At 49.9% G+C, this 57,671-nt stretch carries 37 protein-coding genes and 1 rRNA gene (1 of these 38 running past the window's edge); 8 read left to right on the top strand and 30 right to left on the bottom strand.

Annotation, left to right across the window (positions count from 1 at the left end):
* On the bottom strand, nt 1-257 hold the 5' end (the start) of the coding sequence (locus ACTJKB_RS23105) for an amino acid permease (protein WP_440836708.1). The gene continues 1,189 nt to the left of window position 1, outside the view; only the first 257 of its 1,446 coding nucleotides appear in the window; its start codon is at nt 255-257; its stop codon lies beyond the left edge, outside the window.
* A 141-nt stretch (nt 258-398) separates the two neighbouring features.
* Here ACTJKB_RS23105 and ACTJKB_RS23100 point away from each other — a divergent pair, with 141 nt between their 5' ends.
* Nucleotides 399-1,178, top strand: coding sequence for an AraC family transcriptional regulator (locus ACTJKB_RS23100; RefSeq protein WP_440836707.1), 780 nt, complete (start codon nt 399-401; stop codon nt 1,176-1,178).
* Between the two features lie 56 nt (nt 1,179-1,234).
* Here the strand turns inward: ACTJKB_RS23100 and ACTJKB_RS23095 are convergent, their stop codons facing one another.
* From ACTJKB_RS23095 to ACTJKB_RS23070, 6 genes are all read right to left on the bottom strand, one after another.
* Entirely contained in the window at nt 1,235-4,096 is a 2,862-nt protein-coding gene (locus ACTJKB_RS23095) for a glycosyl hydrolase 115 family protein (RefSeq protein WP_440836706.1), read from the bottom strand.
* A 197-nt stretch (nt 4,097-4,293) separates the two neighbouring features.
* Nucleotides 4,294-4,992, bottom strand: coding sequence for an SDR family oxidoreductase (locus tag ACTJKB_RS23090; protein ID WP_440836705.1), 699 nt, complete (start codon nt 4,990-4,992; stop codon nt 4,294-4,296).
* A gap of 45 nt (nt 4,993-5,037) precedes the next feature.
* Nucleotides 5,038-5,493: a VOC family protein gene (locus ACTJKB_RS23085; protein WP_440836704.1), complete on the bottom strand. Its 456-nt coding sequence runs from the start codon at nt 5,491-5,493 to the stop codon at nt 5,038-5,040.
* A gap of 293 nt (nt 5,494-5,786) precedes the next feature.
* On the bottom strand, nt 5,787-6,467 hold the full coding sequence (locus tag ACTJKB_RS23080; RefSeq protein WP_440836703.1) for a hypothetical protein: 681 nt from the start codon (nt 6,465-6,467) through the stop codon (nt 5,787-5,789).
* A 145-nt stretch (nt 6,468-6,612) separates the two neighbouring features.
* Complete coding sequence (locus ACTJKB_RS23075) at nt 6,613-7,428, bottom strand: DegV family protein (RefSeq protein WP_440836702.1); 816 nt, start codon at nt 7,426-7,428, stop codon at nt 6,613-6,615.
* Between the two features lie 42 nt (nt 7,429-7,470).
* On the bottom strand, nt 7,471-8,055 hold the full coding sequence (locus ACTJKB_RS23070; protein ID WP_440836701.1) for a TetR/AcrR family transcriptional regulator: 585 nt from the start codon (nt 8,053-8,055) through the stop codon (nt 7,471-7,473).
* Nucleotides 8,056-8,288: 233 nt separating this feature from the next.
* Between ACTJKB_RS23070 and ACTJKB_RS23065 the strand changes: the two genes are divergently transcribed.
* Nucleotides 8,289-9,782, top strand: coding sequence for a DHA2 family efflux MFS transporter permease subunit (locus ACTJKB_RS23065; protein ID WP_440836700.1), 1,494 nt, complete (start codon nt 8,289-8,291; stop codon nt 9,780-9,782).
* Nucleotides 9,783-9,901: 119 nt separating this feature from the next.
* On the opposite strand, the gene ACTJKB_RS23060 is transcribed toward ACTJKB_RS23065, so the two are convergent.
* From ACTJKB_RS23060 to ACTJKB_RS23035, 6 genes are all read right to left on the bottom strand, one after another.
* Nucleotides 9,902-13,711, bottom strand: a complete 3,810-nt coding sequence (locus ACTJKB_RS23060; protein ID WP_440836699.1) for a GH32 C-terminal domain-containing protein — start codon at nt 13,709-13,711, stop codon at nt 9,902-9,904.
* Nucleotides 13,712-13,814: 103 nt separating this feature from the next.
* On the bottom strand, nt 13,815-14,705 hold the full coding sequence (locus ACTJKB_RS23055) for an ROK family protein (protein WP_440836698.1): 891 nt from the start codon (nt 14,703-14,705) through the stop codon (nt 13,815-13,817).
* A 4-nt stretch (nt 14,706-14,709) separates the two neighbouring features.
* Nucleotides 14,710-16,206: a glycoside hydrolase family 32 protein gene (locus ACTJKB_RS23050; RefSeq protein ID WP_440836697.1), complete on the bottom strand. Its 1,497-nt coding sequence runs from the start codon at nt 16,204-16,206 to the stop codon at nt 14,710-14,712.
* 33 nt (nt 16,207-16,239) lie between these two features.
* The gene (locus ACTJKB_RS23045) at nt 16,240-17,859 is read right to left on the bottom strand and encodes an ABC transporter substrate-binding protein (protein WP_440836696.1); all 1,620 of its coding nucleotides are present in this window, start codon (nt 17,857-17,859) and stop codon (nt 16,240-16,242) included.
* Between the two features lie 60 nt (nt 17,860-17,919).
* Nucleotides 17,920-18,801 (bottom strand): carbohydrate ABC transporter permease, encoded by an 882-nt coding sequence (locus ACTJKB_RS23040; protein WP_074086415.1) that lies wholly within the window; start codon nt 18,799-18,801, stop codon nt 17,920-17,922.
* A gap of 17 nt (nt 18,802-18,818) precedes the next feature.
* The gene (locus tag ACTJKB_RS23035) at nt 18,819-19,760 is read right to left on the bottom strand and encodes an ABC transporter permease (RefSeq protein WP_440836882.1); all 942 of its coding nucleotides are present in this window, start codon (nt 19,758-19,760) and stop codon (nt 18,819-18,821) included.
* 424 nt (nt 19,761-20,184) lie between these two features.
* On the opposite strand from ACTJKB_RS23035, the gene ACTJKB_RS23030 reads away from it, so the two are divergent.
* Nucleotides 20,185-21,225 carry a LacI family DNA-binding transcriptional regulator gene (locus ACTJKB_RS23030; RefSeq protein ID WP_440836695.1) on the top strand — a complete coding sequence of 347 codons (1,041 nt, stop codon included), beginning with the start codon at nt 20,185-20,187 and terminating at the stop codon, nt 21,223-21,225.
* Between the two features lie 147 nt (nt 21,226-21,372).
* Here the strand turns inward: ACTJKB_RS23030 and ACTJKB_RS23025 are convergent, their stop codons facing one another.
* Together ACTJKB_RS23025 and ACTJKB_RS23020 are read right to left on the bottom strand one after the other, a co-directional pair.
* Complete coding sequence (locus ACTJKB_RS23025) at nt 21,373-22,506, bottom strand: serine hydrolase domain-containing protein (protein WP_440836694.1); 1,134 nt, start codon at nt 22,504-22,506, stop codon at nt 21,373-21,375.
* 19 nt (nt 22,507-22,525) lie between these two features.
* The gene (locus ACTJKB_RS23020) at nt 22,526-24,505 is read right to left on the bottom strand and encodes an alpha-amylase family protein (RefSeq protein WP_440836693.1); all 1,980 of its coding nucleotides are present in this window, start codon (nt 24,503-24,505) and stop codon (nt 22,526-22,528) included.
* Between the two features lie 113 nt (nt 24,506-24,618).
* Here ACTJKB_RS23020 and ACTJKB_RS23015 point away from each other — a divergent pair, with 113 nt between their 5' ends.
* On the top strand, nt 24,619-25,533 hold the full coding sequence (locus tag ACTJKB_RS23015; RefSeq protein ID WP_440836692.1) for a helix-turn-helix domain-containing protein: 915 nt from the start codon (nt 24,619-24,621) through the stop codon (nt 25,531-25,533).
* 74 nt (nt 25,534-25,607) lie between these two features.
* Here the strand turns inward: ACTJKB_RS23015 and ACTJKB_RS23010 are convergent, their stop codons facing one another.
* Nucleotides 25,608-26,492, bottom strand: a complete 885-nt coding sequence (locus tag ACTJKB_RS23010; protein WP_440836691.1) for an AraC family transcriptional regulator — start codon at nt 26,490-26,492, stop codon at nt 25,608-25,610.
* Nucleotides 26,493-26,601: 109 nt separating this feature from the next.
* On the opposite strand from ACTJKB_RS23010, the gene ACTJKB_RS23005 reads away from it, so the two are divergent.
* Together ACTJKB_RS23005 and ACTJKB_RS23000 are read left to right on the top strand one after the other, a co-directional pair.
* A complete protein-coding gene (locus tag ACTJKB_RS23005) occupies nt 26,602-27,735 on the top strand; it encodes a glycoside hydrolase family 88 protein (protein ID WP_440836690.1) in 1,134 nt (377 codons plus the stop codon).
* 34 nt (nt 27,736-27,769) lie between these two features.
* Nucleotides 27,770-28,738, top strand: a complete 969-nt coding sequence (locus tag ACTJKB_RS23000) for an alginate lyase family protein (protein ID WP_440836689.1) — start codon at nt 27,770-27,772, stop codon at nt 28,736-28,738.
* A 378-nt stretch (nt 28,739-29,116) separates the two neighbouring features.
* Here ACTJKB_RS23000 and ACTJKB_RS22995 read toward each other — a convergent pair whose 3' ends face one another.
* The 4 genes from ACTJKB_RS22995 to ACTJKB_RS22980 form a co-directional block, all read right to left on the bottom strand.
* Nucleotides 29,117-33,640, bottom strand: a complete 4,524-nt coding sequence (locus ACTJKB_RS22995; RefSeq protein WP_440836688.1) for an OmpL47-type beta-barrel domain-containing protein — start codon at nt 33,638-33,640, stop codon at nt 29,117-29,119.
* Between the two features lie 68 nt (nt 33,641-33,708).
* Nucleotides 33,709-34,578: a carbohydrate ABC transporter permease gene (locus tag ACTJKB_RS22990; RefSeq protein WP_074107942.1), complete on the bottom strand. Its 870-nt coding sequence runs from the start codon at nt 34,576-34,578 to the stop codon at nt 33,709-33,711.
* A 19-nt stretch (nt 34,579-34,597) separates the two neighbouring features.
* On the bottom strand, nt 34,598-35,497 hold the full coding sequence (locus ACTJKB_RS22985; protein ID WP_440836687.1) for an ABC transporter permease: 900 nt from the start codon (nt 35,495-35,497) through the stop codon (nt 34,598-34,600).
* A 23-nt stretch (nt 35,498-35,520) separates the two neighbouring features.
* On the bottom strand, nt 35,521-37,101 hold the full coding sequence (locus ACTJKB_RS22980; RefSeq protein WP_440836686.1) for an extracellular solute-binding protein: 1,581 nt from the start codon (nt 37,099-37,101) through the stop codon (nt 35,521-35,523).
* 315 nt (nt 37,102-37,416) lie between these two features.
* On the opposite strand from ACTJKB_RS22980, the gene ACTJKB_RS22975 reads away from it, so the two are divergent.
* Nucleotides 37,417-39,738 carry a helix-turn-helix domain-containing protein gene (locus ACTJKB_RS22975; protein ID WP_440836685.1) on the top strand — a complete coding sequence of 774 codons (2,322 nt, stop codon included), beginning with the start codon at nt 37,417-37,419 and terminating at the stop codon, nt 39,736-39,738.
* A 64-nt stretch (nt 39,739-39,802) separates the two neighbouring features.
* On the opposite strand, the gene ACTJKB_RS22970 is transcribed toward ACTJKB_RS22975, so the two are convergent.
* The 7 genes from ACTJKB_RS22970 to ACTJKB_RS22940 form a co-directional block, all read right to left on the bottom strand.
* Nucleotides 39,803-41,470 (bottom strand): response regulator transcription factor, encoded by a 1,668-nt coding sequence (locus ACTJKB_RS22970; protein WP_440836684.1) that lies wholly within the window; start codon nt 41,468-41,470, stop codon nt 39,803-39,805.
* A complete protein-coding gene (locus ACTJKB_RS22965) occupies nt 41,448-43,214 on the bottom strand; it encodes a sensor histidine kinase (RefSeq protein WP_440836683.1) in 1,767 nt (588 codons plus the stop codon). The genes ACTJKB_RS22970 and ACTJKB_RS22965 overlap by 23 nt, the downstream gene beginning before the upstream one ends.
* 96 nt (nt 43,215-43,310) lie before the next feature.
* A complete protein-coding gene (locus ACTJKB_RS22960; RefSeq protein ID WP_440836682.1) occupies nt 43,311-44,198 on the bottom strand; it encodes a carbohydrate ABC transporter permease in 888 nt (295 codons plus the stop codon).
* A 17-nt stretch (nt 44,199-44,215) separates the two neighbouring features.
* The gene (locus ACTJKB_RS22955) at nt 44,216-45,121 is read right to left on the bottom strand and encodes an ABC transporter permease (RefSeq protein ID WP_440836681.1); all 906 of its coding nucleotides are present in this window, start codon (nt 45,119-45,121) and stop codon (nt 44,216-44,218) included.
* 202 nt (nt 45,122-45,323) lie between these two features.
* Entirely contained in the window at nt 45,324-46,994 is a 1,671-nt protein-coding gene (locus ACTJKB_RS22950) for an extracellular solute-binding protein (RefSeq protein WP_440836680.1), read from the bottom strand.
* Nucleotides 46,995-47,191: 197 nt separating this feature from the next.
* The gene (locus tag ACTJKB_RS22945; protein ID WP_440836679.1) at nt 47,192-50,932 is read right to left on the bottom strand and encodes an alpha-L-arabinofuranosidase C-terminal domain-containing protein; all 3,741 of its coding nucleotides are present in this window, start codon (nt 50,930-50,932) and stop codon (nt 47,192-47,194) included.
* Between the two features lie 233 nt (nt 50,933-51,165).
* On the bottom strand, nt 51,166-52,128 hold the full coding sequence (locus ACTJKB_RS22940; RefSeq protein ID WP_440836678.1) for a glycoside hydrolase family 43 protein: 963 nt from the start codon (nt 52,126-52,128) through the stop codon (nt 51,166-51,168).
* 425 nt (nt 52,129-52,553) lie between these two features.
* Between ACTJKB_RS22940 and ACTJKB_RS22935 the strand changes: the two genes are divergently transcribed.
* Nucleotides 52,554-55,142, top strand: coding sequence for a beta-L-arabinofuranosidase domain-containing protein (locus tag ACTJKB_RS22935; protein WP_440836677.1), 2,589 nt, complete (start codon nt 52,554-52,556; stop codon nt 55,140-55,142).
* A 96-nt stretch (nt 55,143-55,238) separates the two neighbouring features.
* On the opposite strand, the gene ACTJKB_RS22930 is transcribed toward ACTJKB_RS22935, so the two are convergent.
* The 3 genes from ACTJKB_RS22930 to rrf all read right to left on the bottom strand — a co-directional run bounded on the left by ACTJKB_RS22930 (nt 55,239) and on the right by rrf (nt 57,520).
* Nucleotides 55,239-55,730, bottom strand: a complete 492-nt coding sequence (locus ACTJKB_RS22930; protein WP_440836676.1) for a pyridoxamine 5'-phosphate oxidase family protein — start codon at nt 55,728-55,730, stop codon at nt 55,239-55,241.
* 134 nt (nt 55,731-55,864) lie between these two features.
* Nucleotides 55,865-57,217 carry a sodium-dependent transporter gene (locus tag ACTJKB_RS22925; RefSeq protein ID WP_440836675.1) on the bottom strand — a complete coding sequence of 451 codons (1,353 nt, stop codon included), beginning with the start codon at nt 57,215-57,217 and terminating at the stop codon, nt 55,865-55,867.
* A 186-nt stretch (nt 57,218-57,403) separates the two neighbouring features.
* Nucleotides 57,404-57,520: ribosomal RNA gene (gene rrf / locus ACTJKB_RS22920) — 5S ribosomal RNA — on the bottom strand.
* Between the last annotated feature and the right edge of the window lie 151 nt (nt 57,521-57,671).

Below are 57,671 nucleotides of genomic sequence, written 5' to 3'. Positions count from 1 at the left end.
AAGGCTTTTTTGGCATAGGAACGGAATGATCCTTGCTCCGGATGATCTGCCGTCATGCGTGATAACGCATCAAAGACTACATAAGTTCCGGCAGCAGCAAGAATGTAAGCCAGTAAAACCGCGGGCCCTCCTATGGAGATTGCCAGACCGGAACCCAGGAAGTAACCGGTACCAATGGTACCCGCAACGCCGAGCAGGCTCAGCTGCCACCATTTCAGTTTTTTGTCGTCTTTTGCATTGCCGGAAGCTTTGTCCAAATGAATTCAGTCCTCACCTGTTTGGAATTTTGAGACGCATACCGTCTTTAGGCTACCCACACCTTTTCAATTTCATTAGGCGGACAGGCATTTATCATTCCAAACCATGATGCTATGATGTACGGAGGAGGAATAGCACTAATGGACATTAGCAAATATGAGAACCTTGTTCCGAAGGTCTTTCTGTTCGTTGACCGCAAATGCTTCCCGGACTGGGAGATTGGCCGCAGCCTAATTGATTTTCATGATCTTACATTCATTCTGGAAGGCCAGGCAGATTATTATATCAACGGAGAGAAATTCACTGTAAAAGCGGGCGACATGCTCTATGCACCTCCCGGCAGCATCCGGGAAGCCCGAACCTGTAAGGAATATCCGATGCATTCCTATGCCTTTAATTTTTTCTGGGAAGGCCCGGATAATCAAATCCAGCTTCCTTTTGAGACAGTAACCAGGAACTGGAGGACCAAAGAGATCCTGGAGGATATCAGAGAATTCTCGCATGTGTGGATGGGCAAGCAGCCTTTGTACCGGATGAAAAGCCGGGCCATCTTCCAGCTGATCATATACCGGCTGCTCAGCATAGCCCACCATCATCAGACGCCAATTCTTGATCCGAGAGTACATAAAATAATGGCCTATATCATGGATCACTATGCCGAGGATGTGACGATTGCAGATTTGGCCCAGGGGGTCGGCCTGAATCCTGTCTACCTGGGCAAGCTGTTCAAGCAGAACACGGGCTTAACCTGCAAAGAATTTATGAACAAGGTGCGGGTGAATAACGCGGAGATGATTTTGTCGGCAGGCGGTTTTAATGTGTCGGAAGTCGCGGAGCATTGCGGGTATCATGATGTCGCTTATTTCAGCAATGTATTCAAGAACATCAAGGGCTATCCTCCGTCATCCGCCTTGAAATAACGGAGGACCCCGGGCGGGCAGGGTATCCTCCCATGGCCCCGGTCAGCCCTGCAAGACTAATGCCTGCGCTGTCCTGTATAAAAGCTCTCTTCTGGCCCAAGGTACGAATAGGGCAGCTGGGAAGCGGACAACACCAGCTTTTGTAGCACCAGACCGGCATCCAGTCCGTAGAAACGGAGGGTATGCATACCTTTTGACAAGGTATGACGGGTGGCTGTGGTATGAATGTTATCCATCACGGTGCGGCACCACGGCTCATTGTCATGATTGCCGCCCTCATAGCCCACCGGCAGGGTATCTGCAATCACCGGCTTTTCCCCATCAAAGCCTGCCGCATATCTCAGTCCGCTGGTCATGGACAGGTTATTCGTCGGCGCGGTATAGGCGGTCAGAGTGTACTCCCCGTCCTGACAGAGCAGAATCCGGTACTCCAGATAAGGTGCCTGCTCCGGCTGGGCAAAAGATATACCGTCCGGATACATTTTTAGCGAAGATAAAGTGCGTCCGTAGTTCCCTATAATCTTCCACTCGGCCCCGGACTTCGACACGCGGCTTATCGCATGCTCCGCTTCTATCGACACGACATGATGGGCTTCAATAAAAGTCATTGGCGGCACATCCTGAATGTCGGTCCACTCTGTGGATGCCTTCACCTTCACGGTTTCTCCGGCACCTGAAAGGGTAATTTCACCGGAGGCTACCCCGTTTACCCTGTCCCAGTCCACAGAAATTCTAAGTGTCTCCCCGGTAACAATCCATCCTTCGGTCTTCTCCAGCCTGATCCAGTCCGCGCTGCTCTTTGCTTCAAAGGCAAAGCCTTCTGCTCCGCCATTACTGATAGTAATGTCATAGCTCTCTTGCAGCAGATTTGTAAATACCGGAAGACTGGCCATCCCCGATACATAGGCCCGCTCTGTACCCTCCACATCAACGATCATCTTAGGTCCGGCAGCAGGAACGATGGTGCTCACATCCGGGTACTTCCACCCTTCCGCATCCCAGTTGACATAACCCACATGAGCCGAGCTCATCATCCCTAACCATTTTCCGCTTGCAATACGGCTGTTATAGGCCCGTTCCAGCTCCTTATCGCGCTCAATCGCTTCATGAACCAGCTTCGCATAGGTGCCTGAAAGTACACTGCCCCGCTCCAGGTAAAGACTGTTCAGTCCCGCATAAATGTTCATCTTCACCACGTTAGCCGATGCTGCAGCAGGATAATAGACAAGCTGATAGTACGCATCCTTATGCGGTTCCGGGATCCGTTCATTAATGGCATCTGCAGCCTGCTCAAGCTCTATGGCCTGTTTCAGGACCCGCCCGGCCTCATGGTAATGGTGCAGACTAAAGGTTGTAGGGGTTATGATTTCCGGTTTGCGCCGGCCGTTCATCCGGGTGTAATCCGATAATATCTGCGCAATTCCTTCCAACGTTTCTGCTTCCAGGGCATGGCCGAACTGCTGCTCCACCCACCGACCGGTATATTCCGACGTCCGGTTGATTGCCCCGGTTCCCCAAGTGTCGAAGTCATACGCCAAATCCAGAAAGTAGGATATCGGCAACTCCATAGGCTTCAAATCCCCAACATTGACGATCCATACCTCACGGATACCGTAATCGAATGCCATGGACATTTGCTCCCACACTTTTTCCAGCGGAGTCGTATTCACCCACTCATAGGAATGGGGACCTCCGTGATAGTCGAAATGGTAGTACATGCCCCAGCCTGCACTACGGTGATGCTCGTGTCCCGCAGGGATTTTACGGAGATTGCCGAAGTTATCGTCAGCCAGCAGAATCGTAACATCCTTCAGGACATCCCAGTCCTTCAGGCCCTCCACATCGGCTGTACCGTACCAATATTTTTCTACTTCTTTGTAGACCGCCAGAATTTGCGGGGCATGCTCCAGATGATATTTCTTCAATAACCCTTTCTGCGTACGGATAATATCCTTAAGCAACTCGATATTCTCCGCATCGGAGCCCTCCAGCGCAGAATCGCTCTCCCCCCGCATGCCTAGTGTGATCAGGTTATGAAAGTTTTGGTTGCGCTTGATTCCATCTTCCCAGAAATCTGTGATGGCCTGTCTATTCCGGGCAAAATCCCACAGGTTGCTTGTTCCGTACTCCTTGTATACCTTCTGCCATTCACTGCCTGCCCGGAACAGCGGTTCATGATGGGAGGTTCCCATGATAATGCCGTATTCTTCGGCATGCAGGGCACTCGCGATTGGGCTGCTTTTACCGTTCAGGCTGAATTCAGCGCTCCACATGGCCGGCCATAGATAATTCCCCTTCAGCCGGAGGATCAGCTCAAATACCTTGTCGTAGAACTCTTCATTAAAGTCGCCAAAAGCCTGAGTCACCCAGGAACCCAGAGACGGCCAGTCGTCATTCAGAAAGATGCCTCTGTATTTTACAGAGGGTTCCTTGGAGGTTGCATGGAGCAGACGGGTTGAAAGCGCCAGCAGCGGCTTCTTCTCCGGGACCACATCTGCCCAGTATACCCAAGGGCTGACACCTATCTTTTCAGAAATCGAGTAGATGCCATAGATCGTCCCCCGCTTATCGCTGCCCGCAATAACGAGTGCCTGCTCCACTCCTTGAACCGGGTGTTCTATCACCTGAATCCGGTAGCATTCCCGCTTGCCTTGAATGGAGGATACGTCCAAGGTTCCGTCTGCAATCAACTGGTCAATCAGCCCATTTGTGCCGATAGATCCGGCAATGATGGCGGTTCCATCCAGCTCTCCGATTTCTGTACAGATGTCCGGATCAACTCCGCTCACCAGAGCGATATCAGCGGCAAAAGACCCGGCCACCCGGCGCAATCCGGCATAATCCTCTCCCTTGGGGTCAAGGTAAATCTTGGCCGCGTTCCCCTCCTTCACGAAGTTAAATTCCTCAACTGTTATCATTACAATGTCTCCCCTTTTATCATGAGCTATCGCTTCATTTTTATATAGGCACATTATATAGGGAAAGCGATTTCAGGCTCCATGGGCAAACTAGCAACTTTTTGTAATTACTAGACAGAAGTTTATACAAAAAAACAGAGAACCCCCACAAGCCACATTTCTCTTGTCGGGGTTCTCCGTATAGCTGAGCTTCACGCCTATATATCCATATCCTTGCCTGTATAATCCACGAACATGAAGCGGCCTTGCGGAGCAATGCGCTGCTCGATCAGGCGGATAATCCCCTCGGCACTGCGGCGCGGATTCGTCGGCGCCTCTTCTCCGCCCATATCCGTATGCATCCAGCCGGGATGCACACTGAGCACCTGGATGCCGCGTTCCTGCCCATAGACATGCAGCTGCTGGGTGAACATATTGAGTGCCGTTTTGGAAATGGCATATGGATAATCGCCCGGATAGGCATGGGTGAGGCTGCCCGCTTCAGATGAAATATTGATAATGGAAGGCTCTGGTTCAGTGAGCAGCGGCAGAAAATGCTTCACCACCCGCATCGGTCCGTACAGATTAATGTCCATCGTTGTCAGCATAGCCTGCATATCCAGCTCTTCAATAGGAGTGTTCCGGGCGGTCAGAACCGCTGCATTGTTAATCAACGCACCGAGTGTCCGTCCTTGGCCTTTCAGCGTGCTTGCCAATGAGGCAATTCCTTCCTCGTCCGTCACATCAAGTGCAGCTATAGTCAGCCTGGCTCCATGAACCGCTGCAAGCTGTGACAATGCGTCCTGTTCCTGACCGGGCTTACGAACCCCAGCGATGACACTGTGTCCCCGGTCCAGTGCTTCGGCAGCCAGTTCAATTCCCAGCCCCCGGCCTGCACCGGTAATTAGTATATTCACTGCATCATTCCTCCTTAATAGGCTGAGCGTCTATCTATGAACTGATTAGCTGGCGTCGTTCTCCAGCAGTTCCACAAGCACCTTCAGTTCCTTGAACGTATCCATATAAGCATAACGTCCCCCGGTGTACTCGCCCTTCTGCTGAAGCGGGAACCCCTTCCCTTCCAGCAGCATGATCTTCTCCTTCATTCCTTCAATCACAAAAGCGATGTGATGAGGCCCTTCGCCATGCTCATTCAGATAATCCCGCCATGTGCTCGGCTGATGATCCGGCTCAATCAGCTCCAGCTGCAGGGAGCCCATATCGAAAAAAGCCAGCTTGGCCCGCGCCTCTGTCTCCCCGCCGTTGTAACGGGTCTGGGCAATATCTGCTGTATCTGTAATGATAATTTCCGGTTTTTCCAGTCCAAAAAAGTCCGCATACGCCCCGCTGACCTTTTCCACATCATTCACCAGAATTCCAATTTGCGTAATGAAATGATTGCCAAGCCATCCTGACATGCCTCAACCCTCCTAGTGTTTGTAATGTGTCCACCATAGTTTGTGACCAGTCTACCATACCCATACTGTGAAAAGGCTGTCAAGCGTGAGATGGTAACGCTATCAGGGGTATTTCTACCTCACATTCCGACTGGTGGCCCATTTTTGGCGAGATCAGAGGTATTTATACCTCTCATTCCGACTGGTAGCCCATTTTTGGCTAGATCAGAGGTATTTATACCTCTCATTCCGACCGGTAGCCCATTTTTGGCCGGATCAGAGGTATTTATACCTCTCATTCCGACTGGTGGCCATTACCATAGCTCATTATCCATAAAAGAATGAATATACTCGTAACGGCAAACTCTACTGCTGCCTTGGGCCATCACGGGTCTGAACTTCCCTTTTTCACATAAAGAGTCCATGTTTTTTTTGACTGTGCGCGGATTCACTCCAAGTTCATTCACCAGGTCAACAGGTCGCAAGAAACCGCTCCAACGGCTCGCCAACCGCAGAATCTCCCTCTCCAGCCTAGAGTACGGACGGCCTTCCTCATCAGTACTCTTCAATAAACATGGAGTAAGCAGCGATTTGAATAAAGAGATAGTCAGCTCCGGCATCGATTCCAAATCATCGTAGGGAACCGCGACTACACGATAACCCGCAATTTGCAGATAAGTCTCTCTATTTATTTCCTGCCGGTATCGGGTACGGTCCGTATTTTGCACATGAGGCCCGTACCCTTTTATCTCAATGGCAAACTTCACCTGCCCCGGCTTCCATACCAGATCGATAAAATATGGCCGGCCGCGCCAATCCGAGACCTCATACTCCGGATGCAGATTATCCATATGACCAAATATGGGCCACCATACCCTCTCGACAAACATCTGCTCTCCATGCCGATGCCCGCGCTCCAACCGGTCCAGACGTTCCCCTGTTCTCCGTTTCTTGTGGTATTCCAGCCATTGATGATGTTCTTCGGCAAATCCCACTTCCTGACCTCCTCCTCTGCACAAAAAAATCCCGCACCCCAATATGCCATGGAGTACGGGACGTTCTTCGTCCGTTTTGTTAGATTATAGCGTTTCGTGTTTCCCCTCGTCAATGACCTCACCGTTGTGCTATTTTGTATATTATTTACTTTTTCAGCAAATAGCTTAACTCTATGCTTCGCGGAGTAGTGTGGCATAATAGTCCATTAATATTGGAGAGTAGTAACACCTTTTTGAACCCATAGCTTTCATACAATATGTTCTTCATATACTCCGCCGGTTCTCTGGCCATTGTCTGTGAGATCACTATGAATTCGCGGTCAATTTGTGGATTGTCCCGCAAGTTGCCTAGCAGGGTGTCCTCCAGATTACCGGATATTCCATTCTGGATATGGAGCTTGGGTTTGAGCTTCAGCGGACTTATGATCCTGTTAGGCAAACCATATATATTCCCGGTTGGATTGACTTTTTTCATCCGATCCAGAATCAGCTCTTCCCTGACTGCAGCGCGGTGTTCATCCAGCTTCTGCCCGAAGGAAGTCCATGTTCTCACCTTCTTGGCAAGCCTGGCTGCCTGCACCATCATCATTGCTGTTCCTGAAGAAAAACATTCGGAATCCACCACAGTGACCTTTCCTTTGGGGAAATGTTTGGCCGCCGCTTCAGCATTTCTGTAAGAAGGAGAAATTTCAGCAGACATGCTTATATACACCACCTGATCATTCCCGCCAACGGATGGAGTAAAGAGCTGTATGAGATCTTCTACCGCTGGAGCGGCAATACCCGGAACTTTCCCCGTCTCCATGACAAGACTGAGAATATCTTCGGTCTGAATATCCACAGTATGCCTGTAAATCTGAGCGTTGTTAAAAACAACATAAACCGGGGCGATGCCTATATTCAATTGTTCGATCATGCCTGGTGGTAGTGTGGTCAGACTATCCGTGAAAAGATGTAACATGTTTCCCCTGCAATCCCCTTCTCATGTCAATATTTATCCGCGTTATTGAGCGCGGAGTGAGGTAATCTGTCTTGCTAAATAAGCAGGCGTATACGGCATGTCATTGCGCAGCCAGGCAACAATAGTACCAATCAAAGCAGCTGAACCATACCAGACGGCGATATCCTTTTGTATCGTTACATTTAATTGGCTGATACCACTCTCTTTTTCGTGAACACGTGCCGAAATCATTTCGGCCATCAGACTGAACAGGCGGTCCGTAAAAATCGTACTCCGCCTTGATGTAAAGACCACTTTGTAGAATCTTGCATTTTCTGCGATATGCTTCAGAAGACTTTCCAGAACCGGCCAATCTTCCTGGATTCCCGTCTCCGACTTCCTCTTATAGTTACTGTGCACTACCTGATTAATGTCCTCGACCATATCATCTGCCAGCTTTTCCAGCATATCCGGAATATCCCGATAATGCAGATAAAAAGTAACACGATTAATTTTGGCCCGCTCTGCAATGCGGTTTACCGAGATTTTCTGGACATCCATCTCTTCCAGAAGTTCAATAAGGGCATTTCTAAGCAATTCACGGGTGCGGAGTACACGGGGATCTGTCCGGGGTGTTGTATTATCCATCTGCTAATCTCCATCCTTTACCTTTGAATAGGCAAACTACACTTTTTAATAAACTGTAGTTTTTCATTCCAAAAAGCTACAGTTGGCTCGAAATCGTAAACTAATTAACACTTTTCCGGAAATCGTTGCTTGCTTGCATGAAAATTTCATCTATAATCATCTTTATACATTGTAAACTATACAACACTTTGTAAATTTAGTCTATGGTCGGCGATTTGAAAGGATGGAGTTAAATGAGTAGAAAGACAGAAGCAATAGGCAGTTCCGTAAAAAAAGGACCCATTTTATTCATTATGATCTTGGGTGCCTTTCTCGCGACACTGAACCAGACGATCATGAGTGTTGCTGTGCCCGAATTGATGCATGATTTCAATATCACAGCTGCAACGGCTCAGTGGCTAACCACCGGTTATATGCTCGTTAATGGTGTTTTGATTCCGATTACGGCCTATTTGATGCAGCGGTTCACGACCCGTGAGCTTTTCCAGGCCTCGATGTTTATATTCTTAGCCGGAACGATCGTATCCGCTCTCGCGACAAGCTTCCCGGTTCTGCTAACCGGGCGTATGATTCAGGCAGCCGGTGCTGGCATTATAATGCCGCTGCTCACCAATGTTATTTTAGCCCTCTTTCCGCGGGAAAAGCGGGGTGCTGCCATGGGAATGGTGGGGTTGGCCATTATTTTTGCCCCTGCGATAGGACCCACTCTGGCCGGATATATCCTCGAGCATTACTCATGGGAAACCATGTTCTACGGAATGCTGCCGCTCACAGCAATTGTCATCATCTGCGGGTTCATTTATTTGAAGAATGTATCGACACGCTCGTATCCCAAAATTGACATGGTCAGTGTCATTCTCTCCACCATCGGCTTCGGAACCTTGCTGTACGGCTTCAGCCGTGCCGCCAGCGCTGGATGGTCGAGCGCGGAAGTACTGCTGTCTTTAGCTGCAGGCGTCGTATCGCTGGGCTTGTTCACCTGGCGCCAGCTGGCTTCGAGGGACCCGCTGCTTGATCTGCGGGCTTTCAAATACAACATGTTCTCCTTGACTACGGTTATTAGTATCGCGGTAACTATTATCATGTATGCGGATATGATGCTGCTGCCTCTGTATCTGCAGAATGCACGCGGCTATACAGCGATGGAGTCTGGCTTACTGCTGCTTCCCGGCGCACTTATCATGGGACTGCTTATGCCGGTCACCGGCAAGCTGTTCGACCGGTTTGGGGCCAAATGGCTTGCCGTCATCGGTCTGCTGATCACCATTCTGACAACCTTGAGCTTTGTGAACCTGACGGATTCGACCAGCTACATGTACCTGGTGTTTATGTCCACCGGACGCCGGATCGGTATGGCCCTGCTGCTCATGCCTATCCAAACTTTAGGGTTGAATCAATTGCCGTCCAAGCTTAATGCGCACGGCACCGCCATCTCCAATACCGTAAGACAAGTGGCCGGCGCTGTCGGGACTTCACTGCTCGTCACCGTGATGACCAGCCGTACCACAACACACATGATGGATATGATCGCCGCTGGCGGTAAAGGCGCCACTAAGGAGCAAATGATTACGGAAGCTTCCATTCAGGGCATCAACGATGCCTATCTCGTCATTGTGGGTATTGGCATCATCGGCTTACTCCTCGCCTTCTTCATCAAACGTGTGGGGCAGGAATCCGGTCAAGAAACTGAAGTACACCGGAACAAGGCTGTTGCCGGGAAAGCCTGAGCAGAGTTGATATCGATCAAATCTGTACGCCTCAATCTTAAGCGGATTCGATCCGCCCATTCGCAAAAACCCCTTCCGCCATGCTTGGCGGAAGGGGTTTTTGCGACAGAATTATACTGTTAAAAGTCAGAGCTTAATTTCCACTTTTGACGCATTTTATCCGTTTGAAAATCCTCCAATGTAAGTTTAGAGCCATCCTCGGATATAGCCAAAGCCATATTATGACGGACAGAGAGTATGGCAACCGATCCATCCTCATTCTTGTTGACTATCCAGCGCTGATTATTATAGCCCAGATAAGGATAGAGCTGTAACGTATTATGCTCCGTGTCCAGATCAAGCGCCTGTCCCGAGGACGTACGGATGGAATAGGAGCCTGCTTCATCTCCGGTTGGCACAAATACCCATTTTTGATCCGAGGCTTCATTTGCACCCTGTACATTCACTGCTTCTCCATTCACCAGATTAGCTGTATAAATAGATTTCTGGAATGCTGCGTTCACCAGGCTTGATATCATCAGGTTCGCCGGTTCTCCCCCGGTCATATTCACATTCTGATATGATGCATATCCGCCAAACACATGAAGTCCAAAATGACCTTCCGCAAATGTTCCGTCCTTCAGATCCATTATTTTCAGCCCTCCCACATATACCACGATATGGGGACCTTCTGCCTGTATCTTTATTTTATAGGTTTGACCCGGCTGGATGAATGTTGGGACTTTCGCCAGTACCTGCCGCTCTTCGAATCGTCCATCGATTTTGTAGAACAGGCGGACAGCTTTCATGTTAGGGTCCAGATTCAAGTAATAGCCACTGCGGCCATCCTCACTGGCACGGAACAGAAGTGAGCCTGCACCACCGGATTCGCCAAGCTTCATGTCGGCTTCATACGTAAAATTACCCGCCTGCTCTTGGGCAATATAATTCGCATCGCTGGAATATTTGCCGCGGATTCCATCCCGGCCTACGATCCATGACGCCATGGACATGTCCTTGCTCCAGCCACTGAGATTGGTATGAAACTCGCCGCCGAAGACTTTTACCACAAGGCTGGCAGATGCCTTTCCATTCGGAGTGGACACCGTAATGACGGCCTCCCCTTCTTTCTTCGCTTGAAGGGTTGCTTGGGCATAGTCTGCTGCATGAATACCAACTACCTCTTCGTTGCTCGACATCCACTTCAACGGGTGAACACCGTTGCCCGGCCCGTTCTCTACTGTCGCTTGCAGCATCCCGTTTTGCCCGATCTCCAGTTCAAGGTCACCAGTATCCATTGCAATCCGAGTAGCCGAATTACTGTCTGAATTCCATACCGATCCAAGCTTATTCACTTTCAGAGAAACCACCTTCACCATGCCGCCTTGGGTATAGAAGCTCATTGCCCTACTGGCCGGATCAGGAAAAATGACTTCAGAGAAAACCACCTTTCCCCCATCAGCAAAAACCTCAATAGAGGATTCATCCACCAAAATCCGCAGCTTGATCCGCTTGTTCTCCGGTGTCATTTCCGCTTGATGCCTTGTACTAAAGAGGCTGGAGAAATCCGTTACCCCGGAGGCCGACCGGTCAACGAATAATTGGCCTTCACCCAACCTGTAGCCGACAATCGTCTTCTGATTGGCCCCCTCGCGCACGTTAAAACCAAACTCCGATACTTCACTGCCGTCCGGAATCTCCAGTTCGGCATCAATTTCATACGCACCTGACACAAGGCCTTTAAGCAAGTTGGGAGAAGAAGAACTGACCAGCTTATCGGCTGTAGTGAACAGACTGCTGCGCAGAAGCTCCATTTCCTTGACCGGACTCTGGGCGAGGCGAAGCCCCTCATGGGTCATGACCAGGGTAACCTCTCTTGGAACCGTCAGCTCTCCCTTCCAACCTGAAGTCGGGAAAGCGAACGGATAATCCCAGTTGGACATCCACGCCAGCATCACTCTGCGTCCATCCGTCATGTCCGAGAAAGACATGGATGCATAATACTCTTTGCCAAAGTCTGTCCTCAGTACTTTTCCTGCCGGGTTATCATTCACGAATTTACCCTCAGCAGTCAGACTCCCTACAAAATATTCCGAATCCGAACCTCCTGTTGCCGGATTTGCACCTGTACTGATCATGAGAACCCATTTCTTCTCTGCCGTTCCCTGTACGGTCAGCGGGAATAAGTCAGGGCATTCCCATACACCGCCGCGAACATAATTTCCATAACCCCAATTATCGGTCAAGGTCCAGTCCAGCAGGTTGGTTGATGTGAAAAAACGGATATGATCGCCACCGGACACCACCATCACCCAGCGATTATTCCCGTCATCTCGGATCACCTTGGGATCGCGGAAATCCCAGCCTCCCGGGTCCTCTCCGTTCTTGCCGGGGTTCTCAATCACAATCGGCCGATCCTTGGCATATTCCCACGTGCGCCCCTGATCCTTGCTGTAGGCAAGACCAATACGCTGGTTGCCATTCGGGCCATCCGGATTATAGGAGGTATAATAGGCAATCAAGCCTTTGCCGCCCGAATCCGTGAACAAACCTGATGCATTGGTTACATCCGCTATTGCAGCTCCCGACCAGATATGCCCGTAATCATTCCATGGAAGTGCAACCGGCAGGCGTTTCCAGTTCAGCATATCCTTGCTGACGGCATGAGCCCATGTACCTCCATCCTGATGGAAAAGATGGTATTCCCCTTCGAAGTAGACCAGCCCGTTCGGGTCGCTGGCGGAACCGCGGTTCGGCGAATAATGATATTGGGGACGGTAGGTTTCATTATAATAACTGTTAGCCTCCGTAAGATACGTATTCTGAAAGTAAGCGCTTCCCATTTGTACAGCAAGTCCGGCGTTTCCGGTTGAATACGAATTATCCGATACATCGATTGCTGCCGGAGTATATCCGTCCAGGAAAATTTGAATCCGGCTGCCCTTTGCCTTGACTTCCACTTCATGCTTCGCGCCCGTTTGACTCGAATAAGCGCGCTCTGAGTTTGCAATTGCAGTTCCGTCAGCTTTCATCAGCTTTACACGGACCTGATTCCCTTCCTTCACAAGTGTGGCTTCATAGCCACGGGTTCCATCGGCAGAGGAGCGGAAAGCAAGCGCTGCAACAGCATCAGAACCCAAAGAGATTGTTCCCTCGTATACAAAATCAGCGGCTTGGTTGCTATAGATTCGCTGTGCTTTGCCTTGGTCCACAGACTTTCCTTTTAAGCCTCTAAGGTCAGGCTGCCACTGTCCTTTATTTACAAGCACTGTACCCAGGTTTCCTTTCAGATCGCTAACGGTTATATTTTGGAACAAGGCAGACCCATCCCGGACGTGTAGTCCAAGACGGCCTGTATGGTATGCACTGTCCTGAATATCAATCACAGGCTTGTACTGATCCCCCCAATACACCTTCAGCGAAGACTCTTCGGCCTTTACTTTAAGATGATAGATCTCTCCTTCCTTGAGGGAAACCTGATGTTCTTCATTTAATCTGCCTGCCCCACCCGCCGCATCTTTTAAACGGATCATACCGGACTCTGGTGCAATTTGCAGCATATATGAATTCGATCCATCTTCATTAGAACGGAAGATCAAACTAGCCTCTGCTTTCATATCCTTGATCATGACGTCGGCTTCATACAGAAAATCATCTGCCACCGTTTCAGAGATGGCCAGCACGTTTTCCTGCGGATCAGATGTCAGCAGAAGCCCTTCTGCGGTATCTTCCCACTTGCCGGTTCCTTTTACTTGCCAACCCGTCAAATTCGTAGTTACATTGGTAGCGTTCTCAAAAATAGAAAGACCCTCCTTTTCCGCATTTCCTGTGCCACTCTCCGCCAGTGCAGCCCCTCCTGTATCAGGACTAGCAGCGTAAACCCCTGAGGAAGCCATAATGATTCCTATAACCATCAGAATGCATAGAAATGCTTTGGGTTTCTTCTTCATCTGTTGCCCTCCATTTCCACTCTACGTATTCTTCCACCTTCCATTCATAAGTAAAAAGCTGGCCAGCTACAGAGCATAACTGGCCAGGATACCTATTGAGTTATTATAAAGTGGAAGCCTCATTATTCCATGCTGCAAGCCCCAAGGCCAGAGCCCCGCATAATCCCGCCTGCTGGCCAAGACCCGGTGACACAATATACTCATCGATGTGTTGCAGAATAGCACTTGAACTGACATAACCGTTCAGATTACGGAGCACAGCCTGCCGGATCAGCGGGAGCAGCTGCAGCTGCTGCATCACGCCGCCGCCCAAAATAATTTTGTGGGGAGACAGAAGTAAAATGGCATTGGTTATCGACTGGGCGATATAGAAGGCTTCCATTTCCCAAGCGATATGGCCGGGAGGCAGCTCGTGGCCCTTTTTCCCCCATCTGGCTTCTATGGCAGGACCTGCCGCCATCCCTTCGAGACAGTCCCCATGGTAAGGGCACACGCCTGCGAATTCATCTTCAGGATGCCGTCTGGTCAGTACATGCCCTCCCTCAGGATGCACAAGACCATGTATGGTTTTACCTTCCGAATACACGCCGACACCGACACCCGTGCCTACGGTATAGTACAAACAGCTGGATAATCCTTGCGCAGCACCCCATTTAGCCTCACCATATGCGGCTGCATTGACATCGGTATCCCAGCCGTACGGAACTGGAAAGGCCCGCCGTAAAGTCCCCAGCACATCGTAATTCTCCCAACCCGGCTTTGGGGTTGTCGTAACGTAGCCGTAAGTCGGACTCTCCGGGTTGATATCGATCGGACCAAAGGACCCAACCCCGATCGCCTCTACCTGTTTGTCTTGAAAATATTGAATCACCTGAGGGAGGGTTTGATCAGGATGCCCGGTTGGAAGGCTGAGCCGGTTCAGAATTTTTCCGCTTTCATCCCCAATCCCGCATACGAATTTGGTTCCACCTGCTTCAATTGCTCCTATACGCATCCTGTCAACCCTCCGATTGCTGGTTATCGCCATCTGCGGCAGGCAGATTCAAATTGTAGATTTCCAGTGAAAGGAACGGGGTCTCTTCATTTTCTGCAAATGCAGCAACGCCCGCTGATTCAGGCTTAGGAAAAATAAGATCCGTAATGACCGCCTGACCTCCATTGCTGAACACTTCAACCGAAGTACGGTCCACAAAAATGCGCAGATCATTGATCTCACCCGGTGCCTGTAGTTCCGCCGAATGACGTCCGGGAAACCACTCATGGAAATCTAGCCGTCCTGAAGTCAGACGGTCTACATAAAGCTCTTCTGCCTTCGCATCAATTCCGATAACGGTTTGTTCTCCAGCCCCGGCTCTTACCTTGAAGCCTGCAGACATGCCGCGGGTGAACCTCGCAGCGATCTCGTAAGCATCAAGCTGGAGATCGGCTAATGAAGCGTTGATTTCCTGCACAGTAACATCTTTGAGTGAAAGAACAGGGGTGCGGACCACCTCCAGTTCTTTGACCGGCTTCTGAACGAGTAGGATTTTTCCTTCTCTGGATTCGAGGTACAGCTCTCTTGGAAGGGTCATCGCCCCACGGAAATCTTCTGCGGGTGTCTGTCTGGCATACATCCAGTTGCTCATCCAGCCGATAAACAGACGTCTTCCGTCTTCTTCAGGCACATCCGACCAGCTTACCCCTGCGTAATTGTCCCTTCCATAATCAAGCCAGCGGACGTGCTCGGAATCCTCATCCGGAGTAAACACTGCTCCATCGAAATCGCCGGTGAAGTATTGTGTTCTTGAGCCTTCCACTAAAGCGGGGTCTGCTCCAATACTCACAAGCATCACCCATTTGGTGTTCGCTGTGTCTCCATCCACGTGCAGGGGGAACAAGTCAGGGCATTCCCACACACCGTCATGTGACCCGGTGCCCTCACCGAATTCACTGGCAAAGGTCCAATGGATCAGATCTGGAGATTGATACAGGCAGACCGTTTGACCGCAAGCGACGATCATTACCCATTGCTTAGTCTCCTGGTGCCAGAACACTTTTGGATCACGGAAATCAATGAAAGTATCATGTTCAAGCACCGGATTGCCTTCGTATTTGGTCCAGGTTCTGCCATTGTCATGGCTGTAAGCGAGGCTTTGACGCTGAACGGCCGGTTTCCCTTCCGGCATGTCAAGGTGATGCGTAAAAATGGCTACCAGCCCTGGCTTATCCTCAAAAAATCCGGTCGTATTGTTCCAGTCCACAACAGCACTTCCCGAGAAAATCATGCCCAGCTCATCCGGAAAGAGTGCGATAGGCAGCTCCTCCCAAGTAATAAGGTCCTTGCTGACAGCATGGCCCCAGTGCATGCTCCCCATGGTCATTCCACCCGGATGGTGCTGGAAGAACAAATGATATTCTCCTTCGAAAAAGACCATTCCGTTCGGGTCGTTCATCCATTTGGCTTGGGGCGAGAAATGATAGACACCCCGGTATTTTTGTTTTGTAATAGCTGACATTATGGCTCTCTCCTCTACTCCACTGTCTATTGTTTATTTTTGCGTTGCTCTGTCATAACCGCCTTGTTTAATTTTCAGCCATTCCTGCAGGCCAAGACGGTCCAATTCCTTCAGATAATCATCCCACTGCGCATCCACTTTGCCGTTCTGGTACCACTCTGTACGCATTCTGAGAACGTAGGCGAACAGATCCGTTTCAATCGTCGTCAGGCGGTCCAGCTCTTCAATCGAATTAAATACGCTTGGCATTACGTTCTCTGCCTTCATCTTCGGCGCCATGATGTTTTTGATAATATCCATTCTGCCCTTGGCATCATCCGGCATGGTTGTATATTTGCCATAGTAGGAATCGAGAACGGCCAGAGGCCCGCCGATACTTGTTTTCTCGCGAAGCTCTACAGGAGCGGCACCTTCGAGGGGCAGATGCGTCAGCATGCCCTTTGCTTCATCAAATTTGAAGATGTTCTGCTGTGTTTTATCCCCATAGGTACCCCAGTTGTCCTGCACGGATTGGACCGGATCATACAGCTGATCCACCCATTTCGCCGTCGTTTCCAGGTTTTTATTGGAGCTCGTAAGGACCATTTTACCGCGGCCAAGGCCAAGACCATTGGTTCTCGTTACATTCACTTCGCCATCCGGGCCAGCGAGCGGCGGCATCACTTCATAGGTATCGTTGGCTCCAGAGATGTTAGCCTTATCCCAGGAGAAGTACAATCCGTATCGTTGATCTTTCCCTTTGGCAAGATACGTACTCCAGTCCTGCGTATACGCCTCAATATCAATAAGTCCTTCCTTATACAGCTCATTGATAAAAGAAACAGCCTTCTTGTAGCCTTCATCCGCCGCTGTAAATATCACTTTGCCTTCATTGCTTACCACCGCATGATCGGGATTCTCCCCCAGTCCGAAGGAAGCAAAGAGGAAGGCCAGATCTTCCGCGCCCGGCTTGTTAATAAAGGACAGCGGGATTTCATCCGCCTGGCCGTTGCCATTCGGGTCCTGCGTCTTGAACGCGATCAGCACTTTTTTCAGCTCATCCGTCGTTTTTGGCATCTCAAGGCCCAGCTTTTTCAGCCATTCGACGTTGATCCAGGGCATGCTGTCTACAGCCTGAATTCTTTCTTTTCCGTTACCAAGCTCTTCAATCCAGGGAAAGGCATAAATATTGCCGTCCGGCGCCGTGATCATGCTCTTGTATTCAGGAGCTTGTTCTAACACCTTTTTAAAATTGGGCATATTCTTCTCGATCAGATCGTTCAATGGAATAATGGTACCGTCTTTAGCGAGTTTGAGCAGCTCATAATCACTATAGTCAGCATTGAAGATAGCATCAGGGAGATCACCGCTTGCAACAGCCAGGTTTCTTTTTTCCACAAACACGTCTTTGGTGAAGTTTTTCCAGTTGATATGAACATTTGTTTTTTCTTCGAGACGTTTATTGATCAGCTTTTCGTTCGGGTCGGCCGGTGCCAGGGGGGAGCTCTGTGTAATAAAGTTCAGGGTAACTTTGCCGCTTGGGTCCTGTTCTTTACTAGCCGCATTTCCTCCGCCTCCGCCGCCACCGCTGCATGCCGTAAGCAACAGGATAGAGGCAAGTACAGAAGCAGAAGCTGCTTGGGTCACCACTTTTGATTTTGTCAGTTTTTTCATGGGAACATGACCTCCTGAGTAGGATGAATGCAAATCTGTATCTATGTTCAAGTCCATCCCCTATTTCAGGGAACCGAGCATGACACCTTTTTCAAAGTACTTCTGGAAGAAAGGATACATAATGATGAGCGGCAAACTGGAAACAACGATTGCAGCATATTTGATGATTTCAGACAACCGTTTCATTTCCGCCATCGCCAGCTGATCACTGATCATGCCAGGATCTACCTGGTTCTGAATCAGGATGGAACGCAGAACGAGCTGCAGCGGATGAAGGTTCGGATTATCCAGATAAATCATGGCATCAAAGTAGGAATTCCACTGGCCCACAAAGGCATAAAGAGCAAGCACAAAGATAATGGGTTTCGAGAGCGGCAATACAATGCCGATGAAAATCCTCATCTCCGATGCCCCGTCCACATTAGCCGCCTCCCTCAATTCATTGGGTACGCTCTTGAAAAAGGTTCTGGAAAGGATAATGTTCCATACGTTGACTGCTCCGGGAATGATCACTGCCCATACCGTGTCAAGCAGCCCCAGGTTTTTGACCAGCAGATAAGTTGGAATAAGCCCCCCGCCAAAAAACATCGTGATAATGAACAAGGTCATAAAAAATCCTCTACCTTTCAGCCTGTCATCCGACAGGGCATAGCCTGCACAGATCGAGACCAGAACGGTAAGTGTGGCAAATGCCACGGAGTAAAAAACAGCGTTTCCAAACCCGCGGATCATAGCCGGATTTGTAAGGATCATTTTGTAGCCGTCTAATGACCAGTCCGAAACTTTGAATGATAATCCATGACTGAGCAATACCGACGGGTCCATGAAGGATGCAATCACCACATAAACGAGCGGAAGCACCACTACCAATACAGCGAGCGTCAAGAACGTGGCATTCAGCGCGAGAATAAAGCGGTCCAGCCGGGAATGTCTTATGAACATGAACAGGTACTCCTTTCTTAGTAAAGGCCATCGCCCTCATTCAGCTTCTTCACAATAAAGTTCACCGTAATGAGCAAAACAACGTTGATGAGAGAGTTGAACAAACCCACTGCGGCTGAGTATGCGTAATCGCCTGACTGCAAGCCTATTTTGTAAACATAAGTCGGAATGATCTCGGAGGACGGCAGGTTGGTTGCCGTTTGCATGAGATAAGCCTTTTCAAATCCGATCGACATGATGCCCCCCGCCGCAAGAATAAACACAATAGCCATAATCGGGCGAATGGTTGGAAGATCAATATGGCGTATTCTTTGCAGAAGATTGGCTCCATCCAGATTCGCAGCATTATGTAACTCAGGGTCAACGTTGGCAAGAGCCGCCACATAGATAATTGAAGCCCAGCCTGCACTTGTCCAGATATCCGAAAGAATGTAGATCCAGCGGAAATACTCAGGACGGGACATGAACATTACAGGTTCACCTGTAGCCCAGGTAAAGATCTGGTTGATTGGCCCTGTCGGAGACAAGAAGATAAACAGCATACCCACCACAACCACTACGGAAATGAAGTTAGGCGCGTACAGAAACAACTGTATATTCTTTTTGACAGCAGACCTCCTGATCTGATTCAGCATCAAGGCCAGCAGAATGGGAACGGGAAAGCTCAAAATCAGACCGAAAAAACTTAATTTAAGCGTATTCATAAAAATCACTTCAAAATTGGGGGAAGAAAGAAACTTGTTGAAGTTGTACAAACCTACCCATTCACTGCCCATGATTCCTTTGATCGGGCTGAAATCCTTAAAGGCGATGATCGCGCCATACATTGGACCATATTTAAAAATCAGGGTCAGGATTAGCGCCGGTGCGAGCATTAAATAAAGAAAGTAATGTTTCTTCATAAAATTTAATAAGGAGCTCGAAGATTTGGGCACCGTACTTCTAGCATCCGCTTTCATTGTGTTTTGCAATGCCTTTGCCTCCATTCTTTTACACATTTAATTTGTGATGCACATATGAGCCCAACGTTTCAGCTGAACTTAAGTCCTGCTGCATTTACAATTTATCAGAGAGTTCAACATGCGTCAATACAATATGTAAAATTATTTTTGTTCATTTGACAATAAAAGGACTCCAAAAAGGTCCTTTTCGCATTAAAAAATTATATAAAGAGGAATTCAGGCAGTAAAAATGCAGTTTTAATCATGATATACTCATAACGAGTTATTATTTTCACGTTATTTTTGAACACGGATTAATTTACAAATGTAAAATAATTTGTTCATTTGTAAATTTGAATATTGCTATTTTTAGAAAACTATTATACATTTAAGGAAGTTAAGACGATGAAAAGAACACGACATAGAGGTGAATGTACAATACATGGCTAGAGATAGGGTAACCATACAAGACATCGCTGATGCTTTGGGAATCTCCAGAAACACGGCCTCCAAAGCCTTAAACGGAACGATAGGCATTCCCGATGAAACCAGAAATAAAGTCATTAAACAAGCGAGAGAAATGAAATACAAGCAGTTTTCCTTTATGGAGGACGAAAGCAAGTTGCCTAAGAGCTCCAGAAACATCGCTTTATTAACAGAGAACTTGCCAAACACTTCCCATTTTGGATCGACCCTGATCAGTGGTTTGGAAAAATGCATCAGCGACGAAGGGTATAATTTATCCATTCACATCATCCGGGATATCGATCAGCAATCGCTATCCCTTCCCAATAATTTTGATGTGTCCAATGTGGACGGAATCATCTGTATTGAGCTGTTCAATCTGGAATACAGCAAACTGATTACAAGCCTTGAACTTCCAACCATCTTCATCGATTGTTCTGCTCATGTCTGCTACCCTGAATTTCATGCGGATGTGCTGTTGATGGAGAACGAGCACAGTACTTATCTGCTTACGAGGAAGTTAATTGATGGAGGTTACAAAACGTTCGGGTTTGTCGGGGACTTTAATCATTGCCGGAGCTTTAACGAAAGATGGGTGGGGTTCAATCGCGCTTTAACGGAGGCCGGCATCCGGTTGGATCTCTCACAGTGTGTTCTGGATGAGGATCGGTACTTTTTCTCCACCCCCAGTTGGGCGGATGAAAGGCTGCAGGGTATTACCCAGCTTCCATCAGCTTTTATATGTGCCAACGATTTCATCGCCGTCAGCTTTATGAAAGCACTTAAAAATCAAAACCATTCCATTCCCGGGGATATTGTTGTCTGCGGTTTTGATAACAGTCCAGAATCAAAGATCATCGAGCCTCATCTGACCACCGTCCATATTTACAGTAACGAAATGGGGGGCACCGCTGCCCAAATGCTGCTGTCACGGATCAGCCATCCCGAACAGCCTTATCAGGTCTCTCATATCTATACAACCCCCATATTTAGAGACTCTACACCAGATATGATATAGATTGGACCGAAAACTATTTCTGGTAGAACCCCATTCTTCACTCACTAAGCAGTAGGTTACAATCAAAAAGCAGCGACTCCCATAACGGCAGAGTCGCTGCTTTTCTTGACTTTTTGGTGGCTTCTTAGATCAAAAGGTGCGGTTTAGTTACAAGCAAGCATACACGATATTTCTCAATCGCGGATGTACAAAAGGCTCCTGGTTGTTCAGCAAATGCTGCGCATACATTACAGTGAGCTGTGACGCCGGATCAATAATGGCCAGGCAACCTGCCGCACCGCTCCAGCCGAATTCACCGCGGGGGCTGAGCGAACCGCTCTCCGCTTGCGAGATGTGGGTTCTCACACCCAGGCCATAGCCGTAACCTTTCAACTGCTCCCAGCAAAAATCCCCGCGCATATTACCCGCCAAATGATCGGTCCGCATCAGATCCACCGTCGCCGGGGACAGAATACGCACGCCGTCCGGGCTTGTGCCCTGATTCGTCAGCGCGTTCAAAAACAGAGCATAGTCGCTAACGGTAGACAGCAGTCCCGCCCCGCCGCTCTCATATTCGCTTCCGAGCCGGTACCCATTCCCGTCCTTACGTATGGGCTTGCCAAGCGCATCACTATATTCGTACTGCGGGGCCAGACGGACCCGCTGCTCGTCCGAAAGATCAAAACCCGTGTCCGTCATGCCCAGCGGTCCGGTAATTTCATCCCGGATATATGTACCGAACCGTCTGCCGTCCACAGCCTCGACGAGAGCGGCAAGGACATCATGGCACAAACTGTAATTCCACCGGGTACCCGGCTCGAACATAAGGGGTTCCTTGGCGATCGCTTCCGCGAAGGCGCGTGTCGGCATCTTCCCGTCCGTGCTTCTCACTGCATCCCGGATAGACGGAGCTTCGAGATCATAGGAGAAGCCAGCCGACATCGTGAACAGATCGCGCACGGTGATCGGCTTCACCGCCTTCTCGAATGCAAGTTCACCGTCCGGCTGTCTCTTCTTCACGGTCATATCAGCGAATTCCGGCAGGTAGTCTGACAGCGGATCATTCAGATGAACGGCTCCCTTTTCAACGAGCTGAAGGGCTGCCGTACATGTCATAATCTTCGTTAATGAGTAGAGGTTGATCAACTGCCGGTCAGTGACAGGCGTCTTCTCTTCCAGATTGGCGTAGCCCTGACGGTAACGGAAAACTGTTTCATTCCGGTGCATAACGAGCACCTCCGCCCACGGAATACGCCAGGAAGTGATGCGGTCCATAAATGAAGCTAGACGTTCAAAGTTCATCATTTGCCATCCTTTCAATTCAATCCGATTCATAATCGAGGACCACCATTTGATGGCACTCCAGCACGGGTACTGTGTAACGAACAGTCCGGCCCTCACAGCTAAAGGGGAGCGGTGTCATCTGAGGTGCCAGATATACCCGGGTGACGAGGCCCTTCGTCTGAACGGAAACCTCGACATTGTATACAGGGATAATGTCCTCAATCACTTCGATGCTCTCTCCTCTGCGGACTGGTGCCGCGTACAGCAGGTGATTGACCAGGCGGTTCTCCGCCCTCTGCTCCTGCAGCGTAACAATGCCCTGCGCCGGCAGATTCGTATGCAGCGTCTTATCGGGAAGCAGCCGATTCAGCGCGTAAAGGACTGTTTCCTTTACAATGAGACTCCCTTTAGCAGCGTAATCTTCAAATACGTTCCACGCGATATAGATTCCATTGCCGTTCTCCACCATTCCCGGTCCTCCACTAACGTAGCTGCTAGGCGTATGCTGATGGGAGCAGAACGTAAAGCCATCGCGGTTAAAATAAGGATCTTCGCGGCGTCCAAGCTCAGTTCCGCCGTTAAGCCCGATCTTCTGTCCCTCCCCATAAAACACAAAGGAGGCCTCCTGCAGGCTTCCGGGCTTGAACAGAGGTCGGAAATAATCGGGACGGAATGGATTGACTCCCGAATACTGTACTCCGAGATCCATCATGAACCGCGTCCCTTCGGGATCCAGACCGGACCAGCCCGTCGCGAGAATTTTACCGCCCCTTTGCAGGAACTGCAATAATTTGCCGCACAGCCCGTCATCCACCGCCACATAATCGGGCATAATCAACACTTTATAAGCCGTAAAATCATGCTCTTTATCAATAACATCGAACAGGATTTTCCCCTCCAGCAGAATACGAACGGCTCCGGCATCCGATGGTGGCCTGCGGCCCTCCGTCTTTGCCTTGGGATGCACACCGGTCGACTCAAGCGACAAAAGTGCCACATCCGCTACATTCTTCGCCAGAGTACACCAGGCTTCCTTGTCCGCAACCTCGCGGTAAGCTTCACCGATCAGGGCATAGGTGGCTTCATCCATATGGCCGTCGGGATGCAGCTGATCGCCGATTGAACATCCCGCACCATTGGCGATGCTGAGCGCAGTTTCATAACGGAGCGCATTCGGGTGCTTATACCCGCCGAATTCCCCCCAGGACGTATGGAATTTCCCGGTCATCCCGAGAAAATCGAGACCCAGCGTCTGCGCATACCTGGCCGACAGCGGGAAATGATCATAGCCCCAGCCGCCTGTAGGCAATGATTCCAGCTCTAAATGGTCGTTCATGAATGCCAAATCGCGGCGGCCGCGAGCAATGTGTCCGCCGTTATGGAAGATCGGCAGCCCCGGCTTGATCGCCTCAACCGCTTCTTTCACTCTTGCCGTATAATTCGCGTAGGTTTTCTCCCAGAGTGTACGCATCGCCTTTTCATCCCGGGGATCACCGCCTTCCCGCCGCATGCTCTCTATACAGCTATGGCAGTAGCATTTGCGCACACCGACAATATCGAAAAACAGGCCGTCCAGATCATAACGGGACACGACTTCACGGGTTTGTGCAATCAGGATATCCAGGTAAGGCGTGTTCATGCAGAACTGGTGATAGCCCGGTTCCATGAAGCCTTTTACCCAGTTCGTTTGGTCATTCTCATCGCGGATCAGCCACTCCGGATGCAGTCTGGCCAGTCTTTCATCCAGTCCGGCCGACAGATATACGGGCGTCTTCACATGGATTTCATGTGCAGCCTCGATCTGGGCTCCAAGTAGATCAAAGCTCAGCCCGGGATGAATCACCCCCGCCTCCGACGGATGGTAACTCCAGCCGTGATGGCATTTAGAGAACACTGTAACCGAATCTACGCAGCCCAGCTTTAGCATCTCCTGAAACTGCTGTTGGTCAAAACGGGCTCCGATCGGCGTTATCGCTTCGGAGGTGTGATAATCGAGATGGACCTGGCGGAATCGCATATATACCCTTCCTTTCCGAATTCATATACGTTAAGTATATAAATATTCCTCTGGATCAGACAGGTTCTGTATCGACTTAAAGTAGCACATTTTCTACCTTATCGGTTTCTGCCGTGATACAATTAGGCAACGATATCAAAGGGAAAGGTGAAACTGTGATGAACTGCCTGGAGCTTACCATCCCCCCGCTGCCGCAGCTGGTAACTATCGGCCATACCTTCTGGCCCCCGGGACAACAGCATGAAACCCGTTCGTTCGATGTATACGACCTGTTGTTTGTCTTGAAGGGCACCTTGTATATGATGGAAGATGAGGTCCCCTACGAAATCAAAGAAGGCTCCATGCTTGTGCTGGAACCTAACCGTATGCATTCCGGGTATCGTCCTTGCGAAGAAATCACCGAAATTTACTGGATTCACTTTGTCCATCCGGCGCCTGTCCGGACGATCGAAAGCGGGAAAATCCCCTGGTCCTTTCCATATACCAAAGGAACTAATATGGATGTGGAGCCAAACCTGCAAGTGATGTATCTTCCGAAATTCGCCACCTTGCATGTCCCTGACATCCTCCCGTTCCTGGAGCAGATGATGGAGCTCCATCACAGTTTATCGCCTGCACACTCCCTGCCGCTGCAGATGCAGCTGGCTGGCTTGCTGGTACAATTGCAGGCTGCGGCACGGCTGCAGAATGCCTCCCGCGCAAGACAGCTCTGCGATCACACCATTGCCTATCTTCAGCAGCATCTAACCCGGCCCTTCGACGCGAAGCATATGGAACAGACGCTTCATTACCGGTTCGACTATCTCGCCCGGTGCCTCAAAACGTACACGGGCATGAGTCCGCTTCAATATCTGCATGATCTGCAAATCAAGACAGCCAAATCACTGCTGGAAAACATGGAGCTGTCCGTATCGGAAGTCGGCCAGCAGGTCGGCATTGATGATCCCAATTATTTCATACGTCTGTTCCGCAAACAAACGGGAATAACGCCCGGAAAGTACCGCAATATTAGAATTGGCAAAGCTTAATATAACAGCAGAGCCGAAATCATTCGTAGCCTTCTGTCTAAGGTTTTATGAGGTCAGACGAAGGCAAATGTCCGTTATTTGGCCGTATGATGAAGCGCCGAGCGGTAGTCCAGAGGTGTCATACCTTTGTGTTTTTTGAACAGCTTGCAAAAATATGGGGTGCTTAGCCCTCCGATCTCATGGGCAATACGCTGCACCGGTTTACCGGAATTCGCGAGCAGCACGCAGGCTTCACGGATTCTTCTGGCCGTCACGTAATCCGTTAGTGTTACTCCAGTGTATTGCTTGAACAAATGGGATACATAGTAGGAAGACAGATGCAGCTCCCCGGCCAGCAGCTCCAGGCTGAAGGGCTGTCTGAAATGACCTTCGATCCAATCCATAATTGATTCAATATGGGCGGTTTTTTTGACGGACCAGCCTTCCGGTGATAGCTCCTCATACGGAATAACCGCCAGCTGGAGATGGCGCAGCAAGGAAATCACAAACAAAATACGGGCCTCTTCCTGATCCTCCCCTGTTTCCGTCACTGCCTGGACATGGCTCTCCATCACCCCCGTCAGCTGACTTTCTGTGAATGTGAACTTGGGTGAAGCCAGAGCTCCTTTGGACAAAAAGCGGAGAAACGCCTGAAGCTTCGGATACGGCTCCAGAAACGGCTCCAGATATCTTGGATCGAACGTCAGATTCGTCCGGACATACCGGGTATCCCTACGGCCGGGAACCTCCACCTTGTGCAGCTGGTAAGGCTGGAAGCAGAAGAGCGATCCTCCTTCCAGTTCGTAGGATGCGCCTTCCACCTCCACAAGCCCATCCCCTTCATGGATAAATAACAATTCCAGACCCTGATGCGCATGAAACTTAAGAAAATGATCATCCAGCCACTCATCCCGGTAAGCCAGAAAAAAGCTGCTGTGACCCGGATCTACATGTTCAATATGTCCCGTCAACACATCCACCCCCATATCTCCATAACCGCAATCTGGTTATATTTTAGCACAACAAGGAATTACTGTTCCGGATATATAATGGAGGCAGCCTTTCTATCAAAGAATGGAGGATGCCACCATGTGGGCACAAGCCATAGAGGACGCCTTAAGTGTGATTTCACAAAATATTGACCGTTTCGGAGAGGAGTTCCCCCTCACAAGCACCCAAGGAAACCGGATCTACCGGTTAACGCCTAATAACGATTGGACCGAAGGCTTCTGGTCCGGACTTCTCTGGCTGTCTTACGAGTATACTCAGGATAGCCGTTATCGGGATGCTGCTATGAGAGCGTTGGACAACTTCCGGGAGCGTCTGGAGCAACGCGTGAACCTGGATCATCATGACATCGGATTCCTATATTCCCTTTCCACCAAAGCCCATTGGATTCTGGAAAGGGACGAAAACTCCCGGTCTGCCACCTTGCAGGCTGCGGATGTTTTGCTGGAGAGATGGCGCGACACTCCGGGAATTCTGCAGGCATGGGGGCCTAAGGACGATCCGGAGAACGGCGGACGCATTATCATAGATTGTCTGATGAATCTGCCTTTACTGCATTGGGCTTACCAGCAGACCGGCCGCGAGTGCTACCGTCAGGCCGCTGAGAAGCAAACGGCTATGAGCCGCCGTTTTCTGGTCCGTGGAGACGACTCCACATACCACACTTTCTATTTCGATCCGGTGACCGGGGACTCGATCCGCGGCGGTACCCACCAGGGCAGCCGGGATGGCTCAACCTGGACCCGGGGGCAAGCCTGGGGCATTTACGGATTCGCCCTTGCCTACCGTTATCTGCGTGAGCCTGAACTACTGGAAACCTCTAAGCGGTTAGCCCGCTATTTTGTGGACCGGCTCCCTGAGGATGGGGTGGTGTACTGGGACTTTGATGTACCGCAGGTGCCGGAGACCAAACGGGACAGCTCCGCAGCAGCCATTGCCGCATCGGGAATGCTCGAGCTGGCCGCGCTGCTGCCGGAACAGGACGTTGACCGGGAATGGCTGTCAGCCGCAGCCGAGCGAATCGTTGCCTCCCTGGCCGCTAACTACTCCACGAAGGATGAGCCCGCTGCCCAAGGACTCCTGAACCGTGGCTCCTACGCCGTACGGCTCGATATTTCACCCGATGATTATGTCATCTGGGGGGATTATTTCTATCTGGAGGCCCTGATGCGGCTAGAGCGCGGAATACCCGGCTATTGGTATGAGCGGCAATGACATATAGCCCGAAAATGAAAGGATCGATGCTCTGATGATCAGCCAGACGGCACAAAACCAGCTGCTGCACGTTGCAAATGAAGGGATGTCGGTCAGCTGTCACGCTGTTCCTTCATGGCATATCCCCGGCTTCTATTTCGATATGGCCGGCCACCAGACAGCCAAACGGCTGATGGAGGCGGATGCCCACTCCGCCTGCACGGCAGCGTTAGCCTACCGGTTAACCGGCGAATCCATTTATGCGGATAAGGCAGCCGAACTGATTGATGGCTGGGCAACCATCAATAAGGAGCTGGCCGGGGACGACGGCCCCCTTGTCTCCGCCTACCTGGGAACCGGATTGATTCAAGCGGCTGAGCTCATCAAGTGCTATCCGGGGTGGCCCAAGGAGAATAAAGATCAATTCATCTCCTGGATGAGCGAGGTTTTCTTACCGGCATGGGTGACGATCCCGCTTAGAAACAACTGGTGGAGCTGGAGTCTTTATGCCCGGTTGTCCCTCTTCCGCTTCATGGACGACCAAGCCCGTTTTGCGGAAGCAGCGGCCCATCTCAAAGAACATATCAATAACGCACTTGCACCTTCGGGATTGATTCCGGAAGAAACCATGCGAGGAACCAATTCAATCTGGTACCATTATTTCTCTCTCGCTCCCATCACGGCAGCCATGAAGCTAATCCATGACACAACCGGCGAAAATTTGTTCCACTGGACCTCTCCCGGCGGAGCAAACATCAAGACGGCACTCGATAAGTTATTCTATTATGCCGATGGGCACATCGAAGAGTGGCCGTACGATAAAGATCAGAAATTCCCGGAGCCGCTGGCTTCCGATTCGTGGCCGCTGGATCTATTTGAAGCCATGTCCAAAGTTTACAAGGAACCCGAATATGAACGTTTCGTCGCCCCTTATCGTCCGATAACCGGCAATAAAAATCTGAGCAGCGGGTATTATCAGTCCTATGCCTGGATTTTCCCAGAGCTGCAATTCATGGATGAATAGGCAGGTGCTCCTGAGGAGCGAAGTGGAATTAGTGAACTTAATTGTGCCGGGAAGCGTTCTCACAGAGATGTTAGGTGGAATCAGTAGACTTAAACTAGGCATATTCAGCTGTAAATAGACGAATGTGCCGAATGAAGTCTACTTTTTCCAACAAGCGCTTGCGAGGAGTGGGAACGGTAGATTTAAGTTCACTTTTTCCACTTGAGCCTGCCGCCAACTAGGGTTCTCCAAGGAAAAAGGGACAGAGGAAGCAAAGGTTTATCGGCAAGCAGAGGCAGTACGGTTCCCCCACATCTCAACTAAAACGGCTGTACTGTCCAGTGAAGGACGGCACAGCCGTTTTGCTTATTCCAATTCATCCGCAGATCCAATCATGAGTTAGCCCTGCGTCCCCGCCCTGGCCAGAATATCACCCGCATCCCGCTGCAGGTAAGCCGCGGCTTCAGCCCGGATATGCTTGCCGCTTTGGGCCTGCACCTGTTGAAGGAATGCTTCCACTTGGCCGTGATCGAGTTTGGTGCTCAGACTGTTTGCAATGCCATGATTGTCTATCCAGGACATCTCGCTGAACAGGTTAACCAGTGCTTTCAGCGAGTTCATATCTGCATAGGTTGAGAAAGTCACAGTACGCTCCTGCGTATTCCCTGCTTCATCGCTGGCGGATACAGCAAAGGTGTGGGTGCCAAGACTCAGCGTATATAGTGGAACCGAGGTTCCCTGAACTATGGTCTGGTCATCCAGGCGCGCAGCGGTCTTGCTGTCATCCACTCCGGATAAAACATCGGCAGCTGACCACGACAGGGTCAGGGTTTCTGTACCTGCGTAAGCTCTCGCAGCTGGCTCTGCGACGGATACCTCAGGAGCGCTGGTGTCCAGCTTGAAGCTCAAGGTTTTCGCAACCTCGCTGTTCCCGGCCTTGTCCGCTGACCGGTAGGCTACCGAATAATGACCATCCTGGCTAAAAATCAGCGGCCCCTGGTAGGGCAGCCAGGCCCCTCCGCCATTCATGCTGTATACGGTATCCGTTACGCCGGAGCCCATATCCGCTGCATTCAACTGAACCGTTACGGGACTTACATACCAGCCGTCTGGGCCATCCGGCAGCGACGGGGTAATGACGGCCGTGGTTACCGGGGCAGTCCGGTCAATCATTGTAAACTTGACGTCGTCGAACCACAATTCGCTGAAACCACCTACATAAAAGCCTACCGTTCCCGTCAGATTATGTTTGGGATCGGAGCCATCCAGCCTCAGCTCACCGTTCACATAGACGCGGATGCTGGCGCCGTCAACCAGGACACGAAGGCTGTATTCCGTATTTGGCTGCAAATCCATAGTTGGAAGATTCTTCGTTTGAAGCACCGTCCAAGTCGGGCTGTAGAGAATCCACTGTGAGGTCCCGTCCGCCAACTTCTTGTAGGCGATCTTCCCGGAATTGCCAGAGGCAGTACGGTCATATACGTACAATGTGCCCGTATCCGGCATCACGGCAGGTGTTCTCAGCTTGAAGGTCAGGTCATAATCCGTGAAAAGCTTCGGATGAAGTGCGGAAGCCCCCTTCAATATTTTATACATTTTGTTTCCGTTCACCGTCACGATACTGCGATTGGGGTCCACTGGCCATCCGTTCGCTCCTGAATCGTAATCCGTGAAGTGAAGGATATCCGAAACCACAATCCGGGCAGAGGCTGACGCCGCCGGGTTGGCAACCGAGGAAACAGTGACCATAGTCTCCCCTAAGCCCTGGGCAGTGACCGTCCCGTTCTCACCGACAGAGGCCACCTCCGGATGGCTGGACTGCCAGACAACGGAACGATTCTCGGCGTCCGACGGATCGAACTGGACCTGCAGCTGCAGCTGTTCATCCATCACCATGTTAACACTGCTCTTGTCGAGCAGCAGACCGGCCACATCCTTCGTCGGTACCATAAATTTGATATCGTCGAACAAAAGGTAGTCGAAGCCGCCGGCGTAGAAACCGACTTTACCGGAAGGATTAAAGGTCGGGTCGTTGGCCTTCAGCTTGAGTTTGCCATCGGCATAGACGCTGATCTCCTGTCCCTTGACGATAATCTTCATATTGTAGATTATATCCGGCTGCAGATCCTGAGCAGCCAGCACATTCTGCTTCACCGTACCCCAGGCCGCATTATACAGAATCCAGGCAGAGGTTCCGTCGGCATACTTCTTGTACCCGATTCTGCCTCCGCTGCCGCTCGGATTCAGTCTGTCGAACACGTAGAACGTGGCCAACTCCGGAATCGCCGGAGGCGTCTTCAGCTTGAAGGTCAGTTCATAATTGCTGAAGTCGTTCTCATTCAGCGTCGTTGCACCTTTTAGCAGCTTATACATATGGTTGCCGCCATCGACTTCTACGATGTTCCGGTTCGAATCGCTCGGCCAGCTGTTACGGCCGTTCTCGAAATTCGTATCATCCATAATCCCGTCACCGACTTCCACAGTCACCTGGACCTCGTCTTTGAAAAGCGGGTTGTCTTCAGAGACTGCTGTTACAACCGCGCTCCCGAGATTAACGCCCTTCAGCTTACCCGTCGCATCCACCTTTACCACGGAAGGATCGCTGGAGCTATACTGTAGCTTATTGTTAGTGGCGTTCCAGGGAAGAACTGCCGAATTCAGGGTGTACGATTTCCCGATGCCCATGGTGAGTGTATCATCATACAATACAACACCTCGCACAGGGATCCTGTCGGGAGTCAGATATGGACCTATCTTGCCTATGGTTCCCATTTCGCTGAAAGGCACCGTTTGGAAGCCCGGAATCTGCTGGAACACCTCAGCGTCCGCCTTCAGATTCAGATCGCCTCCCGCCAGATTCACGAAGCCCGGATCATGGTCGGTTACCCAGTTGTTCGCATATTGGACCAGATTGAGTTTATCGTATGCTCCGTTCGCATTCGTGCCGCTTCTCGGTTTGGTTGGATTGTAGATGACATTGTTCTGGAATGTGTTCGTGTCAGGATAATAGCGGTTCTCTGTGAAGAAATCCGCCAGCTCCGGATACTTGACCAGATGCGGCATGCCGACAAAATTGTTGTATTTTTCGAACAAAGCATGCCACGGCTGCATATAGTTTTTGGAGATTTGCTGCTCGGGTCCGTCACCCAAATACATATCGGAGTAGTCATACGGAACCTTGGCATCGATAAACAGGTTGTTCCGGGTGCGGATATGCGCACCGCCGTTATTCAGAATGGCAGAGTTGCCCATCCGGTAGAAAATATTTTTTTCGATCGTAATCCCCATAGTGAAGTTGTCAGGGTACACGCCCTGAACCCCGGCCTTGCCTTCCCCTATATTGTGAAAGTAATTCCCACGGATGACCGATCCCCGCTCCTGCGGCGCAGCCCCCAGATTCATGTAGATGGCACCGAGATCCGAGAATGTTTTGCAGACATCATAGATGTTGTTGTATTCCACGACATGGTCATTGCCAAAAATCAGGATACCGGGATGAGGGGCATCGTGAATTTCACTATGGGAGATACGGTTCCCTGCTCCGGTCAGAATCACAGCAGGGTTATACGCTTTATGGTAATAGGCAAAATCATGGATGTGGCTGTTCTCCACCACATTATTGCCTGGCGCAAGCGTCAGCCGGTCTCCGCCGTTCAGAATCACTCCCGTCCCCCCGACATGATGAATATGCGTGCTGACGACAGCATGGTTAACCCCTGTCCCCTTCGCGAAGTCATTGTACAGCCAGCGGCTCTGGGTATTGATCCGTACACCGCCTTCGGTGAAATTGCGGATCTCGCAATGCACGAGCCGGACACTATCGCCGCCCATGATAACCGCTCCTGAATCCCGGCCATTCTCCAGAATCAGGTCCTCAAAGGTAACATGCGACGTATTGACGGTACTGATCATAGGAGTCTTAAGCATGGACACGGTAATTTCGGGATTGTTCTCCTCAAAGGCGGCTGTTGGCATGAAGTAAAGAATGCCTTGGGTCCGGTCAATATAATACTCCCCCGGCATATCGATCTCTTCCAGCAGGTTCTGGGCGAAATGGAAGTCAGGATACCAGGTCTTCATAAGACCGCTCATTTCCCCGTAAGCTAATGTGATGGACTTGTTCACCGTATCAATCGAAGCAATTTTGTTGTACGACCATTCCCAGCTATAGCCGAAGATCCCGTCGAGCCAAATATCATTCGCCTGGGTCCAAAGCTCAGGCCGCTCATAGGTGTAGGTGAAGGTACCTCCACGGGTCTGCAGGTCCGCGTCCTTACGGGTCGGTCCCGGGTCAATAATATTGCCCATCTGGACTGTACCTTTGTTGGGCCATCTGGCCAGGGTCATCCCTTCGCCTTCGATGTACAGCTCCATCGGCGGAGTCTGGCTTACATCGTTAGCTTTGTAGTAGCCATGACGGCTCATAATTCCATAATCAGAGATGCCATGGCCCATCAGATCCACCTGAAGAACCTTGGATCTTGCATCGGTGCTGATGATCCGGTTCAGAACCTTCGGGTCCGTCACCGGGGTGAACCACCCCTTCTTGAGCTCTTGGCCACCGCTTAACCGGACCGATTCGCCCGGATAAGCCTTGTAGGTAACCGGTTTGTCTGCCGTCCCTGAATCCTGCTCTTCCAGCAGGAAGCTTCCGGTCCGGTTATATATGCCGCCCCTCAGATATACGGTAACACCGCCTTCAGGCAATCCTCCGCCCTGCTTAAGCTGGCGTATGGTATTTCTGGCCTTTTCCAGGGTAAGGAAGGGACTTCCCTTTGTTCCCGGATTGGAATCGCTTCCATTTTCAGATACATAATAGACTGCTTCGGAACTGTGTGACTCCTCTGCCTGAATCGCCGCGGCCGGGAAACATCCTACTATTAATGCAATGATCGATAAGACAATAAACGTTCTTCTTCCCATGTTATATGAAGCCTCCTTATCGATTGGAGTATCTGAAAGGGAACCGTGAAGTCCCCCTGAAGCGAAGCTTACCCTTTCACTGAACCAATCATCGTTCCTTTCTCGAAGTATTTAAGCAAAAACGGGTACAGCACAAGCACGGGCAAGGAGCATACGATCACTGACGCCATCTTCAGACTCTCCGGTGCAGGAGGGATCAAATTGGTTGCCGTAGTGAACGGGTCCAGCTTATTTTCGATAAGAATCTGCCGGACGACTTGCTGGAGCACGAACTTCGACTGGTCGGTGACATACAACAGATTATCCATAAAGGCATTGATATGATGTACCAGCGACCAGAGTCCGATCGTCACCAGGGACGGAATAGAGAGAGGCAGTACGATGCGGAACAGAATCCGCATGTCCCTGGCCCCATCGATGCGGGCCGCTTCGATCAGCGCATCCGGAATGGACCGGAAGAACGAGAGCATTACCAGAACCTGGAAGGCGTTAGCTGCTGTTGGCAGCACATAGACCCAACGCGAGTCCAGCAGATGCAGCTCTTTGATCAGCAGATAATTCGGTACGATGCCCCCATCGAAGATCATGGTGAACAGTATGAGCATGATCAGCACGCGCTTCATAGGAAAATCCGGACGTGACAGAGGATAGGCGGCACAGACGGTAACGAGCAGCGTCAAGAGCGTTCCCACCACCATGCGGAACACTGTATTTGCATAACCCGACCAGATGAATGGATATTCCAGCAGCTCCCGGTACGCCCTCCATTCGAAGTCCCGCGGGAAAAAGTGAAATCCGCTCCGGAGCGCCTCTCCGCGTCCGCTAAAAGAAACCGCCGTAACATGGATGAACGGATACACGACGATCAGCGCGAGTAAAGATAGCACAAAATAGATGATAGCGGGTGTAATAAGATCCTGCCATTTTCTCGTCTTCATGACTGACTTCCTCCTACTCCTACCATAATCCATTTTCCCCCTTGCTCAGCTTCCTCACGGTCAGATTGGCACCCAGAATGAGCACAAGTCCCACGAGTGACTTGAACAAGCCGATAGCTGCTGTGTAGCTGTACTGGAACTGCTGCAGACCGACACGATAGACGTAAGTATCGATGACATCGCCTGTTTCAAAGGTGACCGGATTAAGCAGATTGATGATTTGTTCAAAATTAGCGCTTAAGAAACCGCCGAGACTGAGAATGAACATAATCGATATGGTAGGCATGATCGACGGAATATTGATCCGTATGATCCGCTGCCAGCGGTTCGCTCCGTCTATGATGGCCGATTCCTGAATCTCCGGGTTAATCCCCGACAAAGCGGCGAAATAGATGATGGAGCCCCAGCCCAGATCCTTCAGAATGGAGGAGCCTACGACAATGGACCGGAAATATTCCTTTTTGCCCATGAAGAAGATAGGCTCCTTTCCGAACCAGCCCATGATATCAGCCATAATCCCTGTAGTCGGCGACAGAAAATAGATGAGCAGACCCGACATGATTACCCAGGATACGAAATGGGGCAAATACATCGTCGTCTGAATGAATCTTTGGAAATACCGGGAGCGGACCTCGTTCAGCAGGATCGCCAGAATAATCGGAGCCGGAAATGCAAAGAGCAGCTGATAAAAGTTCAAAAGCAGGGTGTTTTTAAGAAGACGGTAAAAGTCGCTGCTCTGAAACAAATCCTGAAAATGCTGAAATCCCACCCACGGACTTCCCCAAATTCCATCCACAACCTTGAAATCCTTAAATGCAATGACCACGCCATACAGCGGACCATATTTAAAAACAATGAAAAACGCAAAGGCAAACAGAAACAGCGCCAATAATTCTCCATGCTTTCGTATGGTTTTCATCTTACACTCCCCTGAAACCCTATTTATTTTTTGAATTGAGCCTGATACATCTCATTGGCTTCCTTGGTCAATTCATCGCCGCCTCTGGATTTCCATTCTGCAACGAACTTATCGAAATCTTCGAGTGGAATTTCTCCGCTGATGATTTGAGCGAAATATTTCTGCATTAGTGAAGTCAGGTCGTTTTTGTATTTCCCGTCGGAGGGCAATGCCGAGAACAACAACGCATCCGTCTGTCTTGGAGCGGATGAATAGGTTTTGATTGCTTCATTCAGAGCCGGATTGGAATATTTCTCGCGGTATGCCTGGGTCGTGATATTGCCAAGCGAGAAGAGCCGGATGCCAGCCTGATCGCGTTCTTCCGCTTTCTCAAATCCAGCAAGGAACTTGGTGGCTCCTGCGGTTGCCCCGCTCTCCGTAAAATCCCAATGAGTCCCCTTCACTCCGAGATTGGTCATGTTGATGGTTTCCTCATCGCTGCTCTCTGCCTTCAGGATCTCGAACAGCTTGTTGAGCTTTTCCGGCTGATCCTTCACTTTGTTGCTGATAACGACAAAATTGCTCTTGACTCCCCAATCCCAAGAGCCGTCACCGCCTGGGCCCTTCGGATTCTTGGCAAATACCAGCTCCGAATTGGGATTCAAGGACTTCATTTCCGTCACAGTTGCCGCATCCGGGAGTGCGCCCTTGGCAATCTGCTCCTCGATGACCCCGATCCGGTTATTGTAGAGCTTTTTACGGTACGAGTCCTGGGTATCGGTGATAAATTCAGGGTCGATCACTCCGTCTGCGTACCACTGCCGCAGCTTCGCCAGTGCTTCCTTCGTCTCCGGCATGACAGAGCCGTTCATAATTTCCCCGTTCTTCTCATGCCACATGGTCGGTTCCACACCGTAAGCACCAAAGATCGAATAGAAGCCGGATGACCAGGTGGAGGTCGCTGTACCCGTCAGGCCGAAGGTATCTTTTTTGCCATTTCCGTCCGGATCCTTCTGTGCGAAGGCATAGACGGCCTTCTCGAATTCATCCAGCGTCTCCGGAGCCTTGGTTATGCCTACTTTATCAAGCCAATCCTTGCGCCAGAGCATCGCCAAATCATAAGGCTTCAGGTCGATAAACATAGGAATGGCCCAGAGCTTATCATCAATAGTAACGGTTTGGAACAGTGCTTTATTTTTCTCAATATCCTTGGAATACTCGGGCATCTTTTCCTTCAGCATGTTCGGATCCAGGCTCATCAGGACACCCTGATTCTGGTACGCTGCTACATTCGCGGGATCACCCAGCATGAAGATGTCCGGAACTTCACCGGAAGCAATGCTGGCATCGGTCACTTTCACCGGCTTAATCTTTACATTGAACTTCTCTTCCAGCCACTTCTGGACCTGAGAGTTTTCCACCACTCCAGGAGCCTGGAAATGGATGCCCCATGTAATTTCCACCGGGCTTGGTGCTGCTGATTCCTTTGTATTTGCGCTTGCACTGGCATCCGGTGCTGCCGCATTATTCCCGCCGTTACCACTGTTGCCGCAGCCAGCCAGCAGACCAGCTGCCAGCATGGCCGGCAGAACTGCATTGCCTAATTTCTTGAGCTTCATCTGCACATGTACTCCCCCTATATGAAAGAAATATGTTGACCGCTTCTGCTTCGGCTCCCGTAGTTGCTAACAGCCTTAAATGGTAGCGGTTACAACTTTTACGATAGCCTCCTCTGCTGCGGGATACAATCCTCTCTTTCAATTCTTTTTATGTTTTGGCCGCTTCTGTGGTTTGGAACGCGTTATGTTTTTCTCTTTTTTTAATGTTTTTCGGGCTTCCGCTTACCAAAATACTCATCTGTGATATAATCCCTCTATTAATGCATGTGTAACACGCACAATTATGTAAGCGTAACCATTCTGAAAAGTGGAGTGAGTCCTTTGCAGGGATACCGTTCGATCAAACATAATACGATGTTCGTCAAGCTGCTGCTTTCCTTGACCGCCATTGCCGTGATCACCGTCATTCTCATCTCCACGGTCACTTACTCGATTTCGGCAGACAACAGTATCCAGAACGCCATCGCATACAACGAATCGATCCTGACGCAGCAGCAGGAGTTGATTCACAAGGAACTGACCGCCATCAAATATGCTGCCACCGGTATGATCACGACCCAATCGTACCTGTACCATACGAACGGCAGCAAGTTAAGCGTCAGCTCCCTGATTGATTTATCAAGCTTTGTGGAGCAGCAGAAAAAGATCAGTCCTTATATCGATTCCATCTATTTATATTACGACCCTTTGGAGCTTATCCTGACATCGCGTCCCGAGATCAAGACCTCTCCCATCTCGACCTTTGCGGACAACTCCTGGCTGAACGTATGGAAGCAGCAGTCCGACAACCGCACGATTTGGATTACCGGAAGACAAGATGCCTTCGCACCGGACCACCCTGCAACCAGCCTGCTTCAAAAGATGCCATTAATCGGTCATGTGAACGGCGCCATCGTCATGAATCTGAAGCTGCAGCTGCTTTTTGACGACTATTTAAGCCATTACCATAATAAAAAAGGCGCCACCCTTGTATTGGGGCCGGATTCAGAGTTGCTCTATTCCGATTCGGAGGCCGGAGCTTCCCTGCTAAAACAGTTAGACTTCTCTAAGCTGACCAGCGGAAGCGGATTCTATATGGATGACTCCGACCAGATCGTCTCCTATACCACCTCAGAGCTGACAGGATGGAGATTTGTTGACATTACTGAGCGCTCCGTGCTCCTGCAAGGGATGGACCGGATCAAGTTCATTGTCATTATTGTAGCAGCGGTATACCTGTCTGCGGCAATCGCCATCTCCTTTTATTTGTCCAGAAGATTGTACCGGCCACTCCAGAGTGTGATCACCTATATCGGCGGTTCAGCAGCCGGTCAGCGGGATGGAACAAGCAGTCCTCTGCCTGAAGGTGATGAAGCCGGTTTCATCCGTCATATCTTTGATCAGCTGGGCCGAAACTGGGAGACACTAATGACAGAGAAGCGGAAGGTAGATTCCCTTCTCCTGGATAACCGTACAGCCATCAAGGAGAAGTATCTGAACGACCTCATCCAGGGCGGCAGTACGGATCAGGCGGCGGAGCTGCTGGGGCTCCGTCTGGATTTTAACCGGTTTGCCGTGCTGACTCTGGAACTCGAGGAGCCTTATCCAGTGAAAGGACCGGACAGCAGCCTTCAATTCCACCTGATGCGTTACGGCCTTATGGAGGAGCTGGGAGCCGATATCGACGGCGAGATTTTCGCCAAGGATGACAAGAGAACGGTGATTCTCTTTTCTGTTCCTCCGGAGGAGGACGATTTCCCGCTGGAGCAAGCCAAGAAGCTGAAGCAGCTTTTGCTGACCCGCTACAGTATGAATGCGACCATTGCGGTCAGCCGGATCTACAGCGGTGAAGAAGGGGTTCGTTCGGCATATGAGGATACCCTGGAAGCTCTGAGTCTGAAAATGTATATCGGCAAAGGCGAGATCCTGCCTTACGACATCCTCGGCGAATGGAAGTCAGAGGAGGAGGCTTATTATTATCCGTATGAACTGGAAACGAAGCTGCTGCAGGCACTGCTGCAGACGGACAAGGAGGAATGCTTCAGTGTCGTCCGGCAGATCACCCGGACCGCGTTGGTTAAGAAGCTGAGCAAAGCGAATATCCAGCAGCAGTTCTTCCAGCTGAGCGGGGAGATCATGAAGACCCTTGTCCAGTCACGGGGTGATATGCACGCAGTGTTCGGGGACAGACCCTCTTACGCCGATGTTCTGGCAGGTGCCGAGACACTGCCGGATATGGAGGAGTGCCTGCTGGATATGTGCGATAAGATCATCGCCTATCATAAAGAGAAGCGTTACAGGATGACGGATGTGACCCTGCAGCTGGCAACGGATTACATGGATGAGAACTTCAATAATAATATTTCCGTGGACACAGTTGCTGAATACGTACAGCGCAGCTCCTCTTACTTAAGCCGCATCTTCAAGGAGTCAACGGGGATGACCGTCAACGATTATTTGATCCAGCTGCGAATCAAACGTGCCATGGAGCTATTGAAACAGCTCGACCTTTCCATTGAGGTGATCTGCAAGGAGATCGGATATGCAAATGTAAGCTACTTCAATAAGATCTTTAAAGCCCGGACAGGGCTGACTCCCGGACAATACCGGCAGCAGGAGGCGGCAGACAGGCTGCTTGCCCAGGGAAAAGAGCAGGCGGAGTAATTACAGGTTCAGGCACCAAAAGAGGTGTTCCAAATGGATAGTTTGGAACACCTCTTATTCATCCTCAGATCCTTATTTTCCGTTGCTCCCGGAACTCCTGCGGCGTGCAGCCGGTTGTTTTTTTGAAGAAACGAAAGAAATAATGCTGGTCGCTGAAGCCAAGCCGGGCTGAGATTTCATGCATTTTCAAAGCTGTACCCAGCAGCAATTCCTTGCTTAACTCCAGCTTCTTCTCCGCGATATAATCAGAAAGGCTCTTTCCGGTTGCTCTTTTGTACCAGCGCGACAGATAAGACGGATTAAGCGATACTTCCTGGGCAATCCGGGTCAGGGACAGGTCATCGGATAAATGGAGTTTGATGTATTGATGAATCATAGACTGGATACTGGATTCATCCTGCCTATAGGTGGCTCTGCGATTGGCGACGATCCATTCAAAAAAAGAATGGAAGAAGGAGGTGACGGCAGTCCATGGTGTGTTGATATTAAAATGCAGTATTTGTGACAAGTCCTGTGCACTTAAAGCCTGTTCCATCAAACCCAGCTCCTGTACAAGCTCCAGCAGGGTGTTGCTGATCCCCGACAGCATTCTCCATTTTATTAAAGGATCTTCCGGACCGTCCTCTCCGGCCAGCTCCACCCACTTGCGAAATGAAATACTCCAATCCGAATTCCCTTCCAGCAGTCGTTGCTTTAAATATTCCAGCAGCAGCCCCGTAGACGCAAGCCGGGTCTGCATGAGATTCTGGATCGGCTCCGGTTCCATCGTGTCAACTTTCAACAGCTTTTCCATGCCCAGCCCCAGACTGTCATAACCGGCCAGCCTTAAACGGTTGAGAGTATAGTTCAGCTCATGCCAATCCACAGTATGAGTGCTGACAATGACGGATGTTGACAACTGAAGACAGGTGTTACAAGCCTGCTGAATGGATTCCATCATGCCATGAACGAAGCGGTGTGTCTTCAACCATGTCTCTTGACCTGACAATGTTGACAGTTGGCCTGACTTGGGCTGGACGAAACAGGCAATGGTCACGGGATCAAGATCGACCGCCTTGATTTCAGCCTTGTCCCCTAGCAGCTCCTCCGAGATGTTAGCCACCGCATAGCGGATCAATGTCCGGTCTGAGGGGGTTTCGTAATTCCCCCAGGCTTCAATCCTGATGATGATGGCCAGAATCGGATCTGAAGCCTGAAACGGTAACTGAATCGTATCGAATTCGTCCTGTAAAGACCTGTAATCGATCTTTTCAGTACGTCTTAGAATGTCATGCAGCAGCTGTTGCTGCAATTGGGGTAACGTGCGGGGCAGCTTGTCACGAAACCATTGCGCCCTGTAATTGTACTCCTCTTCTGAAGAGATCCGCTCCAATGCCACGGCTACAGAAGAACGGATCTTGTCCATTCCTTCAGTTTTTAACAAATAGTCAACAACACAAGGATTTCGGATGGCCTGGTGGGCATAATCAAATTCGTCATGTCCGGTGAGCAAAATGACTTTGCAGCGCGGCCAACGGTCCACGATCTCCCGGATCAGCTCCATTCCATCCATTCCCGGCATACAAATATCGCTGAGCACAATATCAATCCTGAGTGTGTTCAACCATTCTATCGCACTGTCCGCCGAATGCACTTTTATAATTTCCAAATCGGCGATATCAGCTTTCAAAAAAAACTCAACTAATCCATCCAAAATCACCGGTTCATCATCAACGATCATCATCCGCCGCATCGGTTGTCTCCCCTTCTCTCGGTATCTTGACTTTTACGCATAATCCGCCTAGCGTGCTTCGTTCAACCTGCAGTCCGTAAGGAGGTCCAAACCTGATGCGCAGTCTCTGATTTACATTTAACAACCCGGTGATCTCACTTTTGGTGATTTCTTGCCGGGACAGCTGCCGCTGCAAACGGGACAACGCTTCTTCAGTCAATGCATCACCGTTATCTTCAATGCGGATAGTCAGGGTGTCTTTCGTTTGTTCATATTTCATTCTAAGCAGGCCCCCGCTTGGCTTCTGCTGGAGAGCGTGTTCGAATACATTTTCAATAATAGGCTGCAGCAGTACACGGGGAACATGGATACGGCTGCAATCCGGTTCTATTTCATCAACTTCAGCCTGGATACGGGGACCAAAACGGATTCCCTGAATGGCGAGGTACACCAGCGCGTGGTCCAGCTCCTGCCGCAGCGTAACCTCTTGGGCAAAATCGCGCGTCATATAGCGGAAATACTGCCCCAGATAGTCAGAGAACTCTTTTATGAGCTCCACATTTTCCACTTCGGCCATCTGCTTGATGCTGAACAGGCTGTTATACAAAAAATGAGGGGTGATCTGGGATTGCAAATGCTTCAACTCTGCTTCCCCGGTGCGGATACGCTGTACATAGTTTTCTTCAATCAATGTATGCAGGCGCCGGAGCATATCGTTGAACCGCGTATACAAATATCCGAATTCATCTTTGCGGGAATGGGTAATATGCAGCCCAGTCTGCCCCTGCTCCGCCTTCTCGAACCCCCTGATCAATATGGATATTGGACGATGGACCGCTCTGAACGACCATACCGAGAACATAAGGACAATGATCAGTGACAAGAGTGTCAAGAGCCACATCATCAAGGTAAATATGCGAATCGGCTTCTGTAGAATCGAATTAGGAATACTGGCAGTCAGCCTGAAATGATCGCCGCGGTCATACAGAGAATAATGAAAAGAATCATTCATCTGATAGCGCTGCACACTGACTGTTTCTTCTTCAGGCAGCCGTTCCGGATTTGGAACAAGCTCAGGTGCGGGCTCCGATGTCGAAAGAACATACTCGTTATTGTCGCCGAACACCAGGGTGATATTGCTTCCTCCGGACACTGCGAACTCCTTCAGCCGCAACTCCAGCTCGGGATTGGACAGCTTAATGCCCAGCAAAAAATTGGGCGGCACCTTTGGGTCCAGATTAAACGGATTCCGGCGCAGCACATACAACTCGTCCTTATAGACAGAGACCTGACCGCCCAAATTGCCCATAGTGTCGGCGAGACCCTGCCAATCCTGCTGTGTGACATCCCGGACGCCCTCCTGAACACTGACTTCTTTATTGATCTCAGGCAGAAAATATACCACATCGGCTATGTAAGGGCTGGTTTCCCTGATCTGCCTCAGCTTGGTGAAGATATTGTTCAAGTTATTGTCCACTTCATACTGGCTCATAATTGGCAGGCGGGCACTTAAGGAAGCCAGAGTATCATCAATAGAATATTCCGTAACCAGACGGGTGATTCTTTGAAGCTCAAATTCAAGATGACTGTAATAAAAGCGCAGCTTCGACTCATTTGCCCTTTCCACTTCCGCCTGCATTTGATTCGAACTGTAGAAGGTAATGGAGATACCCAGAACATACAGCGGCAGCACAACCAGCAAAAAGGCAACCAGGAGCTTATGAACAATAGAGTGGCGGTTCCAACGAAGTATACTTGATTTCATTCAATAATAATCCTTTACAGTAAAGTGTGATGCAGGTACTCCCTGACATTCCAAAGAAGGAGCCGGCGGCGGCTCCCTCTCTGATCTAAATACACTTTAACCCTTTACGCTGCCTACGACCAGCCCGTGCACAAAATACCTCTGTAAAAACGGATAAATCGCCATAATCGGCAGAATGGATAAAAATATCTGAGCAGCCTGCGTCGTACGGTCCGATACCTGATTCAGCAGGGCTGCTTCCTCAAGCGTTACATTCTCCATCGAAGCCGTTACCTGTTGAAGAATAGACTGCAGATAGGTGGCCAGCGGATAATGCTCCGGGCTCCGCATATAGATCATTCCGTCAAACCAGGCATTCCAGTGGCCAACGAGTGCAAACAGCGTCACTGTAGCAATGCTGGGCATAGACACCGGCAGATAGATGTTCCACAAGGTCCGCAGGTGGCCGGCGCCATCCATCCAGGCCGCTTCTTCCAGCTCTTTCGGCAGCCCCCTGAAGAAATTCAGCATCAGCAGCACATTGAAGATCGGGACGGCTCCGGGAATGACAAGTGCCCATACACTGTCCAGCAGATGCATCTCCTTAACGATCAGATAACCGGGAATCAAGCCGCCGCTGAACAGCATGGTGAATACAAAAATCCATGCATAAACGGTCCGCGAGCGGAACACCGAAGCCTCTTTTGACAAGGGGTAGGCTACCAGAACAGTAAACAACAAGTTAATAGACACGCCCAGTACCACTCTAAGCAGGCTGGTTCCGAAGGAATGGATGAACTGGTTGTTTTCCAGCATGTATCGATAAGAAGAGAATGTGAAGTCTACCGGCCAAAAGGTGACCCGGCCGGCGCTGACCGCCGTACTTGAACTGAAGGAAATTGCCAGCACATTGACTATCGGAAAAAAGCAAAGGACCGCGAGCAAAGCTAGAAACACATAATTCATACGGAGAAACCAACGATACGGTTTGGATGTGAATTGCATAGGTTGTACTCCTTCTCCTAAAATATCCGGTATTTAGCGAAACGGTATGCCAAGTAATAGCCCAGACCGATAAAGACAAACGAAACTACGGATTTAATTAAGCCAAGGGCCGTAGATACTGAATACTGCGCATCCTGAAGGCCGATCCGGTAAATCATCGTATCCAGAATGTCTCCCGATGAGTAAACCAGCGGATTATAGAGATTGAACACTTGATCAAATCCCCCATTCAGGACATTCCCCAAGCTAAGGGTCAGCATCAGAATCATAATCGGGCGGATCCCGGGCAGCGTAATATGCCAAGTCTGCTTCCACCTGCCGGCACCATCGATAATTGACGCTTCGTACAATGAGGTGTCGATGCTGGTCAACGCGGCCAGATAGATGATGGTTCCGAAGCCGAATTCCTTCCATTGGTCTGTTATGACCAGAATATATGGAAACCAGTTATTGTCCGCCAAAAATTGAATCGGCTGCATCCCCAGGCTCTTGAGCAGCATATTAACGATCCCGGAGCTGGGGGACAGCACATCCACAACGATGCCGCCAAGAATGACCCAGGAAAAAAAGTGCGGCATATATATAATCGTCTGTATTGAACGCTTGAATCCGTTAACGCGGACTTCGTTGAGCAGCAATGCAGTGATCACCGGCACCGTCAGGCCAGCAAAGATTTTCATGACGGAGATGAACACCGTGTTCCATACCACCGTGCTGAAACCAGGCAGATCAAACAAGTATCTGAAATTGTCCAACCCGTTCCATGTAATATGTTTAAAGCCTGCAATCGGGGAAAAATCCTGAAACGCAATGACAAGTCCCGCCATCGGGATATAGCTGAAGATGATGACTACAATAAGTGCCGGCAATATCATGACATGCAGCGGGATGTTGCGTATGAACTTTTTGGTATTAAAATGCATCTCTGTCTCCTCCTTATATTCTAAATTATAGAACACTCTAAAAGGACGCTGACAGTGGAGCCTGTTGACCTTTGGTATCTTTTGTTGACCTGTTCACAGGGATTTCAGGGCGCCGGAAGAGTCCATACAAATGACGGGACCGCCGCATCGCCATTCTCATGACTAATGGACAGTCCCGTCATTCGCGGCCACGCAGGCCAGATTAGTTGCCTTTTACCACTTCATTCACTTCTTTGGTAATTTCATCGCCGCCAAGCTTTTTCCAGTCGGCCACAAATTTGTCAAAGGCATCAACCGGCAGATTGCCGTAGATAATTTTCACAAAGGTTTCTGCACGGAGCTTATCCAGTGTTGCCTGTTTGCTGTTCATCGTTTTGGTTGGTGCATAGATGAACTCATTCATGACGATCAGTTTATTATCACGATAGTACTTGATTACTCCCTGCGAACTGAGTGGTCCAAAGATCCGTTCCATATTCCATTTATCGAGATTGCCACTGCGGTAATCCAAGATATCCTGGTAGAACAATTTGGCTTCCAGCCCCATTTTGGAAGTATCCTTTGTTTTCAGCGCCTGCTCCACTTCATCCTGTGCCTTCACGTTTTTGTTCGGAGGCAGGTTAGACACGGTTGCGTTTTGGAACCCGAGACCTGTCTCACCGTTCAGATAGCTGGCACGTTCCTTGGTAGCCGACTCGCCGAACATTTTTTCCGCCTGGAAGTTAAGCAATTTGATTAACGCCTCGGGATGCTCATACCCTTTGCGGATGGCGAATACACCGCCGATGCCCAGGTGATTCTGTGTTTTGGCCGGTTGATCATCGATGGATTGTACAGGGTATGGAACCCAGTTCACATTTTTATCTTTTTTGACCATATTCATAACCTGGAAAGGAGCCCATTGCGGTAAAAACATCATTCCGGTTTTACCCGCGTTGACATCCTCCATGGCTTTAGCGAATTCTTTCACGCCGAATTCGGGATCCAGGACGCCTTCTTTGTACAGCCGCTGCAGCTCGGCCAAGCCTGCCTTCACCTCAGGCTGGGTCGTACCGTTGACAATCTCGCCCTTCTCATTTTTGATCCAGGTTTCCAGATAGGCATGGTAACCAAGCAAGAATGCATTGATCGGCAGATCCTTGTTCATAAATATGCCGTAAGTGTCCTTTTTACCGTTGCCATCGGGATCTTTAAGGGTGAAGTCTTCTGCGATCTTGATAATATCCTGCATCGACTTTGGTTCCGCCAGGCCGAGCTTATCAAGCCAGTCTTTGCGGATCCACACCATATCCGAAGAGTCTAGAGAACCGCCGAAGCTGGTTAATGCATACAGCTTATTATCCTTCGTAACCGGCTTCAGACCCGCTCCGTCTTCTTCCTGATAATATCCCTTGACCAGGTCAGAAGCATATTTATCAAAGTACGGGGTCAAATCTTCCAGCATCCCCGCTTCATGCAATTGCTCAAACTGCACCATATTGACCTTTAACAGATCCGGCAAGTCCCCGCTTGCCATAGTAACATTCATTTTCTCATCATAGTTGGCACCGGGTACGATCCAGTCGTAGGATACCTTGATGCCAAGCTCATTCTCGTAACCTCTTGTCCAGACATTGTTGGAATATGTATCGCCCTCGCCCAGGGTTTCTTTTCCGGTCTCGGCCATTGTGGAACGCAGCTTGACCGGCGGATCATATTTGGTTAACGGCCCGCCTTGCATTTCGGTCGGGGCCGTGTTGTCCGGTTTGGCTGCAGCATTATTTTTGCTGCTGTTATCACTGTTTCCACTGTTTCCACCGGAGCATGCACTGAGAACCAGCGAGAAAACAATCGCTGTGGCCAGCACCGGCAATGCTTTATTATTTTTTTTCATCTGATGAACCTCCCTTGTTATTTACAATCTCATTATAGTAAGAAAGCGTTAACAACGGCGAGTGGTATCCTTTTACATTCTGTATCTTTTCTTTACCTGTTCCTAAGACTTTTTAGATCATCCTATAGCAAACATGAAAAAAGGAGCCGCCCTTCCGTCAATGATGACAGGAGGACAGCTCCCCGTTGGAATCAGTCTTACCCTTTCAGATGGAGCACCAGTACATTTACCGAGTTGGCCGGCAAATTCAGGACGATGCCATTGTTGTCTAAGGAGACCTTGCGCTCGCTAGGTATCACCCGTTCATCGTCTCTTTTGTTGACATTAGGCAGATGCACAAGCGAAGCATCCCCTGTTAGGCTAACCAGCTTCGCAGCCGTCTCCACATGCACATCATGCAAGTTAAGCTGCGTTGTCTTGTCCACATTGTCGGCGTTAACAAGCTTCACATAGATATGCTCTGCGTCTTTCGTCACCGAGCTGAATATCTCTCTATTATAGGCTTCCAGCTTATAATCCAATATTCTGCTGGTCACCTTGCCATCCGTGTAGGAGCAAATTAGCCGGTCACCGGTACCGCCGCCATAATTCAGTGTAATGGTATACTCGGTGTTGTCTGCAAGCTTTTCATATTGAGCCGCTCTTAAATTGCCTGCCGCCGTGCTGGAAGAATAATCACCCAAGGTGTAGCCTTCTATCCCTTGCTTGTACACCTTGACGCCGGTGGCGTCGCCCCCATAACCGATTGCATATTCAATGACATCTTTGTTTCCCGGAGCGATATCCGTCAGGCCGGCCCCCACATAGAAGCCATCTTCGCCCGCAAGCCTTGAAGCAACAACCTCCATTTTGTAATCGGCCCATTCATCATTCAGGATGTATAATCCGTTCAGCCCGCCCGTTTGAGCTTTCAATACAAGTCCCTCGCCCGCCCGGATAACAGAACCCGCAGAACCGGGAATGACCTGCCATGCCGGGTCCAGCTGCTGCGTAAAGTCCTGGTTCAAAAGCACGCTGCCGTCCTGGTTGGAGGTTACAGTCACACGTTTTACGACGATTTCGGCGTTACCTGCTGCAATCTCGATTCCACCGCGGGGAACAAGTTCTGTAGGCTTCCCGTTTCTGTATGTTGAAAAGGAGGTTTTCAGCACCTTATCGCCCAAATATTTGGCAAATAGCTGCTGTACATAGTAGTTCGGTGTATACCATACGGTTTCGTCGTCGAACCAGATGCAGTCAGGGGTCCATCTGTAGGTTCCATCTGTCAGCACTTTATTGAACAGCGGCGCGTAGGCGGAAAGAAGTACGACATCGGCGTTGTTCTCAAATCCGGTCATGATCGCCGCCTCCGCTACAGCACCGGCCAATGTATTTTTATCTGTAGATGCATATTCCCCTACAAACACCTTAGAGGTTTCATTCCAGTTCATGCTTCCGTCCGCATGGCTGGCTCTGTAGTAGTAATTGTAACGATCAACATTGTTCAGCAAATACTCGTTGGAACGGTAGTAGTGCTCATCTGCGATGGTATCCATATAGTTTTGTTGTTGTTCATACCAGGTGACGGTTTCTTCAATCACTTCATGACCATCGGCAAAAGCAACCTTGGCCGACCCTTCCAGATTTCCGCTCAAAAATTTCCAGCCCTGCTGATAGGCATCATCATCCGCCTGAGCGCCGACTGTCGAGATGATGTGCAGCTTATGGCCCGGATAGTTCTGCTCCATGTATTCGTCGATAGAGGTTTTGAACACTTCAAAGTTGGCAAAAAACTCTGTGCCCCAGTTTTCGTTGCCCACGCCCAGATAGCGCAGATCAAACGGCGCCTCATGGCCCATTTTTTTGCGCATGGCGGCCCATTCGTTGCCCGCAAAATCCATACTGATAGCAAAATCGATCAGATCCGTAAAGTTCTTGATGAAATACTCGCGTAATTTGCCACCGGCCGGATGGGCATAATCCGAGCGGGCCTGACACAGCACACCGCAAGCCATAACCGGGAGCGGAGTTGCATTCAGATCCTCAGCCAATTGAAAATATTCCATATAGCCCAGCCCCATAGTCATCATGTAGCCCCAGACGTTATAGTTCTCCTTGCGAAGCTCGATGTCTCCCACGGAATCCTTCCAGTCATACACGTTCTCCCAAATGAAGGAGCCTTCGGAGATACAGCCGCCCGGAAAGCGCAGGAATTTCGGATGCATCTCAACCAGCGCGTGGACCAGATCTTTTCTTAACCGGTAATTCGGGTTGCCCAGATAATTCGCATGTGCCGAAGCAGACTTCGCCTCTTCCCCCGCGCCCCATACATCCTGCGGCATCAAAGAGACCATATCAATGGAGATTTCACCGGCAAAAGTGAGTGCCAGCTGGCCCAGAACTGTAGCCGATCCCGTCAGCACCACCTTGGTCTCCACCCCATATTTCTTCCATATGCCGCCGCCTTCCACTTGCACGGTTACAGTGTCACTGACAGCCACCCCGTCCTGCGCCTGCAATTGTACCGTTATTGTACCCGCAGTTTCAGCCTTGGCCCATAGGGTGAATTCATATTTGGCACCCGTCCGGATGGCCATCGCACAGTGCTGATTGGAATCGGCAAAACCTCTGTTCCGAATAGTCGCCCCGTCAGCCACCTTCACATAATGGGAATTGACATCCTTGTCCGGAACCTTCAGGAATTCATTGAGACCGCCGCTGCTCTGAGGAATCATCTGTTCTACGTCCCCGGACCAGGCGAATAAAGGCTCCCGGTTCCGGCCGGTAGAGCAGCCGCATTCGCCCGAAGCATGGGAATAGGTGTCAAAAGCAAAAGACTCAAAGGACCGGTTCTGCACCAGCTCCGCGTAAATCCCGCCGTCGGCTGCATTGTTGATGTCCTCATAGAACAAGCCGTACAGCACTTCGCTGACATCCAATATTTCCTGGTTGCCGTGTACATTCAAGGTGTAAGGCGGCAGATTCGGCGGAATGACGGATACCTCAAATGTTTTCCGGGCAGAGCTTAAGCCTTTGCTTAATCTGGCGGTAAGTGTTACTCCATAGGCAGAGTTAATGTTCTGTATACGGCCCTGGTTAGAGAGCACCTCCGGGTGGCTGGATTCCCACGCCGCTTCTACCGTTCCACCCAGCAAGTGCGAGGGTAGAGCAAGGTCGTGGGCCACAATGGTTGTCGGCAAGAACAGGTACTTGCCTGCGGCAAGCTTCACGATCTCTTCATCCGTTAATGAATCGCACATCACTTCGATCACTTTGTCTGCGGACAAACCGGCCTTATAGATTCTGAAATCCGCCAGGGAACCGGCAAAATCGTCATCTGCAGCATACTGGGAACGGCCGATAAAATTGCTGCTGTAATTGGACGAATCGGTTAACGTCCCGAACCAGCGGCGAAGCTGAGCATAATTGCCGCTGGTGGTCTGGCTAATAGAGCCGTCGGCGACCGTTTCACCGTTCACATATACAATGGGTCCTGCACTGCTTAGCTTGCCGTCCTCCGTACCGATGATGGACAGAGCGATATGTATCCACTCGCCTCCGGCAAACCCCCGGCCCGGATCAGCGACCAGGTCCATCCCCGCAGACAAGGTTCCCCGCAATTGGCGGGTCAGGAACACAGACGGTCCCGTCTCCCCGTTACCAAAGTCAAAAATCCGTTCCCACACGCTCGTACCCTTGCCAAAGTTCACCCAGGCTGCAACCGTTATACCGGTGTTGTCGTTCACTCCTTCAAGCAGATCGGATGGCAACTGAATAAAGGATGAACCATTCCGTCCTCCTGCAAAGGTCACAGCGCTTCTTCCCCCAACTATAGACACCACTGGCGGCAGCGTGCCGCTAGCCATCCCGTGATTGTCGTGACCCGAGCTGTCATTGCTGACATTCTCTGCATCCTCAAATCTGTAATGGGCAATTAATTGCTCATGAAAAGCAGCCATATTATGCATTCTCCTATTCTTTTAATTAATAAAAATATAAATAATTTAATAGAAATATAAACTATACTTATCCTACCTTGTCTGCCCTCTATTTATCAAGTCTTTCTTGCAAATAGAAAGGGTATCGCACCCGTAACCATGACAATAAGGCTGCCGAGATGTTCTCGACAGCCTTACCGGCCCTGCGGGCACATGGATGCGGTTTGTTCATTCTGCCTTGAAGCCGATAAGCGTTATCTCCTGTTATCCTTCACAGGCACCTCAAAATCAGGTGTACCGTTTTCATTCCACCGGAAATGCTGAACCCTTGTATGGCGGTTCGGATCATATAACGGATCGCCCGTGATTTCCTTGTAATTCCGCGCGTGGTAGACGATAACATCCCGGCCTTCCTCATCTACCGTAAAACTGTTGTGCCCCGGTCCATATTGTCCGTTCTCCTCCGTAGTATGGAATACCGGTTCAGGATGCTTCGTCCATGAAGCAGCATCCAGCAGATCCCCGTCCTCGTCTGCCTCCAGCAGCCCCATACAATAATTGTGATCGGTGGCACTGGCCGAGAAGCTGATGAAAATCCGGCCGTTCCGCTTGAGAACGGCTGCTCCTTCGTTGACTTTGAAGCCGATAATCTCCCATGGATGCTCAGGAGTTGATATCATGGTCTGCTTGCCGCGCAGTGTCCAGGGATTGCTCATTTCAGAGATATACAGGTTGGAGTTGCCTTCAATTCCGGGATCTTTCTGCGCCCACACATAATACAATACACCCTTGTGTTGGAACGTTGTGGCATCCAAAGCAAAGGATTCCCAGGCTGTCTTCACCTGCCCTTTCTCCACCCAATCCCCTTCCAGCGGATTTACTGATTCATTCTCCAGTACGTACATGCGGTGGTCGAACAGTCCTTCGTTCGTTTCAGTTGTATGAGCCGCCGCGAAATAAATGTACCACTTGCCGGCAATGTAATGAATTTCCGGCGCCCAGATATTGGCGCTGAGTGATCCTGAGGCATACTTGCGCCAGGCCACAACCGGCTGCGCTTCAGCCAGGCCTTCCAATGTCCGTGAACCTCTCACTTCAATCCGGTCATATTCAGGAACCGAAGCTGTGAAATAATACCATCCGTCGGTATGCTTGTACACCCAAGGATCGGCACGCTGCTCCACCAGCGGATTGGTAAACGTTCTGTTTGCAGGCATATGATCTCTCCTCTTTGCTATGAGCTAGCCGCTGCATTTATAACTGTTTTACCCCTGACCTCTTCGGCGGGGCGTTCCTGTGTAGCGTACTGCCATTTATGCAATTACCAAATTAGCACAGCAATACTTTTATGTAAATATGAATTTATTTAGTTTTATATAAAATCAAATATATAAAAGCATGATAATACCAAATAAATCATCAAAATAATGACCCATCACCTGAAATGAGTGTATATTAGTATAATGTATTTATATATACATTTTTTGATTTACTAAAGATTAAACATAACCCGTTTGCAATTTTGAGAAATCTACCCTTTTGACACATATTCAAACCTTGCTCTATTTACGTCTGGCGCCTATAAATTATAAGCTTTAAGTGCAAAACGGCCCAAATAATCTAATTCTAGGAGAGCAAAAATATGACCTTAGGCAACAACCCGCTCCTGACAACGGAACAATCACCTATCCTTCCTTTCCCCATGAATCAGGTCACGCTTACCGACCCTTACATGGTTAATGCCTTATCCAAAGAAATTCTTTATCTCAAAAGCTATGATCCCGACCGTCTGCTGGCCGGCTTCCGCGAAAATCGGGGGCTCCCTCCCAAAGGGGAAAAATACCCCGGTTGGGAAAATACCGAAATCAGAGGACATACACTGGGGCATTATCTGACCGCGATAGCCCAGGCTTATGAGAACACCGGCAGCAGCGGACTTCTGAAACGTCTGGAATACATCATCGGTGAGCTGGCGGAATGCCAACTGGAGAACGGTTATCTGTCCGCTTTTCCCGAGACATTATTTGATCATGTGGAGAACAAGCAGCCAGCCTGGGTTCCCTGGTATACCATGCACAAAATCATCGCCGGTCTGGTCACTGTCTACCGTTCAACCCGTAATACTGCAGCATACAGCATAGTGTCCGGGCTCGGCGAATGGGTGTACCGGCGCGTCTCCAACTGGTCGCCTGAAATTCAGGAACGGGTACTCTCGGTTGAATACGGAGGAATGAATGATTGCCTGTATGATCTGTACAAGATTACGAAGAACGACCATCATTTGTATGCGGCTCATATGTTCGACGAACTTGCATTGTTCACCCCTGTCCGTGAAGGCAGAGATATTCTCAAAGGCAAACATGCTAATACGACGATTCCGAAGTTTCTCGGGGCATTGAACCGCTATCTCATACTGGGAGAAGGAGAACGTTTTTATCTGGAAGCTGCGGTGCAGTTCTGGGATATGGTTGTCAATCACCACAGCTATATTACAGGCGGGAACAGCGAATGGGAGCATTTCGGCGATCCGGATATTCTGGACGGGGAACGCTCCAACTTCACAGCCGAAACCTGCAACACCTACAATATGCTGAAACTCACCAAAGAACTGTTCAAGCTTACCGGGGACATCAAATATGCGGATTTCTACGAAAACACGTTCATCAATGCCATTCTTTCTTCACAGCATCCTCATTCCGGCATGACGATGTATTTTCAACCCATGGCGACAGGTTATTTCAAGGTGTACAGTTCTCCGTTCGACCACTTCTGGTGTTGTACTGGCACCGGCATGGAGAGCTTCACCAAGCTGAATGACAGCCTTTATTTCCACCGGGGCAACAGCATCTACGTCAATCAATATGTCAGTTCTACCCTGGTGTCGGAAGCGCACCGGATCGAGCTGGAGCAGGAGGCCAACCTCCCTTATAAGGATACAGTCACATTCACTCTGTGTACCTTGGACAGTCAAGCGACCACACTAGAGCTGCGTTTGCGTATACCAGATTGGATCGCCGGGACGATGAACATTCAATTGAATGGAAATACAGTAGCTTTCCGGACAGAGGGCCGATATGCTGTGCTGGAGAATGACTGGAAGGGCGGTGACAAGCTAAGCGTTCAATTCCCGATGAAGCCGTTCTACCGCACACTGCCCGATGCAGCGAATGTGGTAGCTTTCAAATATGGACCGGTGGTGCTCAGCGCCGCATTGGGAATAGATGATCTGACACAGTCGGCAACAGGAGTGGCAGTCAGCGTGCCAACGAAAAATATGCTGGTAAAGGATTTCATCACACCGTCGCACGGGAGCATCAGCGATTGGCTGGATCACTTCGAGGAGCATTTTATACGTAAAAATGGAGATCTGGTCTTCGTTCTGCGTGGCACGGATGAGGACGGAAGGTTGGAATTCACACCACATTACAAGCAGCATGAAGAACGCTACGGCATCTATTGGAAGCTTGTCGAGACGGATTCCAGGGAGTTACAGGAGCATATTTGGCATGGGAAACAGGATCAGACGATCCGGGAAGCCACCATTGACAGTCTGCCGGTTGGCAATGATCAATACGAGCTTGAGCATGGCATCCAAGGGGAGAACACTACGGTTGCCGTCTGGGATGGCTATACCCTTAGACAAGCAGAGAATAACGGCTGGTTCAGCTACCGGCTGAAAGTACTCCCTGAGCAGGATAACTATTTATCTGTCACCTACTTCTCCGGCAACAACGGCAAAACGATTGATATTTATGTAGATGGCGAACTGCTGGCCAGCGATACATTGATGACTGATAAAGTGCGGGCCTTCTATAATAAGCGATACCTCATTCCGGCAGGGCGGATAAAGACTGCCACCGAGGTAGCGGTCAAATTTGTCATTCCGGGGCAGATGAACGGAATTTTCGATCAGCTGCGGATGATGACAAGCTACAGCAGTAATGCCGAGCTGGCCGAGCTGAACTTTGACGCAGGCAGCCTCTCCAGGGCGTTCACCACCGATCATTCCGACTATACTCTGACTGTGGGCGCAGGTACACCAGCGGTGCGGATGCATGCCAACCCTTCGCACAAAAATGCCCTAGTCTATGTCAATGACATTCTGATCGAGGATACATTGCCTAGAACTGTGTTCCTTTCCAATCCAATTACGAATGTGCAAATCAGTGTCACAGCGGAAGATCTGGAAGTGGTGAAGAAATACAAAATTACGATTATTAAACCAGCCTAGAGAATAGATTAGGTAATAATGAAACACCGGCCTGCCGGGCAGTATTACTGCTCCGGCAGGCCGGTTATTTTTATGGAGAGAATTAGAATAGCAAGCCTACTTTAATTCGATGGTCTGGTTAAGATTCGACCGCTCCGTATCCTGGTTCGTTATTCGTTTAAACAAATACGTCGCCTTCTCGGCCAGGTTACCGCTCTTCCAATATTCAGCCGCTTCGGCTTGCACCTGGATCAGAATTACCTCAGGGTCATCATAGCTGGTTTGCAGAAAAGCATCATACCCCGCATTCCAAAATTCTTTTTTCTTGTCCAGATCCTGAACAAGCTTGGCCGTCCCACGAATTGAGACATAGGATTTATCAGCGTATACAACGTTAACTCTCGGATCATGATGGATTTCCCCGAACTTGCTGGTGTCCTTCTTGGTAAGGAACCATAAATCTCCGTCGAACTCAACCTCCTGGGTCTTCATGGGGCGGGATACCAGTCCCTCTGCTGATATGGTAGTGAACATTGCGGTATCAATACCTTTGATTAGCTCTCTAACCGTCTCAACAGCTTCCTTGTGACTTTTGTTTGAATCAGACATGCTTATCGCCTCGTTTCTTCCGGGTTAAGGAATAGGTTATCCAAACACATACCAAATATTAATCGAAATACATTAAAAAAACCCTACAACCCCAAGGGGCGTAGAGTTCATTGTCCATTCCGCAGATGTTTGAATTAGAAATTAAGAATCCCTGAGGTATGGAGCAGCACCAGAAACACCAGAACCGGCGCAACATACCGGAGCATGAACAACCAGACACGGAACCAGCGAGCTTGTAATCCGGCTGCTTCAGCCGCTCCTTTCCAGAAATATCCCGCAAAAATAGTGATCAGCAGACCACCGAGCGGAAGCATAATGTTAGAAGTGATGAAGTCCATCCAGTCAAACAAGGCTTTGCCCCCAAAAGTAAGCTCAGGGAACATTCCCAGCGACATCGCTGAAGGAATACCCAGCAGGAAAAGGACTAGAGACAATATCCAAACCGAACGTTGACGGCTCCAGTTCCAGCGCTCCATCGCGAAGGATACAGGCACTTCAAGCAGAGATACGGCCGAGGTCAGAGCAGCAATGGCCAGCAGGATAAAGAACAGACCGCCGAAGAACGAACCGAATGGCATCGCAGAGAATGCCGCCGGCAGAGCGATAAAAATCAGCGAAGGCCCTTGATCGGGAGCAATGCCAAACGAGAACGTCGTCGGGAAAATAATCAATCCGGCTATAAACGCATACAGCAAATCTCCGGCACCTATCGCAAGCGCAGCGGTTCCCAGCGACTGTTTTTTATCCACATATGAACCGTAAGTCAGAAGAATCCCCATTCCGAGCGACAACGAGAAGAAGGCATGTCCCAAGGCGACCAGGGCGGATTCCGCCGTCAGCACCGAGAAGTCTGGTTTGAGGAAAAAGGACACTCCTGCGTTTGCCCCCGGAAGGGTTACGGCACGAATCATGAGTACAATGAGGAGAACGACCAGGCCGGGAATCAATACTTTGTTAAATTTCTCAATCCCTCCCGACACCCCAAGGATGACTACACCCGCTGTAATCAGGATAGCCACACCCTGCCAGACAATCGGCATATACCCTGAGATAAAGGAACCAAATTCACCTGCGTAGTCACTAGTGCTGAACAACTGTCCATTAAAAGAAATCAACGCGTAGTTCAGCGTCCAGCCTGCAACAATAATATAAAAAGAAAGGATTAGAAAAGGCGCCACTACTTGCAGAATTCCGGCCGCTTTCCAGCCTTTCCCGCCTCCGGCACGAATGAAAGAAGTCGCCGCACTTCCCCGTCCGCTGCGTCCGATGGCCAGTTCGGCCAACAGCACCGGCAAGCCAATTAGCACCAAACAGACGATGAAAAGAAGAAAGAAAGCCGCCCCGCCATTTTCTCCTGTAATATAAGGAAATTTCCACATATTCCCCAGACCAACTGAACTGCCGATGGCTGCGAAAATAAAACCGCTGGAAGAAAAACGTTCTTCCTTCTCCGTAAGCAGGCTTTTTTCACCTTTAGATTGATTCATTTACTCATGCCCCTTTTTCTCTTTTAGCCTTCATTATAGCTTAAGTTCCCCTGCGAGTCTTATGGGAATTTCTGAATTCACTAATCATTATCATTTTTTCTGTATAAAAACTCTAAATTTTCAGAGGTGCTTTTCCATTTCACTAAAACAAAAAACCACTGCTAATTATTCAGCAGTGGTTCATGTGCTTGGCGGCGTCCTACTCTCCCAGGACCCTTCGGTCCAAGTACCATCGGCGCTGGAGGGCTTAACGGTCGTGTTCGGGATGGGTACGCGTGGAACCCCTCCGCTATCGCCACCAAACGGGCATTTACAGCGTAAATGCTTCAGGAACCTTGATTCCTGAAAACTGAATCCGAAACGAATCTGCGTTCTTCGAAATATTGGATAAGCCCTCGACCGATTAGTATTGGTCAGCTCCATGCATTGCTGCACTTCCACCTCCAACCTATCT

It is taken from the genome of Paenibacillus sp. 22594, from assembly GCF_052044425.1.
Taxonomy (GTDB): domain Bacteria; phylum Bacillota; class Bacilli; order Paenibacillales; family Paenibacillaceae; genus Paenibacillus_AQ.
Note: the sequence above shows the minus strand (reverse complement) of the source record. Positions and strands in the feature narration are given on the sequence as shown.

What these genes read in the sequence shown, in the direction of transcription:
- ACTJKB_RS23100 (WP_440836707.1), top strand. Translation starts at nt 399, where the DNA reads ATGGACATTAGCAAATATGAGAACCTTGTTCCGAAGGTCTTTCTGTTC.
- ACTJKB_RS23095 (WP_440836706.1), bottom strand. Translation starts at nt 4,096, where the DNA reads ATGATAACAGTTGAGGAATTTAACTTCGTGAAGGAGGGGAACGCGGCC.
- ACTJKB_RS23085 (WP_440836704.1), bottom strand. Translation starts at nt 5,493, where the DNA reads ATGTCAGGATGGCTTGGCAATCATTTCATTACGCAAATTGGAATTCTG.
- ACTJKB_RS23075 (WP_440836702.1), bottom strand. Translation starts at nt 7,428, where the DNA reads ATGTTACATCTTTTCACGGATAGTCTGACCACACTACCACCAGGCATG.
- ACTJKB_RS23070 (WP_440836701.1), bottom strand. Translation starts at nt 8,055, where the DNA reads ATGGATAATACAACACCCCGGACAGATCCCCGTGTACTCCGCACCCGT.
- ACTJKB_RS23065 (WP_440836700.1), top strand. Translation starts at nt 8,289, where the DNA reads ATGAGTAGAAAGACAGAAGCAATAGGCAGTTCCGTAAAAAAAGGACCC.
- ACTJKB_RS23060 (WP_440836699.1), bottom strand. Translation starts at nt 13,711, where the DNA reads ATGAAGAAGAAACCCAAAGCATTTCTATGCATTCTGATGGTTATAGGA.
- ACTJKB_RS23055 (WP_440836698.1), bottom strand. Translation starts at nt 14,705, where the DNA reads ATGCGTATAGGAGCAATTGAAGCAGGTGGAACCAAATTCGTATGCGGG.
- ACTJKB_RS23050 (WP_440836697.1), bottom strand. Translation starts at nt 16,206, where the DNA reads ATGTCAGCTATTACAAAACAAAAATACCGGGGTGTCTATCATTTCTCG.
- ACTJKB_RS23045 (WP_440836696.1), bottom strand. Translation starts at nt 17,859, where the DNA reads ATGAAAAAACTGACAAAATCAAAAGTGGTGACCCAAGCAGCTTCTGCT.
- ACTJKB_RS23040 (WP_074086415.1), bottom strand. Translation starts at nt 18,801, where the DNA reads ATGTTCATAAGACATTCCCGGCTGGACCGCTTTATTCTCGCGCTGAAT.
- ACTJKB_RS23035 (WP_440836882.1), bottom strand. Translation starts at nt 19,760, where the DNA reads ATGAAAGCGGATGCTAGAAGTACGGTGCCCAAATCTTCGAGCTCCTTA.
- ACTJKB_RS23030 (WP_440836695.1), top strand. Translation starts at nt 20,185, where the DNA reads ATGGCTAGAGATAGGGTAACCATACAAGACATCGCTGATGCTTTGGGA.
- ACTJKB_RS23025 (WP_440836694.1), bottom strand. Translation starts at nt 22,506, where the DNA reads ATGAACTTTGAACGTCTAGCTTCATTTATGGACCGCATCACTTCCTGG.
- ACTJKB_RS23020 (WP_440836693.1), bottom strand. Translation starts at nt 24,505, where the DNA reads ATGCGATTCCGCCAGGTCCATCTCGATTATCACACCTCCGAAGCGATA.
- ACTJKB_RS23005 (WP_440836690.1), top strand. Translation starts at nt 26,602, where the DNA reads ATGTGGGCACAAGCCATAGAGGACGCCTTAAGTGTGATTTCACAAAAT.
- ACTJKB_RS23000 (WP_440836689.1), top strand. Translation starts at nt 27,770, where the DNA reads ATGATCAGCCAGACGGCACAAAACCAGCTGCTGCACGTTGCAAATGAA.
- ACTJKB_RS22995 (WP_440836688.1), bottom strand. Translation starts at nt 33,640, where the DNA reads ATGGGAAGAAGAACGTTTATTGTCTTATCGATCATTGCATTAATAGTA.
- ACTJKB_RS22990 (WP_074107942.1), bottom strand. Translation starts at nt 34,578, where the DNA reads ATGAAGACGAGAAAATGGCAGGATCTTATTACACCCGCTATCATCTAT.
- ACTJKB_RS22985 (WP_440836687.1), bottom strand. Translation starts at nt 35,497, where the DNA reads ATGAAAACCATACGAAAGCATGGAGAATTATTGGCGCTGTTTCTGTTT.
- ACTJKB_RS22970 (WP_440836684.1), bottom strand. Translation starts at nt 41,470, where the DNA reads ATGCGGCGGATGATGATCGTTGATGATGAACCGGTGATTTTGGATGGA.
- ACTJKB_RS22965 (WP_440836683.1), bottom strand. Translation starts at nt 43,214, where the DNA reads ATGAAATCAAGTATACTTCGTTGGAACCGCCACTCTATTGTTCATAAG.
- ACTJKB_RS22960 (WP_440836682.1), bottom strand. Translation starts at nt 44,198, where the DNA reads ATGCAATTCACATCCAAACCGTATCGTTGGTTTCTCCGTATGAATTAT.
- ACTJKB_RS22955 (WP_440836681.1), bottom strand. Translation starts at nt 45,121, where the DNA reads ATGCATTTTAATACCAAAAAGTTCATACGCAACATCCCGCTGCATGTC.
- ACTJKB_RS22950 (WP_440836680.1), bottom strand. Translation starts at nt 46,994, where the DNA reads ATGAAAAAAAATAATAAAGCATTGCCGGTGCTGGCCACAGCGATTGTT.
- ACTJKB_RS22945 (WP_440836679.1), bottom strand. Translation starts at nt 50,932, where the DNA reads ATGGCTGCTTTTCATGAGCAATTAATTGCCCATTACAGATTTGAGGAT.
- ACTJKB_RS22940 (WP_440836678.1), bottom strand. Translation starts at nt 52,128, where the DNA reads ATGCCTGCAAACAGAACGTTTACCAATCCGCTGGTGGAGCAGCGTGCC.
- ACTJKB_RS22935 (WP_440836677.1), top strand. Translation starts at nt 52,554, where the DNA reads ATGACCTTAGGCAACAACCCGCTCCTGACAACGGAACAATCACCTATC.
- ACTJKB_RS22930 (WP_440836676.1), bottom strand. Translation starts at nt 55,730, where the DNA reads ATGTCTGATTCAAACAAAAGTCACAAGGAAGCTGTTGAGACGGTTAGA.
- ACTJKB_RS22925 (WP_440836675.1), bottom strand. Translation starts at nt 57,217, where the DNA reads ATGAATCAATCTAAAGGTGAAAAAAGCCTGCTTACGGAGAAGGAAGAA.